This window comes from Bacillus gaemokensis (assembly GCF_001590835.1).
In the GTDB taxonomy this organism is placed as follows: Bacteria; Bacillota; Bacilli; order Bacillales; family Bacillaceae_G; genus Bacillus_A; species Bacillus_A gaemokensis.
The window spans coordinates 57,672-115,342 of sequence record NZ_LTAQ01000006.1; the positions used below are offsets into that span (position 1 = coordinate 57,672).

General features: G+C 35.0%; 51 protein-coding genes (2 of these 51 cut by a window edge). 39 read left to right on the forward strand and 12 right to left on the reverse strand.

The window, feature by feature from the left end; translation table 11 throughout:
• The 17 genes from AZF08_RS08805 to AZF08_RS08885 all read left to right on the forward strand — a co-directional run.
• On the forward strand, positions 1-750 hold the 3' portion of the coding sequence (locus tag AZF08_RS08805; protein WP_033675721.1) for an ABC transporter permease. Its footprint begins 63 nt before the window's first position; 750 of the gene's 813 nt are visible here — the last part of the coding sequence; its start codon lies beyond the left edge, outside the window; the stop codon is at positions 748-750.
• The gene (locus tag AZF08_RS08810; RefSeq protein ID WP_033675719.1) at positions 747-1,445 is read left to right on the forward strand and encodes an ABC transporter ATP-binding protein; all 699 of its coding nucleotides are present in this window, start codon (positions 747-749) and stop codon (positions 1,443-1,445) included. Before AZF08_RS08805 ends, AZF08_RS08810 begins: the two co-directional genes overlap by 4 nt.
• Before the next feature lie 303 nt (positions 1,446-1,748).
• Positions 1,749-2,693, forward strand: coding sequence for an alpha/beta hydrolase family protein (locus AZF08_RS08815; protein WP_033675717.1), 945 nt, complete (start codon positions 1,749-1,751; stop codon positions 2,691-2,693).
• Entirely contained in the window at positions 2,666-3,496 is an 831-nt protein-coding gene (locus AZF08_RS08820) for an ankyrin repeat domain-containing protein (protein ID WP_082246118.1), read from the forward strand. Before AZF08_RS08815 ends, AZF08_RS08820 begins: the two co-directional genes overlap by 28 nt.
• A gap of 427 nt (positions 3,497-3,923) precedes the next feature.
• Complete coding sequence (locus AZF08_RS08825) at positions 3,924-4,493, forward strand: glycerol-3-phosphate responsive antiterminator (RefSeq protein WP_033675715.1); 570 nt, start codon at positions 3,924-3,926, stop codon at positions 4,491-4,493.
• Entirely contained in the window at positions 4,486-5,583 is a 1,098-nt protein-coding gene (locus AZF08_RS08830; RefSeq protein ID WP_033675713.1) for an ABC transporter ATP-binding protein, read from the forward strand. The genes AZF08_RS08825 and AZF08_RS08830 overlap by 8 nt, the downstream gene beginning before the upstream one ends.
• On the forward strand, positions 5,583-6,515 hold the full coding sequence (locus AZF08_RS08835) for a carbohydrate ABC transporter permease (protein ID WP_033675711.1): 933 nt from the start codon (positions 5,583-5,585) through the stop codon (positions 6,513-6,515). The genes AZF08_RS08830 and AZF08_RS08835 overlap by 1 nt, the downstream gene beginning before the upstream one ends.
• Positions 6,512-7,333, forward strand: coding sequence for a carbohydrate ABC transporter permease (locus AZF08_RS08840; protein WP_033675709.1), 822 nt, complete (start codon positions 6,512-6,514; stop codon positions 7,331-7,333). Before AZF08_RS08835 ends, AZF08_RS08840 begins: the two co-directional genes overlap by 4 nt.
• Positions 7,334-7,360: 27 nt before the next feature.
• Positions 7,361-8,737: an ABC transporter substrate-binding protein gene (locus tag AZF08_RS08845; protein WP_033675707.1), complete on the forward strand. Its 1,377-nt coding sequence runs from the start codon at positions 7,361-7,363 to the stop codon at positions 8,735-8,737.
• 535 nt (positions 8,738-9,272) lie between these two features.
• Positions 9,273-9,944, forward strand: coding sequence for a response regulator transcription factor (locus tag AZF08_RS08850; RefSeq protein ID WP_033675705.1), 672 nt, complete (start codon positions 9,273-9,275; stop codon positions 9,942-9,944).
• Positions 9,941-11,209 (forward strand): sensor histidine kinase, encoded by a 1,269-nt coding sequence (locus AZF08_RS08855; RefSeq protein ID WP_063177260.1) that lies wholly within the window; start codon positions 9,941-9,943, stop codon positions 11,207-11,209. The genes AZF08_RS08850 and AZF08_RS08855 overlap by 4 nt, the downstream gene beginning before the upstream one ends.
• 337 nt (positions 11,210-11,546) lie before the next feature.
• Positions 11,547-12,329: a hypothetical protein gene (locus AZF08_RS08860; protein WP_051725820.1), complete on the forward strand. Its 783-nt coding sequence runs from the start codon at positions 11,547-11,549 to the stop codon at positions 12,327-12,329.
• A gap of 108 nt (positions 12,330-12,437) precedes the next feature.
• Positions 12,438-13,175 carry a C39 family peptidase gene (locus tag AZF08_RS08865; protein WP_407639470.1) on the forward strand — a complete coding sequence of 246 codons (738 nt, stop codon included), beginning with the start codon at positions 12,438-12,440 and terminating at the stop codon, positions 13,173-13,175.
• Positions 13,176-13,788: 613 nt separating this feature from the next.
• A complete protein-coding gene (locus AZF08_RS08870; RefSeq protein ID WP_033675697.1) occupies positions 13,789-15,396 on the forward strand; it encodes a sensor histidine kinase in 1,608 nt (535 codons plus the stop codon).
• Entirely contained in the window at positions 15,393-16,100 is a 708-nt protein-coding gene (locus tag AZF08_RS08875; RefSeq protein ID WP_033675695.1) for a response regulator, read from the forward strand. The genes AZF08_RS08870 and AZF08_RS08875 overlap by 4 nt, the downstream gene beginning before the upstream one ends.
• 122 nt (positions 16,101-16,222) lie before the next feature.
• Positions 16,223-17,569 (forward strand): 2-hydroxycarboxylate transporter family protein, encoded by a 1,347-nt coding sequence (locus AZF08_RS08880; protein ID WP_033675693.1) that lies wholly within the window; start codon positions 16,223-16,225, stop codon positions 17,567-17,569.
• Between the two features lie 68 nt (positions 17,570-17,637).
• Positions 17,638-18,849: an NAD(P)-dependent malic enzyme gene (locus tag AZF08_RS08885; protein ID WP_033675691.1), complete on the forward strand. Its 1,212-nt coding sequence runs from the start codon at positions 17,638-17,640 to the stop codon at positions 18,847-18,849.
• Between the two features lie 319 nt (positions 18,850-19,168).
• Here AZF08_RS08885 and AZF08_RS08890 read toward each other — a convergent pair whose 3' ends face one another.
• A complete protein-coding gene (locus AZF08_RS08890) occupies positions 19,169-19,708 on the reverse strand; it encodes a DUF4871 domain-containing protein (protein WP_033675689.1) in 540 nt (179 codons plus the stop codon).
• Between the two features lie 114 nt (positions 19,709-19,822).
• Positions 19,823-20,749 (reverse strand): DMT family transporter, encoded by a 927-nt coding sequence (locus AZF08_RS08895; protein ID WP_033675687.1) that lies wholly within the window; start codon positions 20,747-20,749, stop codon positions 19,823-19,825.
• A 119-nt stretch (positions 20,750-20,868) separates the two neighbouring features.
• Here AZF08_RS08895 and pdxR point away from each other — a divergent pair, with 119 nt between their 5' ends.
• Both pdxR and AZF08_RS08905 read left to right on the forward strand, forming a co-directional pair.
• Entirely contained in the window at positions 20,869-22,263 is a 1,395-nt protein-coding gene (pdxR, locus tag AZF08_RS08900) for a MocR-like pyridoxine biosynthesis transcription factor PdxR (RefSeq protein WP_033675684.1), read from the forward strand.
• Positions 22,264-22,280: 17 nt separating this feature from the next.
• Positions 22,281-22,613 (forward strand): hypothetical protein, encoded by a 333-nt coding sequence (locus tag AZF08_RS08905; protein ID WP_033675682.1) that lies wholly within the window; start codon positions 22,281-22,283, stop codon positions 22,611-22,613.
• Positions 22,614-22,645: 32 nt separating this feature from the next.
• On the opposite strand, the gene AZF08_RS08910 is transcribed toward AZF08_RS08905, so the two are convergent.
• From AZF08_RS08910 to AZF08_RS08920, 3 genes are all read right to left on the reverse strand, one after another.
• Positions 22,646-23,158, reverse strand: coding sequence for a GNAT family N-acetyltransferase (locus AZF08_RS08910; protein ID WP_033675681.1), 513 nt, complete (start codon positions 23,156-23,158; stop codon positions 22,646-22,648).
• Between the two features lie 183 nt (positions 23,159-23,341).
• Positions 23,342-24,718 (reverse strand): HAMP domain-containing sensor histidine kinase, encoded by a 1,377-nt coding sequence (locus tag AZF08_RS08915; RefSeq protein WP_033675679.1) that lies wholly within the window; start codon positions 24,716-24,718, stop codon positions 23,342-23,344.
• Between the two features lie 66 nt (positions 24,719-24,784).
• Positions 24,785-25,456 (reverse strand): response regulator transcription factor, encoded by a 672-nt coding sequence (locus tag AZF08_RS08920; RefSeq protein ID WP_033675677.1) that lies wholly within the window; start codon positions 25,454-25,456, stop codon positions 24,785-24,787.
• 335 nt (positions 25,457-25,791) lie between these two features.
• Here AZF08_RS08920 and AZF08_RS31740 point away from each other — a divergent pair, with 335 nt between their 5' ends.
• Positions 25,792-25,914 (forward strand): hypothetical protein, encoded by a 123-nt coding sequence (locus tag AZF08_RS31740; RefSeq protein WP_063177261.1) that lies wholly within the window; start codon positions 25,792-25,794, stop codon positions 25,912-25,914.
• Positions 25,915-26,338: 424 nt separating this feature from the next.
• On the opposite strand, the gene AZF08_RS08930 is transcribed toward AZF08_RS31740, so the two are convergent.
• Both AZF08_RS08930 and fdhD read right to left on the reverse strand, forming a co-directional pair.
• Positions 26,339-26,845 (reverse strand): GNAT family N-acetyltransferase, encoded by a 507-nt coding sequence (locus tag AZF08_RS08930; RefSeq protein WP_033675676.1) that lies wholly within the window; start codon positions 26,843-26,845, stop codon positions 26,339-26,341.
• 414 nt (positions 26,846-27,259) lie between these two features.
• Positions 27,260-28,069: a formate dehydrogenase accessory sulfurtransferase FdhD gene (fdhD, locus tag AZF08_RS08935; protein ID WP_033675675.1), complete on the reverse strand. Its 810-nt coding sequence runs from the start codon at positions 28,067-28,069 to the stop codon at positions 27,260-27,262.
• 471 nt (positions 28,070-28,540) lie between these two features.
• Between fdhD and fdhF the strand changes: the two genes are divergently transcribed.
• The 8 genes from fdhF to AZF08_RS08975 all read left to right on the forward strand — a co-directional run bounded on the left by fdhF (position 28,541) and on the right by AZF08_RS08975 (position 40,906).
• Positions 28,541-31,483, forward strand: a complete 2,943-nt coding sequence (gene fdhF / locus AZF08_RS08940; RefSeq protein ID WP_033675674.1) for a formate dehydrogenase subunit alpha — start codon at positions 28,541-28,543, stop codon at positions 31,481-31,483.
• Positions 31,484-31,495: 12 nt separating this feature from the next.
• Positions 31,496-31,978 (forward strand): DUF1641 domain-containing protein, encoded by a 483-nt coding sequence (locus AZF08_RS08945; protein ID WP_033675673.1) that lies wholly within the window; start codon positions 31,496-31,498, stop codon positions 31,976-31,978.
• Between the two features lie 156 nt (positions 31,979-32,134).
• Positions 32,135-34,006 carry a glycerophosphoryl diester phosphodiesterase membrane domain-containing protein gene (locus AZF08_RS08950; protein ID WP_033675671.1) on the forward strand — a complete coding sequence of 624 codons (1,872 nt, stop codon included), beginning with the start codon at positions 32,135-32,137 and terminating at the stop codon, positions 34,004-34,006.
• A 562-nt stretch (positions 34,007-34,568) separates the two neighbouring features.
• Positions 34,569-35,702 (forward strand): alanine dehydrogenase, encoded by a 1,134-nt coding sequence (gene ald / locus AZF08_RS08955; protein ID WP_063177262.1) that lies wholly within the window; start codon positions 34,569-34,571, stop codon positions 35,700-35,702.
• 103 nt (positions 35,703-35,805) lie between these two features.
• Positions 35,806-37,221, forward strand: coding sequence for an amino acid permease (locus tag AZF08_RS08960; RefSeq protein WP_063177263.1), 1,416 nt, complete (start codon positions 35,806-35,808; stop codon positions 37,219-37,221).
• Between the two features lie 122 nt (positions 37,222-37,343).
• On the forward strand, positions 37,344-37,904 hold the full coding sequence (locus AZF08_RS08965; protein WP_063177264.1) for a class I SAM-dependent methyltransferase: 561 nt from the start codon (positions 37,344-37,346) through the stop codon (positions 37,902-37,904).
• Positions 37,905-38,134: 230 nt separating this feature from the next.
• Entirely contained in the window at positions 38,135-38,512 is a 378-nt protein-coding gene (locus tag AZF08_RS08970) for an ArsR/SmtB family transcription factor (RefSeq protein WP_033679044.1), read from the forward strand.
• Positions 38,513-38,539: 27 nt separating this feature from the next.
• Complete coding sequence (locus AZF08_RS08975; protein ID WP_033679043.1) at positions 38,540-40,906, forward strand: heavy metal translocating P-type ATPase; 2,367 nt, start codon at positions 38,540-38,542, stop codon at positions 40,904-40,906.
• 32 nt (positions 40,907-40,938) lie between these two features.
• Here AZF08_RS08975 and AZF08_RS08980 read toward each other — a convergent pair whose 3' ends face one another.
• Positions 40,939-42,402 (reverse strand): nicotinate phosphoribosyltransferase, encoded by a 1,464-nt coding sequence (locus tag AZF08_RS08980; RefSeq protein WP_033679041.1) that lies wholly within the window; start codon positions 42,400-42,402, stop codon positions 40,939-40,941.
• 316 nt (positions 42,403-42,718) lie between these two features.
• Here AZF08_RS08980 and AZF08_RS08985 point away from each other — a divergent pair, with 316 nt between their 5' ends.
• The 3 genes from AZF08_RS08985 to AZF08_RS08990 all read left to right on the forward strand — a co-directional run bounded on the left by AZF08_RS08985 (position 42,719) and on the right by AZF08_RS08990 (position 45,992).
• Positions 42,719-43,987, forward strand: coding sequence for a tetratricopeptide repeat protein (locus AZF08_RS08985; protein WP_033679039.1), 1,269 nt, complete (start codon positions 42,719-42,721; stop codon positions 43,985-43,987).
• Position 43,988: 1 nt separating this feature from the next.
• Positions 43,989-44,111 carry an NprX family peptide pheromone gene (locus AZF08_RS29765; protein WP_153019504.1) on the forward strand — a complete coding sequence of 41 codons (123 nt, stop codon included), beginning with the start codon at positions 43,989-43,991 and terminating at the stop codon, positions 44,109-44,111.
• A 180-nt stretch (positions 44,112-44,291) separates the two neighbouring features.
• On the forward strand, positions 44,292-45,992 hold the full coding sequence (locus AZF08_RS08990; RefSeq protein WP_033678884.1) for a M4 family metallopeptidase: 1,701 nt from the start codon (positions 44,292-44,294) through the stop codon (positions 45,990-45,992).
• Positions 45,993-46,042: 50 nt separating this feature from the next.
• Here AZF08_RS08990 and AZF08_RS08995 read toward each other — a convergent pair whose 3' ends face one another.
• Positions 46,043-46,591, reverse strand: coding sequence for a TVP38/TMEM64 family protein (locus tag AZF08_RS08995; protein ID WP_033678886.1), 549 nt, complete (start codon positions 46,589-46,591; stop codon positions 46,043-46,045).
• A gap of 144 nt (positions 46,592-46,735) precedes the next feature.
• Here AZF08_RS08995 and AZF08_RS09000 point away from each other — a divergent pair, with 144 nt between their 5' ends.
• The 5 genes from AZF08_RS09000 (at position 46,736) to AZF08_RS09020 (ending at position 50,693) form a co-directional block, all read left to right on the forward strand.
• Positions 46,736-47,038 (forward strand): metal-sensing transcriptional repressor, encoded by a 303-nt coding sequence (locus AZF08_RS09000; protein ID WP_033678883.1) that lies wholly within the window; start codon positions 46,736-46,738, stop codon positions 47,036-47,038.
• Between the two features lie 16 nt (positions 47,039-47,054).
• Entirely contained in the window at positions 47,055-49,445 is a 2,391-nt protein-coding gene (locus AZF08_RS09005) for a heavy metal translocating P-type ATPase (RefSeq protein ID WP_033678882.1), read from the forward strand.
• A gap of 94 nt (positions 49,446-49,539) precedes the next feature.
• Positions 49,540-49,743, forward strand: coding sequence for a copper chaperone CopZ (copZ, locus tag AZF08_RS09010; protein ID WP_033678881.1), 204 nt, complete (start codon positions 49,540-49,542; stop codon positions 49,741-49,743).
• Positions 49,744-49,886: 143 nt separating this feature from the next.
• A complete protein-coding gene (locus tag AZF08_RS09015) occupies positions 49,887-50,405 on the forward strand; it encodes an RNase A-like domain-containing lipoprotein (protein ID WP_033678880.1) in 519 nt (172 codons plus the stop codon).
• A 15-nt stretch (positions 50,406-50,420) separates the two neighbouring features.
• Positions 50,421-50,693 carry a hypothetical protein gene (locus tag AZF08_RS09020; protein ID WP_033678879.1) on the forward strand — a complete coding sequence of 91 codons (273 nt, stop codon included), beginning with the start codon at positions 50,421-50,423 and terminating at the stop codon, positions 50,691-50,693.
• A gap of 4 nt (positions 50,694-50,697) precedes the next feature.
• On the opposite strand, the gene AZF08_RS09025 is transcribed toward AZF08_RS09020, so the two are convergent.
• The 3 genes from AZF08_RS09025 to AZF08_RS09035 all read right to left on the reverse strand — a co-directional run bounded on the left by AZF08_RS09025 (position 50,698) and on the right by AZF08_RS09035 (position 54,568).
• Complete coding sequence (locus AZF08_RS09025) at positions 50,698-51,951, reverse strand: VanW family protein (RefSeq protein ID WP_033678878.1); 1,254 nt, start codon at positions 51,949-51,951, stop codon at positions 50,698-50,700.
• Between the two features lie 227 nt (positions 51,952-52,178).
• The gene (locus AZF08_RS09030; protein WP_407639471.1) at positions 52,179-53,195 is read right to left on the reverse strand and encodes an LCP family glycopolymer transferase; all 1,017 of its coding nucleotides are present in this window, start codon (positions 53,193-53,195) and stop codon (positions 52,179-52,181) included.
• A 194-nt stretch (positions 53,196-53,389) separates the two neighbouring features.
• A complete protein-coding gene (locus AZF08_RS09035; RefSeq protein ID WP_033678876.1) occupies positions 53,390-54,568 on the reverse strand; it encodes a NupC/NupG family nucleoside CNT transporter in 1,179 nt (392 codons plus the stop codon).
• Positions 54,569-54,660: 92 nt separating this feature from the next.
• Here AZF08_RS09035 and gloA2 point away from each other — a divergent pair, with 92 nt between their 5' ends.
• From gloA2 to aspA, 3 genes are all read left to right on the forward strand, one after another.
• Entirely contained in the window at positions 54,661-55,047 is a 387-nt protein-coding gene (gloA2, locus tag AZF08_RS09040; protein ID WP_033678885.1) for an SMU1112c/YaeR family gloxylase I-like metalloprotein, read from the forward strand.
• A gap of 115 nt (positions 55,048-55,162) precedes the next feature.
• The gene (locus AZF08_RS09045) at positions 55,163-56,473 is read left to right on the forward strand and encodes a hemolysin family protein (protein ID WP_033678875.1); all 1,311 of its coding nucleotides are present in this window, start codon (positions 55,163-55,165) and stop codon (positions 56,471-56,473) included.
• 214 nt (positions 56,474-56,687) lie between these two features.
• Positions 56,688-57,671: the 5' portion of an aspartate ammonia-lyase gene (gene aspA, locus AZF08_RS09050; RefSeq protein WP_033678874.1), read on the forward strand. The gene runs 450 nt beyond the window's last position; only the first 984 of its 1,434 coding nucleotides appear in the window; it begins with the start codon at positions 56,688-56,690; its stop codon lies off the right edge, out of view.

The window sequence follows — 57,671 nt, forward strand, 5'->3', positions numbered from 1 at the left end:
TTATTACTCTGGATTGTGATACTCTCTTTATTATTTTTGATGGAACGGAATATACCATCCTTAGCAGGATATACAAATACAACGGGAACAATGTTAAACCTGATTTTATATATTATACCTTTATTTATGCTAATTGCAGGCTCATTTTCAATTGCAAATGAGCTTGAAAATGGAAAATGGCGCCTTCTATGTACGTATCCTTTAGCAACATCTTCATATGTAATAGGAAAGATCACCGGTCAATTTATGGGACAAATTATTATTTTTACACTTAGCTTTGGAAGTAGTGTAATGATTGGATTGTTAAGTGGAAGTATGCTTGAAAGTGGCTGGATACTAGCGATTTATTTATTTTCTGCTATTCTTATATTCTTTTTTTTAGTTTTAGGCATAGCAATTGGTGCATTTTCTTCGACAAGATGGCAAGGGTTAGCAATTTCAATTGCAATCTGGTTTTTACTTATTATGATGTGGCCTACAGCAATAATTAGTATTCTTAATCTTGTTCCATATACGATGATAGCACCACTTATAAAAGTATTCATGTTTTGTAATCCTGCTGAATTGCTAAGAATTATATTTGTTATTCAATTAGGAGGAGGAGCGGTATTTGGTCAACCCTATGATCAGCTTTTGATGTTTTTTCAGAGCGGGGAAGCTTTAGTGGTTTTTTTCGTATATGGTGCAGTCTACACAGTAATCTTCTTGTTAATAGCTGTCTGGCGATTAGAAAGGAGAAGAAACGAATGACGATATTGCAAATCGATAGAATTTGTAAGCAGTATAAAAAGAAAACAGCATTATTTCCTACTTCGCTAAAAGGTAGAGCTGGAGAGTGTATTGTATTATGTGGTGGGAACGGTGCTGGGAAAAGCACGTTTCTTGATATACTAGCTGGAATTTCTTCACCTACATCAGGAATAGTAAAGTTACAAGGGATAGAATTGCATAAAGACAGGAAGCAATATGTAACCGAAATTGGCTATATGCCAGATGATTTTCATGCACAACAAACTATGACTGTACAAGAGTTTCTATCATTCTATGGAGCTTTTCGAAAGGTAGGAAAAGAGAGGATACAAGAGGTAATTACATTAATTGGATTAGAAGGAAAGCAAAGCGAATCCTTACACAGGTTATCAAAAGGAATGAGACAAAGGCTTTTATTTGGACAAGCGTGGCTCGCCAATCCTAAATTGCTCTTATTAGATGAACCAACAAATGGTTTAGATCCGTATTGGGTAAATGAATTTGTTACATTATTAAAAGATATAAAGAGAAGTGGTACAATCATTGTCTTTTCTACACATATGATGGATGTAGCTGCAGAGGTTGGAGATGTGGTGCTCTTTATGAATGAAGGTAAGGTTACAAAAGAGATAAGAAATGATGGGAATACGGAAAAATTGATCTTACAATTATTGAAGCTTCACCGGAAGAAATAGTCCTTCATAATATAATCCAAACAGCTGTTGAATTTTTTTCAACAGCTGTTTGGATTATATACTTGTTCTCGCTTTTGATCATATAGACATAGTATATATTAGGAAGCAAGGAATATGTATGAAGAAAAATACTGCTGTTCAAAGTTTTACTTTATGATGTTTATTACAGGTCTTACACGGCTTTATATATGAGCGATGAAGAATTTCGGATTCCCTAAAAAATTATAGGAAGTTTTTAAATGTACGTAAGAAGAACGATTTTAACTATGATTATTCCTGAAAAATAGTGAGGGGAGAACAAATATGGGGAAAGAATTGTTTGTGACGATTGAAAGTACGTTTACACTTCAAGGAACATTAACAATTCCTACATATTATTCAGAAATATATCCAGCAATTTTAGTAATTGGTGGCACTGGAAAAGGAAATCGTGATGGAAATACAGGTCGCTTACAGTTAAACTTATATAAAGATTTAGCTAATTATTTTACCTCTTTAGGTTTTGCGGTACTTCGTTATGATAAGCGTGGTACTCATAAAAGTAAGGGAGATTATTATGAAGCAGGGGTAACAGATTTTATTGATGATGCTACGTTATGGATCAGATTTTTAAAGGAACATCCTTTAATAGATCCAAAATGTGTTATTATTGTTGGACATAGTGAGGGAGCTTTACTTGCACCAGCTGTCTCTGTAAGGGAATCCGTTGCTGGATTAGTGTTACTTGCTGGTGCAGCGGAGCCATCAAAAGATTTACTTCCAAGACAATTAGATAAAGCGACAATAGAGCTAGAAACAGCACCTGGATTCATTGGCTGGTTATCTAAAGTATTGAAGATTCCAGAGCGTATAAGAACGAAAAATGAAGAGCTTATGAATAGAGTGGAAAATTCAACAGAATCTGTTATGCGTATCAAATGTGCAAAAGTAAATGCAAAATGGCTAAGAGAACAGTTACAATATAATGTAGTTACATATTTAGAGCAAGTATCATGTCCTGTATTAGCAATTACAGGAGACAAGGATATACAAGTACCACCTGAACATGCTAAACTAATTGCTTCATATGTTAATGGTGAAGCAGAGTGGCATATCATTCCGAACATGAACCATATTTTAAGAAATTATGAACATAAGCATACAATGATTCGATTAAGGAAGGAATATAAGGAGCTTATGGATAAATGTATTGAAGAAGAGTTATTACATGTAATGAAGGAATGGTTAAAAAAACATTATCTTTCATAGGAGCTGTAGTTGTGAGGAAACAAAAATTTTTATTATTTATGTTATTAGGACTTTTAATGATGATAGTAGCTTGTGATAAGCAAGAAGAAGCTGAAACGAAACCAGTTCACGTGAAAAATGAAAAAAAACACGAGAAGAAGCAGAAGGAAAAAGAAGAAAAAGAAGAAGAGAAGAGTATGAACTTAATGGATAAGCAATTATTGCTTTCCGCAACGCTTGGTGATACAGAAACGGCTATGAAGTTGATAAAAGATGGAGCAAATATAAATGTAACAGGTGATCAAGGAGAAACACCAATCATGGCAGCGACGTATCACAATCATGTCGAGACAGTAAAAGCATTGATTGAAGCAGGAGCTGATATTGAATTACAAGATAAAAAACAAGATAATCCGTTTCTTTATGCGAGTACAGAAGGATACGTTGATATTGTGAGGTTAACGATTGATGCAGGAACGAATACAAGGGAAATCAATCGTTCTGGTGGGACAGCACTTATTCCAGCAGCAGAGAGAGGACAAATAGAAGTTGTAAAAGAGCTATTAAATCGTACAGATATTGATGTGAATTATAAGAATGATCTTGGCTGGACAGCATTGTTAGAAGCAATTGTGCTTGGCAATGGTAGTGAAAATCATAAACAAATTGTTCAGCTACTGATTGGTCATGGAGCAGATGTGAACATGGCTGATCGTGAAGGGGTTACGCCTCTGCAGCATGCAGAAAAACGAGGATTTAAAGAAATTATTAATATGCTAAAGGTAGCAGGCGCAAATGAAATAATAAAACAACCGACAGAATAATATAGATTATAAAGAAGAAAGACAAGGGCTCAAAAGTAATGAGCACTTGTCTTTTTTTTGCAGATGACTCTAATCATCCATTAACAGTTTAAGAGTATACTGTTATATTGCTTCCGAAGTAATCCATTTTCTATGTCCATATTTTGTTTAATTGTAAAAAAAATACAAAGAATATTAACGTGTGATTAACACCTTGTTAACAAATCATCAAAACTAACTTAATAAATGAGTAATATAGTAAAGGTAACAAAATAACTAGGGTAGAGAACATTTGAGAACACCCACTTACATAAAACAATCGGTCTATCTTTCTTAAATGGGCTCTAGTTTATAGAGTTTGTTTAAGAAGGAGGTTGTTCTATGTAAGTTGGTGTTTTTGATTTGATTATATGTGTATTGATGATATGTAAAAAGTTGGAGGGGCGAAATGTTTAAAGAACCTTACATCGCAATGATAAAAGATTGGAAAAAATATAAGACATTTAAAAGTTTACCTAAGACTGTTTTTCTTATGACGGGTTCAATGCTTGAATTACCAGAGCATGTTTATGAATTACAGAAAAATGGACATGATGTATTTTTACATTGTGATTTTATACAGGGGCTAAATACAAACACGGAAGAAGCGCTATTATATATTCACGAAGTAATTGGCGCTCAAGGTATTATTTCAACGAAAGGTTCTACCATTCGAAATGCTAATAAGATTGGATTAAAGACCATTCAACGCATTTTCGTTGTAGATACATTATCTCTCACAAAATCAATCGAGAATTGTAAATTGACAAGGCCAAGTGCGGTGGAAATCATGCCTGGTATTATGCCTTCCATTATTAAGAAACTAGCAGAGAAATTAGAGTTTCCTATTATTGCAGGTGGATTAATTCAAACGAAAGAAGACGCGGAGATTGCGATTCATGCAGGAGCAAGTGCGATTTCAACAAGCCATTGTGAAGTATGGTTACAAGAGCAAAAGGGGGTGCAAACTGATGATTGAATTAAGAAATGTGTCAAAAGTTTATAAAAATGCAAAGGAAATAGCAGTTGAAGATGTGTCGGTGCAGATTCGAAAAGGAGAGTTTTTTGTTCTAGTCGGCCCTTCTGGTTGTGGGAAAAGTACGTTATTGCGGATGATTGCAGGTCTAGAAGATATTACTTCTGGGGAGTTGCTTATTAATGAAACTGTTGCGAATAATTTAGATCCTAAAAATCGAAATCTATCAATGGTATTTCAAAATTACGCTTTATATCCACATTTGTCTGTAGAAGAAAATATTCTATTTGGCTTAAAGATACGGAAGGTTCCAAAAGCAGAACGACAAAAGCGGTTAATAGAAGCGGTGGAGATGGTAGGTCTTAAAGAATACGTGAAAATGAAACCAGGTCAATTATCTGGTGGCCAAAGACAACGTGTTGCACTGGCGAGAGCGATTGTTAGCCAAGCGCCAATCTGTTTAATGGACGAACCCCTTTCTAATTTGGATGCAAAATTGCGTGCTCAAATGCGCATTGAAATTAGAGAAATTCAACAACGATTAGGTATTACGATGGTTTACGTCACCCATGATCAAATTGAGGCAATGACTATGGGAGATCGCATCATGGTTTTAAATAAAGGTAGTATACAACAAGTAGGAACGCCCCTTGATATATATAATCATCCTGCAAATGAGTTTGTTGCAAGTTTTATAGGTTCTCCTTCTATGAATATCAATGATGGAGAAGTTGCTAAAGAAATGGGTACATTACGCGTTGGTGAATTGCAAATTCCACTATCTGTAAGACAATTAAAACTGTTACCAAAAGGGAATCTGCGTCTAGGAATTCGTCCTGAACACATCGTATTAGCCGAGGATGGACAAGAAGTTACATTGCAATCTGTTGAAGTATTAGGAAATGAATCAATTTTAAATTTTATAGTAAATAAGAAAATATGGAGTGCAAAAGTAATTGGACAGCTACTTTTGAAAAAAGGTGACAAAGTAAAATTACTATTTCCTAAAGAGAAATTATGCTTCTTTCGTAATGATACAAATGAAAGAATTCAATTAGTAACGGAAGAAGAGTTGAAGGTGGTGGCAAAATAATGATTGGGATAGGGAAGATACCAGTTCAAACTAGCATTTCGAGAAAGAAAGCACTATGGAGTAGAACGAGGGATTTACGAACAGGCTTATTATTTTTAGCACCATCTATTTTATTGTTTGCAGTCTTTCTTTTTTATCCATTATTTCGGACGATGTACTATAGTTTCTATTTAACAGATGTTCATGGAGAGGCTAATTTATTTGTCGGACTTGAAAATTATCAATATTTATTTTCGGATTCAAGTTTCTATCAAAGTGTAAAGTCAACTGTATTATTTGTTTTATACACAGTTCCAACTAGTATTCTATTTGCTTTATTTCTGGCATTAATTGCAAATGAAAAAATAAAAGGGATTGGATTGTTTCGCGTTTTGTTTTCTTCAACAATGGGGATTTCAGTAGCGGCTAGTGCAGTTATTTGGTTGTTTTTATTTCATCCTAGTGTAGGTTTATTCAATAACATACTAGGTGCTATGAATCTGCCAGCAATTGCATGGTTAACAAGTCCTGACTGGGCTTTATTTTCGGTATCTGTTACAACAGTCTGGGTAAATACAGGGTTTGCGTTTTTAGTTATATTAGGTGGTTTACAAAATATTGATCCAGCTTTATATGAGAGTGCATCTATTGATGGTGCTAGCTATTTACATAAACTTCGCCGCGTTACATTACCGATGTTATCACCAACTTTATTTTTTATTATAACAGTAACTTTAATTAGCGCATTTCAAAGCTTTGGACAAATCGATATTTTAACACATGGTGGACCAAATGATGCAACGAATCTAATCGTATATTCCATCTATAAAGAAGCCTTTGCAAATCATCAATTTGGTACAGCGAGTGCACAGGCGATGGTATTGTTTATTTTTATTTTCGTTGCTACATTACTCCAATTTAAGTTTACAGAGAGAAAGGTGCATTATAAATGATCGTTAAAAGATGGAAACAACATGTCCTTTTATATACACTGCTCATTATTAGTGCAGCTATGGTCTTTTTCCCAGTTCTATATGCATTTTTGTTAGGTTTTATGACACCTGAAGATATTCAAATGAGAAGAGTGTTTCCAACACAATTTACATTCGATAATTTCGTACATATCTTTCAGAAAGTACCGCTGTTCTCTTATTTATACAATAGTTTTATTGTGTCTACAGTAGTAATGATGGGACAACTTGTTGTGTCAAGCTTAGCAGCCTATGCATTTGTATTTCTTCATTTTAAAGGAAGAAATTTCATTTTCTTTTTATTTATTTCAACGATGCTTATTCCGTGGGAAGCAACCATGGTACCAAATTTTTTAACAGTACAACAGTTCGGATGGATTAACACATTTACTGGAATGACAGTACCATTTTTCGCAACTGCTTTTGGTATTTTCTTATTACGCCAACATTTTATGACACTTCCAAATGAGTTGAAGGAAGCAGCTTTTATTGAGGGAATCGGGCATGTGAAATTTTTATTTCGCATTGTCATTCCATATTGTAAAACGAGTTTTATTACGCTTGGTGTATACAGCTTTTTAACAACGTGGAATATGTATTTATGGCCACTTCTTGTCACAAATGATGAAAGAGTGAGAACTGTACAAATTGGTGTGAAGCAACTTCAATCTCAGGAAGTTGCGACAGATTGGGGCAGTGTGATGGCTGGTGTTACTGTTATTGTTATTCCAACTTTAATTTTACTATTTTTAGGACAGAAACAACTGCAACAAGGATTAACAAAAGGTGCAATTAAATAAGCATACATATGAAAAGGTGGGATTGAGATGAGATGTTGGAAAAAGGGTGCTGCTATTATGATGGCAGCGACGATGGCTTTATCAGCCGCCGCTTGTTCAAGTAGTAAAACAGAGGGGAAATCTGAAGCAAAAGAAAAAGTAGCCCCCGTAGAAAAGAATGGAGATAAAACAGTTATTCGCTTTTGGCATGCGATGGGTGGCAAAACGCAAGGTGTGTTAGACGGAATTGTTGCAGATTACAATAAATCACAAAATAAATATGAGATAAAAGCCGAATTTCAAGGTTCCTATGAAGAATCGTTAACGAAGTTTAAAAATATTACTGCATCTAAAGAATCACCAGCTCTCGTTCAGTCTAGCGAAATTACAACAAAATATATGATTGATAGTAAAAAAATTACACCAATTGATAGCTGGATCAAAAAAGATAAATATGATACATCGAAATTAGAAAAGGCAATTACAAATTATTACTCCATTGATGGAAAAATGTATTCCATGCCATTTAATTCATCTACACCAGTGTTAATTTATAATAAAGACGCCTTTACAAAAGCTGGACTAGATCCAGAAAAAGCACCAAAAACATATGCTGAATTAAAAGAAGTAGCAAAAAAATTAACAGTTAAAGAAGGCGAAAATGTAAAACAATATGGATTTTCAATGTTAAATTACGGATGGTTCTTTGAAGAACTGTTGGCGACACAAGGTGGTTTATATGTAGACAAAGAAAACGGACGTAAAGATGCCGCAACGAAAGCTGTATTCAATGGAAAAGAAGGACAAAAAGTATTTGGTTTATTAGATGAAATGAATAAAGCAGGCACACTAGGAAAGTATGGAGCAAGTTGGGATGATGTTCGTGCTGCTTTCCAATCTGGACAAGTCGCAATGTACTTAGATTCTTCAGCCGGTGTGAGAGATGTAATTGATTCCTCTAAATTTAATGTGGGTGTAGCATATATTCCATATCCAGAAGATGTGAAGCAAAACGGGGTTGTTATTGGCGGAGCATCATTATGGATGACCAATATGGTAGCTGAGGAAACACAACAAGGTGCTTGGGACTTTATGAAATATTTAACAAAATCAGATGTCCAAGCGAAATGGCATACAGCAACAGGGTACTTTTCTATTAACCCGGATGCATACAATGAACCTTTAGTAAAACAACAATATGAAAAATATCCACAGTTAAAAGTAACAGTAGAACAATTGCAAGCAACAAAACCATCTGTTGCAACACAAGGTGCGCTTATTAGTGTATTTCCGGAATCCCGTGATGCGGTTGTAAAAGCGTTAGAAGCGATGTATGACGGAAAAGGTAGTAAAGAAGCATTAGATGAAGCAGCAAAAACAACGGATCGGGCGATTAGTATTTCGAATCGGACAAGTCAAAAATAATAAGAATGGCGTATCTATAAAAAGATACGCCATTCTTATTATTTGTTATCTCATTTCTTACTTTAAGTATAATTGGTGGTAAGCCTCGCAACTATCGAATGAGGTGACGTGAGGATTACAGTGTTGTAATGTATAGAATTTCTATTTGAAAAGTTTTTTTGTTAAGGGAAAGTTAAGAAACTGATTTCATAATAGGGCTCATATATAGAACATCGGTAGAGAAGAAGGGAGGAACAATTGCGGAAAATAGATTAGTATGACAATTCTGTATTCCCTTCCCGTTACATTACTAGTATTTTTATTCTTCTTATTAATAGGAGTTGGTTTTGGAGTATTTCCAGCAAATAAAGCCTCGAAATTGCATCCGATTTAAGCGCTTAGATATGAATGAAATATGATAATAAGAAGCGATCGCATATTGCGGCCGCTTTCTTTTGCTATTATAAGAAGTAGTATAATGGATAGAAAAAGAAGTTAATAATTCCTTCACGGATTAAAGTTTCACTTTATGTTAAATGAAAGGTGAGAAAAGTAGATGCGCTTATTAGTAGTGGAAGATCACGCTCCTTTGTTGGAGTCAATTGTACAGATTTTATGCGATGAATTTGAAGTGGATACAGCGATAAATGGAGAAGATGGGTTATTTTTGGCATTGCAAAATATTTACGATGCAATTCTTCTTGATGTCATGATGCCAGGGATAGATGGTTTTGAAGTCATTCAAAGAATACGTGACGAAAAGATTGAAACTCCTGTCTTGTTTTTAACGGCTAAAGATTCTTTAGAGGATCGAGTAAAAGGATTAGATTTTGGAGGTGATGATTATCTAGTCAAGCCATTTCAAGCTCCGGAACTGAAAGCGAGAATTCGCGCTCTATTACGCAGAAGTGGTAGTTTAACAACAAAGCAGACAATCAGGTACCGAGGGATTGAGTTGTTTGGAAAAGACAAAGATATTCAAGTGGATGGTGAAACAATCAAATTAACGTTAAAGCAATATGAGCTTTTAGAATATCTGATTCAAAATAGCGGGAAAATTTTAACGCGTGAACAAATTTTTGATCGTGTTTGGGGATTTGATTCGGACACGACTGTAGCGATTGTTGAAGTATATGTGCATCATTTGAGGAAAAAATTAGAGCCATTTGGTTATCAGAAAGATATTCAAACCGTTCGCGGGATTGGATATATATTAAAAGAACAATGAAGAGAGGAAGTATGTTTCAAAAAACACGTATTCGTCTTACGATTTTAAATTCATTGGTGTTTATTATATTGATTGGAGTATTAGGGAGTATTATCTATGTCTATACGTATAATCGTATTTACAATGGTGTAGATACTTCTATAGAAATGTCCAAAGCAAAAGCGTTGAAAGACCCTAGAATGATTTCAAAAGAGTTTGCTTTCAATAAAGATATACGTATTGGAGATTCACGTATAACAGTGTTGATATGGAAAGGGAAAAAGGAATTCATAGGGATGAAGCCTAGGTTTCCAGAACCAAACTTTTATGAAGAAAACAAGTCTGAGTTATTTCCGAAAAAATTTGGGGATTTTGAAGATATTGAGATAAAAGGGAGAAGTTTTAGAACATTGGCATTTCAGGGCGATACTGAATTTGGAAAAGTGACGGTTCAATTTGTACGTGATACAACTGCTGAAAGAGATATGTTGCATACGTTATGGTTGATTCTTATAGTAGGTTGTAGCATAGGAAGCTTATGTGCAATTGGAATCGGATTTTTCTTAGCCGGAAAGGCCCTTGTACCCATTCGAAATTCTTGGGAGAAACAGCAACAGTTTGTTTCTGATGCATCACATGAATTACGAACACCACTAGCTGTTATCCAATCGAAAACAGATGTATTGTTTCAGTCACCTTCCGCGACAATAGAAGAAAAAGCAATTGATATATCTACAATTGCTAAAGAATGTAGAAGGTTGTCGAAGCTCGTTGCCAATCTATTATTATTAGCGCGTTCAGATTCGAACCAAATTGAAATGGATAAAAAGGAGTTTGAATTAGACGAGTTATTGAAGGAAGTAGTAGATCCATATAAGGAAATTGCTGCATACCAAGAAAAAGAGATGACAGTGAAAGTGGATTCTAAAATATCATTTATGGGGGATAGAGAAAGAATCCATCAAATGATTGTGATTTTATTAGATAATGCAATGAAATATACGAATGAGGGTGGAACGATCCAAATCAGCTGCACCCAAACAGGTACATCAACTATCATACAAGTAAAAGATGATGGAATAGGGATTAAGGAAGAAGATATTCCAAAACTCTTTGACCGTTTTTATCAAGGGGATAAAGCAAGAACGAAATCAGAAGGAGCGGGATTAGGGCTTTCAATTGCTAGTTGGATTGTAGAAAAACATTATGGGAAAATAAAAGTAGAGAGTAAGTTTGGAAAAGGTACTTGTTTTGAAGTGATTTTTCCAAAAAATCAAAGAGTATAAAGAAATTTAAGACGACCTTGTTTTTACAAGGTCGTCTTTTTTAAGGGAAAGTTAAGAAATATTTTTCATAATAGGATTTACACGGAATGAGAAGGGAAAAAGGAAGATAGAGTAATCCATTGATATTCTTCTTAAGAACAGCTTAATTGTTATATTTCTAGTTGGTTAGCCTATTGAAATATATCTTTGATTAGGAATCGAATGGAGCATATCTTTTACGATAATGTGGGAAAAATGGAAGAGCAAGTGTATGAGGAGAATTATAGTATGCGAAACATAAAGGAGGAGAGGGAATTTGGAAAAGAAAAAGGTAGTGTCATTATTTGTTATTGGAGTCATGAGTTTAAGTGTAATGGGAGGGGCGTCTGCTTCTACAACACCAAAAGGTAAAACGAACTTTGCTCAGCGCAGTAAAGAACAACTAAATAATGGAAAGATACATACTACACAGACAGAGGAAAAAGCACAAAAACTAGGAATTGAAACAGATGGAAAAGAGCAAATTACTTTAGAAAAGGAAATACATGAAACAGAAGTTGATCAGGAAGCAAAGCAGCTAGGAATTCCTACTGAGGGCAAAGGTGTGGGAGTTCTTTCAGAAGAAATTTATGAAGCAAAAGTAAAACGAGAGGCAGCAAATTTAGGAATAGTGATAGATAATTCATCCATTGTTGATTTAATCAATCAAATTAATGCAATCAAAATAAATAATGAAGCAGATAAACTTGAGGTTTCAACAGAAGGAAAAGAGATAGAAGAAATTGCCGAGGAGATTTATGGGACGAAGGTAAAGGAAGAAGCAGCAAATCTAGAGATTTCTCAAAAAGGGAAAGAGATAGAAGATTTGGCGCAAGAAGTATATGAGAAGAAAGTTCAGGAAGAGGCGAAAAGGTTTCATATTGATTTATATGGTAAAGATATTTACCAGGTGCTAAGAGAAATAAATGAGCAAAAAGTGATACAAACGGCAGACGAGCTTGGAATAGATAGAACAAATACAAATATCGAGCAATTAGCAGAAAAGATAAAAAAGGAGCGGCCTGAAAAAGGAAAAGAGCTTGTCTTTTTACCTATGGTTCAAACGGAAGCGGATGCATTTTATTCTTATTTAACGAATTAAAAAGGGCGTGAAGATAGAAGAATGATACGGAATAGGAATATATATATATGTATAGCTATATTGGGAATGCTTATTTGTTTGAGTATATATATGAAAAGTAGAGACGTCATTCCTATTACTAAACATGTAGAAAAAGTAAAGAGTATCGTCTCCGATCAACTTGTTCAACAGAAAAGTGATAAAGAGCAACTTGCCATTCCGGTAGCACAAGGTCAAAAGCAAGGGGGGCCTATGAATATGGATAAGGAAAAAGTATTACTTCAAAATGTACCTTTTATCCAGCAGCGACCTGAGTTAGATAGGGGGTGTGAAGTAACTAGTCTAGCTATGATGTTACAGTACGCAGGTGCTTCCGTAGATAAGATGAAATTAGCTGATGAAATACCGAAAGTCGCCTTCTCAAATGATGGTGTACGTGGTAATCCAAACGAAGGATTTGTAGGGAATATTTATACTTTCTCTGAATCAGGATACGGTGTGTATCACGAGCCACTTTTTCAGTTAGCGAATAAATATTTACTGAATCGAGCTGTTGACTTAACAGATGAAAATATAAATGAAATTTATAAAACGGTAAGAGAGGGCAAGCCGGTTGTGATGATTACAAATGCCACATATGCCCCATTAGATGAAGATGAATTTAGTACATGGGAAACAGACACAGGCGATGTTTCTATTACGTACAATGAACATTGTGTTCTTCTTATTGGCTATGATAAGGACTCAGTTTATATCCATGATCCGCTTAGTGATACACCAGGTGTAAGTGTTCCGCGCGAAAACTTTGAACGGGCATGGGTGCAAATGGGGAGTCAAGCTATTAGTTATGTAAGAGATCCTAAATAAAATAGAAAGGAAATGGAATAGACGAGAGAGAAGTTCTATTACTTTAAACTATTTTAAAGGGGAAGAGATATGGAACTAGGTTTAAAAAGAGAAAGTGATGATATAGTACATTCACTTTTTCAGGAAAAAATAAGAGGAACTCAGCATATTTATTATACTGAATTCCTCTTATTTTTGTTGAGTATACGAGAGAGATAAGGGATCAAAATAATGATGAAATCTTATCTCCTCTTATTGTCTTGTACGATTCGTAATGAATATCCCTCGCTTCATTATTTGTTCAACTCCATTGCAACTTGTTTTCCGTTTACGAAAACTTTTACCACAGCTACTACAACTTCCATCACTTTTTTCATTTCTCATCTCTCCTTGTTTTTTGTTTCATTTCTTACCTTTAGTATAAGGGAGAGCATATAGAGTAACTATCGAATTGGGTGACAGGTAGATTACAGTCTTGTAAGAATAAACTATGCGTAGAGAATTTTTTTAAAAAATGACATAAGATAAGTAAGGGTGACAATCGTATTTATTCAAAAATATTGTATTAGTACAAAAGAATAAGTAAGATAGATGTCGCATGTAATATAGAAGAAATAAGGGAGAAAATAAAGGGATGAGGAAAAGAAAAAAGTTGTTAAGTTTATGGAAAACGATTACATTGCTAGTGTGTACTGTTGTCGCGTTTTCTTTACTTGTAACAGATATTTTAATCAGTCATAATGTCGAGCGTACGACAGAAGAAGGCCAAGCAGAAAAAGCAAAAACGATTGCACATATTGTGGCAAGTTCACCACTTGTAATAGATGCTTTAACAGGAAGAAAAGATGCATATGAAATTCAAACATATGCAAATCGAGTATTAAAAAATACAGATGTTCAATTTATCGTGGTCATGGATATGAATGGTATTCGAAAATCTCACCCAAATCCTCAGAAAATTGGTCATCATTTTGTAGGGGGAGATGAAGGGATAGCCTTGAAGGGAAAAGAACATGTATCAATGGCTGAAGGAACTTTAGGGATCTCTATGCGAGTGTTTGTACCTATCTTTTCTGAAGACAGAGAACAGATAGGGGTTGTTGCTGTTGGCATTTCAGCTGATAATGTGCATGAGAAGATAAAAGAGAGCAGACACATTATTTATATCGGCGTTGGTGTAGGGATCTTAGTTGGGATTATAGGTGCTATTTTATTAGCTAGACATATTAAGAAAATCTTATTTGGTCTCGAACCTAGTGAAATCGCAAAGATTTTAGAAGAACGGAATACGATGCTACAATCTGTCAAAGAGGGAGTTATTGCTGTTGATAAAGAGGCGAGGGTTACTTTAATCAATAACGAAGCAAAACGGCTATTTAAGAAAAGTGGAATTGAGGAAAATTTTATTGGTAAAGATGTTGAGAAATATATGCCTAACTCATGTATAAAAGAAGTGTTACAAACCGGGGAAGCGCAATTACATGAAGAACAGAATCTTTACGGAGTTACAATTGTTACGAATCGAGTTCCTTTATATGTTAAAGGAGAAATCGTTGGCGTAATTGCGACGTTTCGTGATAAAACAGAAATTAGGAAATTAGCAGAGCAGTTAACGGGTATTCGACTTTATGCAGAAGCGCTCAGGGCACAATCTCACGAATTTATGAATAAAATGCATGTTGTATTAGGTTTGACACATATGAAACAATATGAAGAATTAGAGAAATATGTTAGTAGTATGGTGTCAGAGCATCAATATGAAATTGGTGGGGTAATGCGGAAAATCAAAAATCCTGTGTTTGCAGGATTTTTGCTGGGCAAACTTAGTTATGCAAGGGAAAAGAATATACAGCTTATCGTCAGTGAAGATTCTTATTTGCCAGAGTCGTATGATGAAAGTATTATTCATGAACTTATTACAATTGTCGGTAATTTAATCAATAATGCATTAGATGCAGTGATGAATTGTGAATATAAGCGAGTACATGTTTCTATTCAATATCAGGATAAATTGATTATCATAGTTAAAGATACAGGATATGGAATCCAGAAAGAAGAAATGGACAAAGTATTTGTTAAAGGGTATTCCACAAAAGGAGAAAATCGAGGGTATGGCTTATATCTTATAAATGATAGTCTAAAGCGAATAAATGGAAACATCCATGTCGATTCACTATTAGGAAAGGGAACAACGATAACAATTGAAATACCATACAAAAGTAGGGATGAGATAGGAACATGATCAAAGTTTTGATTGTAGAAGATGATCCGATGGTAGCAATGTTAAATAAGCATTATTTAGAGCAAGTAGGAGGATTTGAACTTGTTCATACAGCTAATTCCGTGAAAGAAGCAGTAGAGATACTAAAGAAATCGTCTATAGATTTCATATTGCTTGATATTTTTATGCCTGGTGATACAGGATTTGAATTGTTACTGCATATTCGAAATCAAGAAAAAGAAATTGATGTTATGATGATTTCAGCTGTGCATGATATGGGGAGTATAAAAAAAGCGTTACAATATGGAGTTGTTGATTATTTAATTAAACCATTTACATTTGAAAGGTTTAAAGAGGCACTAACTGCGTATCGAGAAAAGTTTATATTTATGAAAGAACAGCAAAAAATTAGCCAATCTGAATTAGATACGTTAATTTTACAAAAAGAAAAAGTGGAAATTTATGTGGATAAAGAACTTCCAAAAGGATTAACAAAGCAAACATTACAGTTGATTTGGAAGCAAATAGAATCACTTCATGGACAAGCATTTACAACGGATGAAATGGCGCAATTAGTTGGAATATCAAGGGTTTCTATTCGAAAGTACGTAATGTTTTTAACTGAAATTGGGGTTTTAGAAGATGAAATGGTTTATCAACATGTCGGAAGACCGGTAAGTAAACTACGATGCATTGACTATAATAAAATAAATCTGTACGTATAAGCGGCTTATATAAGTCGCTTATACTTTTTTTAGTTACAAAATCAGTTACAAAACTTACAAAAACTATTTTTACTATTGAAAGCGTTTTAATATTATAAACAAGAATATAAGGGGGTGCCTATATGGGGATTCAAAAAAATGTGGAAGCGGTATCATCCGTGGGGACAGCAAGGATGGAACAAGAATCTTTTGTTTCGAAAATCATGAATATTAAAATTGGTGTTATACCTTTACCATTATATATCGTATTAGCAGCTATTATTTATGGAGCATCTGTATATAATAAATTGCCTGCTGATATGATTGGTGGATTTGCAGTCATTATGATTATGGGGATTTTCTTAGGTGACATTGGAATGAGAATTCCGATTTTAAAAAATATTGGTGGACCAGCAATTCTCTCATTATTTATTCCATCATTACTTGTATTTTTTAATTGGATGAACCCAGCTTCAATGGAAGCTGCTACTATGTTAATGAAAAAGTCGAACTTTTTATATTTATATATTTCTTGTTTAGTAGTAGGAAGTATTTTAGGAATGAATCGTAAAGTGTTAGTACAAGGATTTGTTCGAATGTTTATTCCTTTAGTTGTAGGGACACTTGCTTCAGTGGCCGTTGGATTGTTAGTCGGATCATTATTTGGATTTGAAATGAAACAGACATTTTTCTTTATTATTGTGCCGATCGTGAGTGGGGGTATAGGTGAAGGGATTTTACCACTTTCCTTAGCTTACAGCGATATTTTGAATGAATCTTCTGCAACATTTGTATCACAGCTTATTCCTGCAGCTATTATCGGAAATATGTTTGCGATTGTAAGTGCAGGATATATGAAACGTCTAGGTGAAAAAAGACCAGAGCTTAGCGGTAATGGCGTACTAGTAAAAACAGATAATCAAGCAGAGTTATTAAAAGAACAAAATACAGAAAAACCAATTGATTTCTCATTAATGGGAGCAGGTTTATTAATTGCATGTACATTCTTTATCTTTGGAGGATTTGCTTCTAAGTTTATTGGTATTCCAGGAGCAATCATTATGATCTTTTCTGCAGCAATTGTGAAATACTTTAAATTAATGCCAGCAAAAATGGAGCAAGGGGCATTTCATTTATACAAATTTATTTCGAAAAACTTAACGTGGCCATTAATGGTTGGTTTGGGATTGTTATACATTCCGTTAAAAGACGTAGCAGCTGTTCTTTCAGTTGGATATGTTGTTGTGTGCGCATCAGTGGTAATTACAATGATTGTATCTGGTTTCCTTATTGGAAAAGTAATGAAAATGTACCCAGTTGAGTCTGCAATTGTGACAGGATGCCATAGCGGATTAGGTGGAACTGGAGATGTTGCAATTTTATCAGCTTCAAATCGTATGGAATTAATGCCATTCGCACAAATTTCCACGCGTTTGGGCGGCGCTGCAATGGTCGTAACAGCGACAATTTTATTGAAAATGTTTTCGTAATTTATCATCATACAAGCTAGCTATGTAAAGACGTAGCTAGCTTGTCAAATTAGGAGGAGTTTATTTATATGTTAGAAAGTCAAATTAAGGAGCGTTCATTACTGCTCCATAAAGAACTGGTTGGGAAAATTGAAATTACTAGTAAGGTAGAAGTGAATTCAGCAGATGATTTAAGTTTGACATATACACCGGGAGTAGCTGAGTCTTGTAAAGCGATTGCAGCAGATGAAGAAACAGCTTACGACTATACAGCACGCGGTAATCTGGTTGCAGTTGTTTCAGATGGAACAGCAGTACTTGGATTAGGTGATATTGGACCGAAAGCGGCTATGCCTGTTATGGAAGGGAAATCTATTTTATTTAAAAAGTTTGCGAATGTGGATGCGTTTCCATTGTGCCTAGGAACGAAAGATGTAGATGAAATCGTTACCCTTGTGAAAAATTTAGAGCCTACATTTGCCGGAATTAATTTAGAAGATATTGCGGCACCACGTTGTTTTGAAATCGAAAAGCGATTAAAGGAAGAAACGAATATTCCGGTGTTTCATGATGACCAACATGGAACAGCAATCGTTGTTTTAGCTGCGGTTATTAATGCTTTAAAAGTTGTAAATAAACAGATGAATAAAGTGAAAATTGTCATTAATGGTGCTGGATCTGCGGGGATAGCGATTGGGAAATTATTATTAAAAGCAGGGGCACAGCATATTACATTAGTAAGTTTAGAAGGAATTGTTTGTGAGGGCGAACCATGGATGAATTCGGCACAATTAGAGATTTCAAAAGAAACAAATCGTGAACATATACGTGGAACATTACAAGAAGCAATTCGTGAATCAGATATCTTTATTGGTGTATCTGCCCCTAATGTATTAACAAAAGAGCTTGTGCAGACAATGAATAAAAAACCAATTGTGTTTGCAATGGCGAATCCAATTCCAGAAATATTCCCAGAAGATGCACTGCAGGCTGGGGCAGCGGTTGTTGGAACAGGACGTTCTGATTTTCCAAACCAGGTAAATAATGTATTAGCATTCCCTGGGATATTCCGTGGTGCATTAGATGTACGTGCAACAGATGTTACAGAAGAAATGAAATTAGCTGCCGCATACGGAATCGCGAACATCATTACGGATGAAGAAAGAAATGAAAATTATGTAATTCCAAATCCGTTGGACAAAAGAGTTGTCCCAAGTGTGGCAGCTGCAGTAGCAAAAGCAGCTATTGAATCAGGTGTGGCACAAATACAAAAGATGCCAAGCTATTCTATAGAGCAATAAAAAAACAGTGTCACCTTTTGTAAGACACTGCTTTTAAAAAGGGAGATAAGGCATCAAAATAATGATGAAACCTTATCTCTTTTTATGTGATGATACAATTCATAATGAATTTTCCTCGTTTCATTATTTATTCAACTCCATCGCAACTTGCTTTCCGTTTACGAAAACCTCTACCACTGCAACTACAACTTCCATCACTTTTTTCATATCTCATCTCTCCTTGTTTGTTGTTTCATTTCTTACTTTTAGTATAAGGGAGAGATAGGGATACAACTATCGAAGCACGTGACATAGAAATTACATTGTCGTAAGGAATGAATTAAGTTTTGTCATCTTGTTCTACGTTGATAACAATTTGCTCATAATATTTCTCATCAATATATACATTTAATACCCAGAGTCCAGAGGAGGGAAGTGACATAAGTAAAGGCATTTCTTTTATACTAGAATTGATTGAATTAGATGAATTCCAAATTTGCTTAGAATTTTCATTTTGAAAGAGTACGGGAGTTGGAACTGTAGATCCTTGTTTTAAAGCGATAATGGAGAATTTTCCAGCTGGCATTTTGGGATCGAGGAAGAACCACATGTGCTCAGTTGTTTCATTAGAAATAAATGAACTGTCTGCAATAGCAATTTTCCCTTCAATTCCTTTCATTGGCGTTTTTCCTTCTACAAATGAAGGACTTTCTTCCCAGTTCACATCCTTTAAGACGCTAAGGTGAAAAAACGAGGGTACATTTGTTTGAGGATTCGAAGCTTCAATTATTTCTTTTCTTGGTGCTTGGGAATCTTGTTGTATTGCAGCACATCCAGTGATGAGACAGGAGAACAGTAGCACAGTTCCAATATTTTTCATTTTGCCACACTCCTATTTTTCGTTGTTAGTGTAAGTGTATTTGCTAGAAGACGGGACAATTCCTTTTAAATGATAAAAAGAGGTCGTAAGTTTAGTACGACCTCTTTTGACATTTCATATTTGTTCAGTGGTAAATGTAGGCTTTGTTTCTTTTTCAGGCATTGTTAAGAAAATAACAGCAAGAATGATACATACCCCGCCTAATAGTTGATAGGCGCCAAAAGATTCATTTAACCAAGTGATGGAAACGACTGCTGCTACAAGTGGTTCAATGCTAGATAAAATACTTGTTTCTGTTGCTGATAAATATTTTAGGCTCCCGATATAAAGAAGGAAAGAGAGCGTCCCACTTATAATAATAAGAATGAGCATAGAGAATGTTTGGAATGTAAAAGTTTGCGAAAGATGATTCCACTGGAAAGAGCGATTGCAAATAAGAAGTGCAATGCCTCCAATTAACATCCCCCAGCCGATAATGAGAGTCGTCCCCCATTTTTTTATAAGGGAAGCAGGATGAAGCGTATAAAAGGCAAAGCCAATTGCGGTTAGCAATCCAAATATAATCGCTTCTTTAGATAAGACGATATTTTCAATTGAACCATTCGTAATGATGAAGTATGTTCCTGTTAGTGCAGCTGTAATTGCTAATATTTGCATGGCAGCAGGGAACTTTTTATGTTCAAATGCAACGTAAATAGTAATCAGGACAGGGCCGAGAAATTGAAAGAGTGTTGCGGTAACCGCGTTACTAATATGAACGGTTTCAATAAAAGCGTATTGTGCGCCAAGCATGCCAAGAATCGAGAAAATTATAAGTTGTACAAAATGAAGCGGATGTTTCCAAATCCGGAAGATGTTTTGTTTTTTTACGAGTAAGAAACATAAAATAAAGATCCCAGCAAGCAATAGGCGAATCGTTAAAAAGTCGATAGATGATACCACAGTATTTTGAAAAAGCCACTGAATCATAGGTCCTGATAATCCCCATAAAGTAGCACCTGTAATAATCATTATAAGTCCAAGGCGTCTGTTATTTTGCATACTCATGATGCTCCTTTCATGGATTGATTTTTTTAGATTTACATGATAAAAGGAATTATATATAACTTCTGGTACTGTAAAAAGTATCAAGTATATCTTTTTTAAGGGGGTCAGATTCTGTGTTAGAATTAACACCAAGTTTGAATCCAAAGAAAAAAAAGCCATTGTATGTACAGCTATATGAGTATATAAAAACGGAAATAAAAATGGGGAAAATCGTTCCTTTGACAAAGCTCCCTGCAAAAAGAAAGTTAGCGATGTATTTGCAAGTAAGTAAAAATACAGTAGAAGCAGCATATGAACAACTTCTTGCCGAAGGGTATATTGAATCAGTTTCGCGTAAGGGCTATTTTGTATGTGAAATGGAACAAATGATACATGCAAAAGACAAAGAAGAATTTGTAAAAGAAGTAGCGTTTAGGGAACGGAAATATAAATATGATTTTACGCAAACTGGTGTGGATGCTGATTCTTTTCCATTCACTGTATATAGAAAAATTACAAATGAGGTATGGCAACTAGAAAATAAAGAATTACTTTTTCTGGGACATCCTCAAGGTGAATTGAATTTGCGTGAAGAAATAGCCAAATATTTATATGAATCTAGAGGGGTACGTTGTTCTGCTAGTCAGATTATACTAGGAGCGGGAACACAATTTTTAATAAGGATATTGTTTCAGTTATTAAAAGGAAGTCATTATGCAGTAGAAAATCCAGGGTATCACCGAAAATTAGTTACGTTTGAGCAAGGTGAGCAGAATGTTCAGATGTTGTCACTGGATGACGAGGGAATTTGTATTTCAGATTTAGAAAATAGTAATGCAAATGTTGTATTTGTTACACCATCCCATCAATTTCCATGCGGAATGATTATGCCAATCACAAGGCGGATGCAACTCTTGCAGTGGGCAGAGCAAGAGCAAGGAAGATATATTATTGAGGATGACTACGATAGTGAATTTCGTTATTCAGGAAAGCCGATACCAGCATTACAAGGGCTTGATTCAAAGGGGAAAGTCATTTATATGGGTACATTTTCAAAGGCATTACTGCCATCATTACGAATGAGCTATATGGTTTTGCCAAAAACGTTAATCGAATTGTATCAAACACAATATTTGTTCTATACACAAAGTGTTTCAAGAATGGATCAAGAAATCATTAGAAGGTTTTTAAACGAAGGACACTGGGAAAGACATATTCATAAAATGCGGGTTGTGTATCGGAAGAAGAGAGATATTCTTGTTTCGGCAATTGAAAAATATTTTTCTAATAGGGTGGACGTGATAGGAGAAGATTCTGGTTTACATATTTTATTAAAGGTCGATAACGGAATGGTAGAAGAGGAATTAATTGAAAGAGCGGCTGAAAGTAGTATAAAAATATATCCAGTTTCAATGTATTACAAAGAGGGAAGCATTCCAAAAAATACGATTTTACTTGGATTTGCTATTTTATTAGAGGAAGAGATTGAAGATGCGATTCGATTATTATATAAGGCATGGTTTTTGTAAAAGTAGGAGGGAATTAGGTGCAACAAGTTATTGAAAGAGTACGTGGGAATAAAAGAATACAGAATATCATTATTATTGCTGGATTCATGAGCATATTGCTAGGACCGGAGGAGTTAAATATATATACAGGTGTTTTGTACAGTATCATATTGGGGGTTATTGTGTATATTTCAAGTTATTTATACCTAGCCCGATCATGGAAAGGTATTGTCTATTCAGCAGGTGCAGTATTCATTATCGCTGCTCTTTACGGAATTTTTATAATGTTTTTCCCGGAAGTGCATTATATAGGAGTCATAATTATTGTTGGAGTAGTGGGCTTTATATTTACATATTTTGTTGGAAAATGAAAAACATCCTCATGTATGTGAGGATGTTTTTATTACTTTTCTTCATCTAAGAATAAAACCATATGCTCTTCGTCCCAATATTGACCGTTATATTTTAATGAACGCTCTTGAACACCGAATGTTTTAAATCCTAATGATTCATAAAGTTTCTTTGCACCGTCGTTTCCGACAACAACATCAAGCATAACTTGTTCTACTTCTAACTTTTTTGCAAGTTCAATACATGCCTTGATAAGGGATTTTCCTGCTCCAAGTCCACGGGCTTTTGGAGATACATATACTGAACCAATCTTTGCTTTATGTCCTTGTTTTACGTATGGTTTCGTTTCCAGTGTTGCGACCCCAATAAGCTTCTCATCTTTAAACGCACCAAGTGTGTAGTTTTCGTCTTGTGCCAATTTTTGTGCCTTATATTCGATTGGACACTCTTTATTAATAATATCTTCATAAGAAGAACTAAAAGCTTCAGGATTTTGTTTTAATCCTTCTACGCGAAGTTCTAAATAAATTTCTGCTTCTTGCTTTGTTAATACATGGATTTCCAAGTATATCACCCTCCAAATCGTTGCCAGTTGTAATTACATTTTATATTGAAATAAGAATAATTTCAAAAGGTCAGCTTGTATTTAGTAGATTTTATTAGTTTTTACGTTCTTTTTGCATCGATATTCGTTATTTAAATAATAGCACCAGCAGTTTTTGGAACCACTGGTGATGTAAGCTCTATATTATTTGATTGGTAATTCAATCATAAATTCTGTTCCAATCCCTAATGCACTTTGTACCCGAATGGAGCCACTATGTAGCTCCACAATCTCTTTTGCAACAGCGAGTCCAATTCCTTTGCCACCTGTGGCTCTAGTCCGTGATTTATCGACTCGATAAAAGCGATCGAAAATATGGGGAATATCTTCTTTAGGAATACCTTCTCCTTCATCTTGCACACATATAGTAAAAGTATTCTCATTTGTAAGTACATACATTGTAATAATGGAATGCTCACGAGAATGTTGATAGGCGTTGTGTAGTATATTTAACATTACTTGTTCCATACGGCGTTCATCCATACAAACCTCTAGATCCTCTGCATATGGGAACTCAATTTTCATTTGTTTTTTAGCAAGTGTTGTTTTTGTTTTTTCAATCATTCGTTCTAGAAACGGATGAAGTAGCATTTTCTGCTTTTTAATAATAAATTGATGTTGTTCTAACTGAGCAAGATCAAATAAATCTTGCACGAGCTCTGTTATACTATCAGTTTCATCTTCGATAATTTGTAAATATTCTTCGCGCTCTTCTTTTGATAAAGAATCTCTTTTTGCAACTTTCGCGTAGCCCTTCATATAAGTAAGGGGGGTGAGAAGTTCATGAGCAACACTAGCTAGAAATTCATTTCGTTCTTTTTTCATATAGGTTAATTCACTTGATAATTCCTCAATGGTTGTCGCTAAACTACCAAGCTCATCATTACGTTTAATACCTAATTTAATCGGTTTATTTAGCTTTAACATTTTTTCTGTTGCTCGTTTCATTTTAATGAGTGGATCGGTAATGACACGAGAAAAGATGAAGACAGAAATAGTAGTTAAAAGAAGGGTTAATATACCGATAATAATGAATTGATGTGTTAAACGAAGAATCATTTTTTCTAAGAAGGCGGTATCTAAAAACATATGGACATATCCAGTGACCTGCGCATTAATTATGATTGGACTTGCTGTTGAGATGAATTTCGATGTCTTCCAATTTTTTTCAATCATCGTTCCATTTCTTGAAATGGATTGTATTTTGTAAGCAAGTTGTTTTTTCATATCTTTTGTTACAGTATCTGAAGCAGCTAAAATTTGTCCATTGGTGTCTGTTATGACTAATGTTGTATCTGAAGTGGAGTGAGATTCCGCTGTAATAGCGCGTTCAAAGGCGCGTGGACCATAGCGATTTTCAATACGGTCACGATATCGATTTCCTTTCTCTAAAAGGGCGTTTGTTTCTTCATCGATACGCATTTTAGCAAGACTTGTATGAAAAGATACAAAGGCTATTGTTTCAATACATAAAGCTAATATTAAAAAGTATGTACCGATTTTGAGGGAAAGTTTGTTCATTTTTTCACCATACCTTTATTTCATATAAATGGTCAGTGGTATGAATTTCCCCACTGACCAAAATTATCATTCACTTTTCCATTTATAACCTACTTTGTAGATGGTTTCTAAGTATTGTTCGATAGGAAAGTCTTGCTTTCGTAGTTTATCTCGAATATTACGGATATGTGAATCAACAGTACGATATTCGATATCGGTTTGATATCCCCATATTTTTTCAATTAAGTCATCACGACTATAAGCGCGGTTCGTATTTTGTAAAAACAGTCCTAGTAATGAAAACTCGATAGGTGTAAGAGGAATTTTTTCATTGTAAACAGTAACAGTATGTTTTGTCTTATCCCATTCAATACCATTGAAGCTTACAAATCCATCCTTTTTCGTTCGGCGCAATACAGCTTCAATTCGTGCAACGAGTACTTGTTCATCAAAAGGTTTTGTAATATAGTCATCAGCACCTATAGTAAGCCCCTTTACCATATCGTAGTTTTGATTACGAGCTGTTAACATAATGATTGGGACATTACATATTTGACGTATTTGATAACACGTATCCCATCCATCCATGTTTGGCATCATGACATCTAACAAAATGATATCAAAGTCTTTTTGCTGAATTAGTTCAAGAGCTTCGATGCCAGAAGTGGCTTTCATACAAAAATAGCCACGTGGGCTTAAAAATAAATCTAATAATCGCAACATACGTTCTTCATCATCTACTAATAAAATTTTTATCATATTTTTGTGCACCTCAAAACATTCATTCTACTTTGTATAGTGTACATGAAAATGATAAAAAACTCTGTTTATGTGATTGAATTGCAGAGGATTTTTTCTACCAAAGCAATTGACATAAAAAATGCACTACTTTTGCACAACTCTCTTTTATAATAGAGAACGTAGCGACACAAAATACCCTATGTTGCGACATAACGTCATGTCATTTTATTATAAAATGACAATTCCATTCTATTGTGTATGTGAGATAGTGAGGATTTTCGTATTCACCTCGCATCGGATAAGGAAAAATTCCTATCTCACACTTTTTTTATTTCTATAAAGGGGACATACACGTGAGTAAAAAAGAAGAGTATTCACAAAAAGAAAAGCAAGAGCGTAATGCTGTTGTGATGTGCATTGCAGTATCTATGCTAATTATTGTAGCGTGTACAAATAAAATTTTCGGGATTCTATAATAGATAATAAAAACTCGTTGTTTCCTTTTGAGAAACAACGAGTTTTTTTGTTAGATAAGGGATCAAAAAATGATAGAAGCGTTTATACAATAAACCAAGGGAGAACAGCTAAGCCGGATGTTACAATTACTGTACCGCAAATTAAAAAGATAAGATGTTTGTTCTGTTTCATGTTACAGTCTCCTTCAACTATTGATTTAATTTCATTGCTACTGATTTTCCATTTATTATTACTTCTACGATTGCTCCCATTATTTCTATCATTTTTTCATCACTTATCTCTCCTTGTTGTCATTTCGTATTTTCAGTATAGCGAAGAAGCAGGAATAGAACGATCGATAAAGGTGACATGAATATTACATTGTTGTAAGAAAAAAGCACCTTCATTATGAAAGGGTGCTTTAAAAAAATCGATGCTGAATTATTAGTCATTCAAAAATAAAACCATATGTTCTTCATCCCAATATTGTCCGTTGTGTTTTAAAGAACGTTCTTGAACGCCATATGTTTGAAAACCAAGCGATTTGTATAGTTTTTTTGCAGCTTCATTTCCGGCCACAACATCAAGCAGGAGTTGTTCGACATGTAATTTATGAGCATTTTCAATAATAGCTTTAATTAAAGCTCGTCCAGCGCCAAGGCCGCGTACTTTAGGGGAGACATAAACAGAGCCGATTTTCGCTTTATGCTCTTGTTTAATAAATGGTTTTGTTTCTAAAGTAGCGATTCCAATTAAATCGTTATCTTTAAACACACCGATTGTATATTTATCTGGGTTAGCTAAACGTTTTGCCATTGCAGCAACAGGATCTTCATGTTTTAGTACGTCTTCATAAGAGGAGCTAAAAGCTTCAGGGTTCTTTGTTAAGCCTTCCATACAAACTTTCAAATAAATTTTTGCATCCTCTTGTGTTAATAAACGAATTTCCATATCGGTAACCTCCTCAGTTTATCCTGCTCTATAGGAAAATAGGTACGCCCCTTTCCTATTTAAAGTAGGGGGTATAATCCGTAAGAGTCTGATGGTCATATTGATAGAATATCTACTGTGTATTTATAAACATATTCTGTGCTTATTCTTTCTTAATTTGTAAAAGAATAAAGAGATATATGCGGGGAAGACAGGTATCCTCATTTATCCCGCTATTTGCGGGCTGTAATACTCCTACCTCAAAATTCAGCGAAAGCAAAGACGTTAGGTGGGAGATAAACTGCCCGTAAAAGCCTTCACTTTATTTTTTAGTGATTCACCTTATGTAATGAAATTATATATTAACTTTATTAACTATTCAACGATTAAATATATTACATTTTTATAACTAAAAACGACTCCCATGTAAAGGAGTCATTTGTTTTCCTCTTTATATCCTTCAATCCGTTCTGGATGAGTATAAATGTTACAAGAGTCATTCCGAATAAATCCAACAACTGTAATACCTAAATCATGAGCAAGTTGTAATGCTAATTTTGTTGGAGCTGATTTGGAAAGAATAATTTCACAACCTATTTTGGAAACTTTCAGCAAAATTTCAGATGAAATTCGGCCGCTAAATGCAATGATTTTCCCTTGGATAGATATATTGTTACGTAAGCAATGACCATATATTTTGTCTAATGCATTATGTCTTCCAATATCCATTCTTGATAGGAGGATGGTATTTTGATTACAAAGAGCGGTATTATGAACGCCACCTGTTTGCCGAAATGTAGTAGAAGATTGTTGTAAAGTATTCATTAAATAAAAGCATTCTTCTGGAGTTAATGTTACATGTATATCACTGAATTTTTTTGCTTTTGCTGCATCGTTTACAAAAACAAATCCTTGTCTACTTTTTCCACAACAAGAAGTAACATATCGTTTATTATATAGAGTTTGATAAAGTGGATTGACTTGCGACGCTTTCACATGAACGACCCCTGTTTCTTGCTGTATCCATAATTCATCAATATGTTTATAGGAAGCGATAATCCCTTCAGAAATTAAAAATCCTATTACCATATCTTCAATATAATTTGGAGTACATACAACTGTTACATACTCTTCACCGTTTAATTTAATCGTTACAGGAGATTCTGTAACAATTTCATCTTCTTGTTTGAAGAATACTCCGGCCTTATAACGTACCATTTTATATGTTTCTTGGACAGGATCCATATTATTTTCCCCTTTATATGTATTTTTCTTCCTATTCATCATAAAACATTGAAAAAATAAAAGCATCTGTTATCTATATAAATCCATTTTGATTTTTCAATATATAAGTCACTGCTATGAAGACAAAAGATGATCGCTACTAGTTCTCTCTTTTTGTTTTAACTTGGCATGGGACTAAAAAAGGAACTGACCGCTTCTATGCATGGCTGGATGCTCTCTCCCACCTAAAAAGAAAGGTTTATGTTTGTTTTTCAGTTTCTCTATATTATTTGGTTATTATTGTATATTTAAGATATAATAGGGTAGTAGAATAGTGTCATTTTAAGGATTTCGTAGTATACCTTATAGCATCAAGAATCGGCTTCTAAGATAGGATTTCAACAGAGCGTTTCAAAAAAATGTACAGCAATATAGTTTTGAAAACGGATTCAAAAATGTATTGTACAGTTAGGTGTAAGGAGAGGGGAAACTATGACAGAACAAACAGTTCGTGTAACCATAGATGGAAAAGAATTTCTTTCATCTGGTGAAAAAACGATACTGCAATTATTTAATGAGAGTAAACTAGAGCATCCACAAATTTGCCATGTACCAGAGGTAGATCCCATTCAAACTTGTGATACATGTATTGTGGAAGTGGACGGCAAGCTAATGCGTGCTTGTTCAACAAAATTAGCAGATGGTATGCATATTGAAAGAAAATCAGCACGTGCCCATGAAGCTCAAACAGAGGCAATGGATCGTTTATTAGAGAATCATTTATTGTATTGTACAGTGTGTGATAACAATAATGGTAACTGTAAAGTTCATAATACGGTGCACATGATGGGGATTGAAGAGCAGAAATATCCATATGAACCGAAAGTTAGTGCTAGTGAAGTGGATATGTCTCATCCGTTTTACCGTTATGATCCAAACCAATGTATAGCTTGTGGTCAATGTGTAGAAGTGTGTCAAAACCTACAAGTGAATGAAACATTATCAATTGATTGGAGTTTAGATCGTCCTCGTGTTATTTGGGATAGTGGTGTGAGTATTAATGATTCATCTTGTGTGAGTTGTGGTCAATGTGTAACAGTATGTCCATGTAATGCATTAATGGAAAAAACAATGCTAGGGGAAGCTGGTTTTATGACTGGTTTGAAACCAGCTGTACTAGACCCAATGATTGATTTTGTAAAGGACGTAGAGCCTGGATATAGTAGTATTTTAGCGGTTTCAGAAGTGGAATCTGCAATGCGTGAAACGAAGATTAATAAGACGAAAACAGTGTGTACATTTTGCGGTGTTGGTTGTTCGTTCGAAGTATGGACGAAAGATCGTCAAATTTTAAAAGTGCAACCTGTATCGGACGCACCAGTAAATGGGATTTCGACATGTGTAAAAGGGAAATTCGGCTGGGATTTTGTAAACAGTGAAGACCGCATTACGAAACCGCTGATTCGTCAAGGAGATATGTTCGTTGAAGCATCATGGGAAGAAGCTTTAGAGGTCGTTGCATCTAATATGCAACATATTAAATCAGAATATGGTAGTGATGCATTTGGCTTCATTTCTTCTTCAAAAGTAACAAATGAAGAAAATTACCTCATGCAAAAACTAGCTCGTCAAATATATGGAACAAATAATGTAGATAACTGTTCTCGTTATTGTCAATCTCCAGCAACAGATGGGTTATTTAAAACTGTTGGTATGGGTGGTGACGCTGGGACAGTGAAAGATATTGCTGAAGCAGGACTTGTCATTATTGTTGGTGCAAATCCAACAGAAGGACACCCAGTACTAGCGACTCGTGTAAAACGTGCTCATAAATTACATGAGCAAAAATTAATTGTAGCAGATCTTCGTAAACATGAGATGGCCGAACGTGCTGACATGTTCGTTCACCCGCGCCAAGGAACTGATTATGTTTGGCTTGCTGGTATAACAAAATATATTATTGATCAAGGTTGGCATGATAAAACATTCTTAGATGAAAATGTGAAGAACTTTGATGAATATAACAAAATGTTAGAGAAATATACACTTGGTTATACAGAAAATATTACGGGGATTTCTAAAGATACGTTAAAAGAAATGGCTCGTATGGTATACGAAGCAGATGGTACTTGTGTACTTTGGGGTATGGGAGTTACGCAAAATACGGGCGGAAGTACAACATCAGCAGCAATTTCAAACCTACTTCTCGTAACAGGTAACTATCGTCGCCCTGGTGCAGGTGCATATCCACTCCGCGGACATAATAATGTACAAGGTGCTTGTGATATGGCAACATTACCAAACTGGCTTCCTGGTTACCAAGCGGTATCTGATGATACATCACGTGCGAAATTTGAAAAAGCATACGGTACTACAATTCCGAAAGAGCCCGGCTTAAATAATATTGCGATGCTAATTGCAGCGGAAGAAGGAAAGCTGCGTGGTATGTATGTCATGGGAGAAGAAATGGCTTTAGTGGATTCCAATGCGAATCATGTACAGCATATTTTAGCGAATCTAGATTTCCTTGTCGTTCAGGACATGTTCTTATCTAAAACAGCCCGCTTTGCTGATGTTATTTTACCAGCGGCACCAAGTTTAGAAAAAGAGGGGACATTTACAAATACAGAACGTCGTATTCAAAGGTTATATGAAGTAATGCCGCCGCTAGCTGATTCTAAACCTGACTGGTGGATCCTGCAAAAAGTGGCTCGTGCGCTTGGCGGAGATTGGAACTATGAGAACCCAAGTGAAATTATGGATGAAATCGCCTCATTGACACCACTTTACTCACAAGCAACGTATGATCGTTTAGAGGGATGGAACAGTTTATGTTGGGGTAGCCATGACGGTAGCGATACACCATTATTATATGTGGATGGTTTCAACTTCCCGGATAAAAAAGCACGCTTATCATTAGATGAATGGATACCACCAGTGGTAGCTCCAGAAGACTATGATTTACTTTTAAATAACGGTCGTATGCTAGAACATTTCCATGAAGGAAATATGACAAATAAATCAGTAGGAATCTTATCTAAAATTTCTGAGGTATTTGTTGAAATCTCGCCAGAACTTGCGACAGAGCGAAATGTAAAAGATGGTGGTCTTGTAGAGCTCACATCACCGTTTGGAAAAATAAAAGTGCAGGCGCTTATCACAGACCGTGTGACTGGTAATGAACTATATTTACCGATGCACGCAACAGTGAATGAAGAAGCAATTAATATTTTAACAGGAACAGCGACAGATCTTTATACGTGTACGCCAGCTTATAAACAAACGATGGTGAAAATGCGGGTACTACGTGAAAAAGGAAATCGCCCGTTACCAGCTTCAAACCCAAGAGATAAAAAACGTCATCCACAAAATGGTGTTGAGATTCAGCAGAAATGGCAGCGAAAACAATACGTATCACTTGTGGATCAGAACTAGGGGGCGAAGAAAGTGGCAAAAGAAATTACATTGATTCAAAAAAAAGTTATAACAGAAGAAGAAAAGAGACAACAGTTATCAGATGAGCTGTTAACACAATTAGCTGAAAACCGTGAAGCAGTTGAGGAAACGATGCAGTTATTAGCACAGTTACAGCAAGCGGGTATATTAGACGCGGCAATCAGTTTGCTTGCTGCGAAAGAAGATGTTTCTAAAATTGCTGTGGAGCAATTGAATCGTGACCCAGTAAAGAATGCATTAAATAATATGCTGGGAGCAGGAGAAGCATTATCTTCTGTTGATCCAGAAGTAACAAAACAAGTAACGTCGAGTTTAGTTACGGGATTACAATTTGCAACAGACGAATTAAAAAAAGGAAAAAAGACAAAAGTTATGGATTTCTTTAAAGTATTAAAAGATCCTGATATTAATAGGGCCATTACATTTGGTTTTAGCTTTTTAAAAGCATTTGGACAAGGGTTAGAGAAAAAATAAAAGGAAAAAGAGTGATGGAGGAGTAGACATCACTCTTTTTTTTGTGAATGTATAAGAGTATTCATGTTAAGCGGAATATATTATGATAAAAAAGATGGATTTAGAATGGAAATATGGAATCCATCTCAAATATAGTTTTAGAATTTGGAGGAATATATGCTACACCGTAAAAGATTATCTATACCAGGAGTCATGAAACATTCCTTTCAAACAGTGCAATTTGCTTTTTGGAATGTGCTGGCATTTCAACTGGTTTATAAATTATTAGCCGCGATTGTGTTTATACCATTATTTGGTATTATTTTTAATAAGTTATTATACTGGGGTGGCTATGCAAATGCGACAAATGATGAATTGCTAGCTTTTTTGCAAACCCCGTATGGAATCACAGCCATTGTAATTTTATCCATATTGGCACTGTTTCTCATTTTTACAGAATTTGCGGTGCTCATTATTATTTCGTATTTTGCACATAAAAGGCAAAAGGTGAGATTGCGTCCAATTTTGTATAAAACGGTAACATATTTACCTTCTCTTTTCACATATTGCTTGCCGGGATTTATTTTGTATGCTGTTGTTTTGTTACCTCTTTTAAGTATGGGGTATAAATCTGCACTAATCCCTGAAATCCAAATTCCAAATTTCATTACAGGTGAATTGCTAAAAACGACAATGGGGCAAGTAGGTTATTACACTTTCTTTGGTGTAGTCGCGTATTTGAATCTTCGTTGGATCTTTGTTTTACCTATTATAGTGTTAGAAGAAAAACCATTTCGCATAGCTGCACGTAAAAGTGCAAGCTTAGTAAAAGAGAGCTTTTTTAAAATTTTGTTCTTTTTAGTTGGCTGTTTTATCTCGATAGGGATTGTGTTTGTTTTATTTATGGCGATGTACTTATTGTTCTTATGGGGCGTTTATGAATTTACAAATCCGAAAGGAACATTCGCCGTATTAGCTGAATCTACTCTATCTGTATTTTTAACGAGTACATTGTATTTGTTTAGCTTTATTGTAACGCCTTTTTATATTATGGCATTGACAAGACTTTATTTACAAAAAGTCCCGGTGGAAGATGTTTTGTTAGAAGAAGGCTTAGATTATTCAAAAACAAAAGCGGATAAATGTTTCTTTAAAAAGCACCGGTTCAAATTTATAGGTGTTTATATTGTTGGTGTGTTCACAGTAGGTATGGTAGTTGCGTTCATTGTAACGTTTATTACGAATTCATATAAAGAACCAGTGATTATGGCGCATCGTGGATATATTTCCAAAGGAGTCGAAAATACGAAAGAGGCAGTACAGGGTGCGATTGATGCAAAAGCAGACTATGCTGAAATTGATGTATTGCAAACAAAAGATGGTGAATTGGCAGTGATACATGATTTGAAATTAAAGCGTCTTGCCAATGCTAATGTACATGTATCAGATTTAACCATGGATGAGCTTCGAAAGTTAACACTTAGTCAAGATGGACTTTCAGGGAAAATTAGTACGCTGGATGAGATTATTAAGCTTGCAAATGGCAAAATCAAGCTCAATATAGAAGTAAAACTACATGGAAATGAAAAAGATTTTGTAAAAAAAGTATTAAAAACAATCAAGGACAATGACTTTGAAAAACAATGTGTAATTCAAACATTACATTATCCGCTCATTAAAGAATTTAAGCGTGCAAATCCTGATATAAAAGTAGGATATATTTTATATGCAAGTAGAGCAAATTTAAAATTTGTTCAAGCAGATTTCTATGTGGCAGAAGAATATATGTTAAATAAACGTTTAGTAAAATCAGCACGAAAATTAAATAAACCAATTTATGTATGGACTGTAAATGATATGGAGAATTTAAAGAAATATTATAAGCTCAATATAGATGGGATTATTACGGATTATCCTGAGGATGCACAAGAAACGATTAAGATGATGAAAGAACAAGAAGAAAATGAAACGGATATGTTTGAGAAGATTACAGAAACAACGGAAGATTTATTTTCAAAGTTATTTATGAGTTACCCAGCTGCCGGTTAAATACTGGTAGCTTTTTTTACTATATAAGTACAAATTGAAAAACTGATATAAAACCTTTCTTTTTAGGTGGGAGAGTGCATCCAGCCATGCATAGAAGCGGTCAGATCCTTTTTCTGCCCCATGCCAAGTTAAAACAAAGAGAGAAAACGAGTGCAGGTCCCCTTTTGTTCTTTATAGCAGCGACTTATATGCCTGCAAATCAAAATGGATTTATATAAAAAGAATATAGTTCTAAAATATTACAGGGAATAGGAAGTGTATATGTATGCGATTTGTATTGATTTTTCACATTGTTATATTATTGTCAAATAATAAGTGATTAGCATGCGATTTCTAAACTTATAATAAAAATAGAATGATTGGTAATTAGAATATAAGAATACCCCTTATGAAATAAAGTTTGTTATATTTACACTATTCCAAATATATAAACTTTATTATTTTAGTATGTTAGCGTTTTCATAATTTTTAAGTTATGCTAGAATAAGGACATAAGTTATTAATTATTATAAAAAGAAAAAAGAATTTCTTTTTTCTGTTAATTATAAGGGGGCATTTCATTATGCGTATTGGGGTACCAACAGAAATTAAAAATAACGAAAACCGTGTGGCAATGACACCAGCTGGTGTTGTGCATTTAGTTCGCAATAATCACGAAGTATTCATTCAAAAGGGTGCAGGTTTAGGATCTGGTTTTACAGATGCGGAGTATGTTGAAGCAGGAGCTAAAATTGTTGATACAGCTGAAGAAGCTTGGAACATGGATATGGTTATGAAAGTTAAGGAACCAATTGAAAGCGAATACAAACACTTTAGCGAAGGTTTAATCTTATTCACATATTTACACTTAGCTCCAGAACCAGAATTGACAAAAGCACTAATTGAAAAGAAAGTTGTTTCTATTGCTTATGAAACAGTACAATTAGAAAACCGTTCTTTACCATTACTTGCACCTATGAGTGAAGTAGCTGGTCGTATGTCTGCACAAATTGGTGCACAATTCCTTGAGAAAAACAAAGGCGGCAAAGGTATCCTACTTGCAGGTGTTCCAGGGGTAAAACGTGGTAAAGTAACAATTATCGGTGGTGGACAAGCTGGTACAAATGCTGCTAAAATTGCAGTTGGACTAGGTGCGGATGTAACAATCATCGACTTAAGTGCAGAACGTCTTCGTCAGTTAGATGACATTTTCGGTAACCAAGTAAAAACTTTAATGTCTAATCCATACAATATTGCAGAAGCTGTAAAAGAATCTGATCTTGTAATCGGTGCGGTATTAATTCCAGGTGCAAAAGCGCCAAAACTTGTAACAGAAGAAATGATTAAATCAATGGAACCAGGTTCTGTTGTAGTAGATATCGCAATTGACCAAGGTGGTATTTTCGAAACAACTGATCGTATTACAACTCATGATAACCCAACTTATGAAAAACACGGCGTTGTTCATTATGCAGTTGCAAACATGCCTGGTGCAGTTCCACGTACATCAACTCTTGCATTAACAAACGTAACAGTGCCATATGCAGTGCAAATTGCAAACAAAGGCTACAAAGAAGCTTGCCTAGGCAACTCTGCATTATTAAAAGGTATTAATACACTAGATGGTTATGTAACATTTGAAGCAGTTGCAGAAGCTCATGGTGTAGAATACAAAGGTGCAAAAGAATTATTAGAAGCAGAAACGGTATCTTGCTAATTGAAGCATAATACAAAAAACAATCGAACAATATTTTATACAACACGATAAGAGCTAAGAGAGAAGACCTCTTAGCTCTTCTTAGTAAAAGGGGGCATACATCGTGGCCAACCTATTTAAAAAGAAATCCGTTACGCAGCTGTTAGGGGAAAGTAAAAGTAAGACTTTATCCAAAACTTTAGGGGCATTCGACCTAACAATGCTAGGGATTGGTGCGATAATTGGTACAGGAGTTCTTGTATTAACTGGATTAGTAGCAGCAAGAGATGCTGGTCCAGCAGTTATTTTTTCATTTATGATTGCAGCAATTGTTTGTGGTTTTGCAGCATTATGTTATGCAGAAGTTGCGTCTACACTTCCGGTATCAGGTAGTGTGTACACATATTCATACGCAACAATCGGTGAGTTTGTAGCCCATTTAATGGGATGGACGTTACTATCGGTATACGTTGTAACAACAGCAGCAGTAGCTGGTGGATGGACAGGTTACTTCCATAACTTAGTGAGTGGATTTGGTTTAGAAATCCCGAAAGCACTGTTAACGATTCCATCACAAGGTGGTATTGTGAACTTGCCAGCAGTGATTATTACACTAGTGTTAACATTGCTATTATCACGTGGTACGAAAGAGAGTAAACGCGTGAATAACGCAATGGTATTAATCAAAATTGGTATTGTTGTCCTATTTCTTGCTGTTGGTGTATTCTATGTGAAACCAGAAAACTGGGTTCCATTTGCACCATACGGATTAAGTGGGATTTTTGCTGGAGGAGCAGCTGTATTTTTTGCCTTCTTAGGTTTTGATGCACTAGCAACTTCAGCTGAAGAAGTGAAAAATCCACAGCGTGATTTACCAATTGGTATTATTGCTTCATTAATCATTTGTACAATCATTTATATTGCAGTTTGTCTTGTAATGACTGGTATGGTTTCTTATAAGGAATTAGATGTACCAGAAGCTATGGCTTATGTATTAGAAGTTGTCGGACAAGATAAAGTAGCAGGTATCATTGCAATTGGAGCTGTAATTGGTATTATGGCTGTCATTTTCGCATACATCTATGCAACAACACGTGTATTCTTTGCAATGAGTCGTGATGGTTTGTTGCCAAAATCTTTTGCGAAAATCAACGAAAAAACAGAGGCACCAACGTTTTCAACTTGGTTAACGGGAATCGGTAGTGCTTTAATTGCTGGATTTATCGATTTAAAAGAATTGTCAAACTTAGCGAATATTGGAGCACTATTAACATTTGCGATGGTTGGTGTATCAGTTATCATTCTTCGTAAAACACACCCGAAGTTACAGCGTGGATTTATGGTTCCACTTGTACCGACTTTGCCGATTATTTCAATTGTATGCTGCTTATTCTTAATGGTAAACTTACCGTTAACAACATGGATATACTTCGGTATTTGGTTAGCAATTGGAGTAGTTGTATACTTTGTTTATTCGAAAAAACACAGTCATCTAAAAGAAGATGGAAGTTCGCAAGATAGCTTGGAAGAAGCTAATTAAGGGGATATAATGTTGGCCTTGTGCGTTTAGGGAGCGCGCAAGGCTTTTTGTTTTGAGAAAAGAAGGAGAAAGGTAGAATTCTGTAAAAATTTGTATGTTGGAATATGCAAAGGGGTGAAAGAATGGCTGTAAAAGATGAACTGAAAATTGTTGTTGGTGCAGGAGAATTTAATAATAATCCAGGATGGTTACATACGAGCGAGGAAGAATTAAATTTATTGAAACGGAAAGATTGGATGCAGAGATTTGCTCCTAACTCTTTAGCGGTAATTTTAGCAGAACATGTGTGGGAACATCTATCGTATGAAGAGGGAGTAGAGGCAGCGAAAGTTTGTCATGAGTTTTTAATGCCAGGTGGTTATATACGGTGTGCTGTTCCGGATAGCTTTTTCCCAGATGAAGAATACCAAGAGGGAGTAAAAGTGGGAGGACCAGGACCGTTGGATCATCCAGCAGCAAGCCATAAAATTGTCCATAATTATAAAACGATGATATCCATGTTTGAGATTGCAGGATTTCAAGTGAGACTTTTAGAATATTGTGACGAAAATGGTGTATTTCATTATAACGATTGGGATGAAAAAGAAGGGTTCATTTATCGTTCAAAACGATTTGATCATAGAAATCAGGATGGAAAGTTAGGATTTGCTTCGTTAATTGTTGATGCAGTGAAAGCTGAATAAATCAGGAACAAGAGGATGTACGAGAGGATGAAGACTTTCGTACATCCTTTTTGCATGAAGAGTATAATGGATGCGGAGAATACGTTATATACGTTTCATTTTAAATGTGAACAAAATGTTCGAAAAATTTAGCGTGTATTTTATTGACACATATGAATAGACGCTCATATAATAAAAGTATAAGATATATGAACAATTGTTCATATGTTCAAATAAAGAGGTGAGCTATAATGGCTGGAAATAAATTAGAAACAAATCAAGAAACATGTTTGCAAACAATAATTCATGAGGAAGTCGTTGATCAAGTAAAGCAAACAATCCCAAATGATGAGAGTTTAAGTAAAGTAGCAGAGTTATTCAAAGTATTAGGTGACCGCACACGTACGAGAATTTTACACGCGTTATTTGAAGCGGAAATGTGTGTATGTGACTTAGCTTATTTACTCGGAATGACACAATCATCTATTTCCCATCAACTACGTGTATTGAAGCAAGCAAAACTTGTAAAAAACCGTAAAGAAGGAAAAGTTGTTTATTATTCATTAGCTGATCATCATGTAATCCATATCTTTGAGCAAGCATTTGAGCACGTAAACGAGGAAGAATAAAAAAGAGAAGCACAAGGAGGGAGAAAGATGGCGGAAGCACTAGTGAAACGAAAACTTGTGTTAGATGGATTAGATTGTGCGAACTGTGCGATGAAAATTGAAAAAGGAGTTGGAGGATTAGAGGGTGTCTCCTCTTGTTCTGTGAACTTCGCAACAAAGACAATGATTTTAGAAACAGAGCAAAATAAAGAAAATAACGTTGTTGCTAACGCGAAACAACTTGTCACGAAATTAGAACCACACATTAAGGTGCAGGAAGAACAAAAAACAAAAGCCGCAAAAGAAGTATTTGTGTTAGATGGATTAGATTGCGCAAATTGTGCAATGAAGATTGAAACAAAGGTAAAGGAAATGCCCACGGTTTCAGCGGCGACTGTTGATTTTGTATCGAAGAAATTAAAAATAGAAGTTGCAAATAAAAAAGAACTTGAAACGACAGTACAAGATATAAAAAATATTGTGCATAAGTTAGAGCCAGATGTAAAAGTTGTCAGAGAAGAAGGAACAGGTCATGATCATGGACATAGTCACGATCATGGTGAAGGAAATGTGAAGAAAATGCTATGGCGCTTAGCGATCGGTGGTATTTTAACTGGAATCGCTGCACTAGCAGGATTACCACAAATGATGACAATTTCACTTTTTGTTGTTGCGTATTTACTGATTGGTGGAGATATCGTTTGGCGCGCTATAAGAAATATAACACGCGGTCAAGTATTTGATGAAAACTTCTTAATGGCAGTTGCAACACTAGGGGCATTTGCAATTAAACAATATCCAGAAGCAGTTGCTGTTATGCTATTTTATCAAGTAGGTGAGTTATTCCAAAGTATTGCGGTGAATCGTTCTCGAAAATCAATCACTTCCTTGATGGATATTCGTCCCGATTATGCGAACGTTAAGATGGGAAACGAAACAAAACAAGTCTCTCCAGAAGATGTACAAATTGGAGATTATATTATTGTTAAGCCTGGCGAAAAAGTACCATTAGATGGGAAAGTAGTTGAAGGAGCGTCGATGGTTGATACTTCAGCATTAACAGGTGAATCTGTACCGCGTGAAGTGGAAGTTGGTAATGATGTATTAAGTGGTTTTGTAAATCAAAATGGTGTATTAACGATTGAAGTAACAAAAGAATTTGGTGAGTCAACTGTATCGAAAATTTTAGATTTAGTACAAAATGCGAGTAGTAAAAAGGCGCCGACAGAAAACTTTATTACGAAATTTGCACGTTACTACACTCCGATTGTAGTTATTACAGCAGCGGCATTAGCGTTTATCCCACCTCTTATTTTAGAAGGAGCGACATTCTCAGATTGGGTTTATCGTGCATTAGTATTCCTTGTTATTTCTTGTCCATGTGCATTAGTTGTATCCATTCCCCTTGGATTCTTTGGTGGTATTGGTGGGGCATCTAAAAGTGGTATTTTAGTCAAAGGAAGTAACTATTTAGAAGCGTTAAATGATGTGAAATATATTGTATTTGATAAAACAGGAACATTAACAAAAGGTGTCTTTAAAGTAACAAAGATGAAACCAAATGGAACAACTACGAACGAAGAGCTTCTTGAATATGCAGCATTTGCAGAAGTGTATTCAAACCATCCAATTGCACAATCCATTCGAAGTGCATATGGAAATTCAATTGATGAAAATATCATTGAAGATTATAGTGAAATTTCTGGTCATGGTACAGTTGTAAAAGTACAAGGGAAAGAAATCTTTGCGGGTAATGCAAAATTAATGAAAAAAGAAAATATTACATTCGAGCAACCTCAAACAGTAGGGACACTTGTTCATATTGCTGTAGATGGTGCATACGCTGGTTATATTGTGATATCGGATGAAGTGAAAGAGGATTCAAAACAAGCGATCCGAAAGTTAAAAGAGCTTGGTATTAAGAAAACAGTTATGTTAACAGGTGATGCGAAGTTAGTTGGCGAAGCGGTTGGTAAGGAGCTTGGGTTAGATGAAGTTCATGCTGAATTATTGCCACAGCAAAAAGTAGAAGAAATTGAAAAAATTGATGCAGCAAAACAAGCAAAAGAGAAAATTGCTTTCGTTGGTGACGGTATTAATGATACACCAGTATTAGCAAGAGCTGATGTTGGGATTGCGATGGGTGGCTTAGGGTCTGATGCAGCTATTGAAGCGGCAGATATTGTAATCATGACAGATGAGCCTTCAAAAATTGCAACGGCTGTTAAAATAGCTAAACGTACACGTAACATTGTGTGGCAAAATATTATCTTTGCACTTGGTGTAAAAGGTCTTGTTTTATTACTTGGTGCATTTGGGATTGCAACAATGTGGGAAGCTGTTTTTTCAGATGTTGGTGTTACATTAATCGCAGTATTAAATGCGATGCGTGTACTGAGAGTGAAAAACTTATAAAAAATAAAAAGAGAGGCGTAATGCTTCTCTTTTTATTTTTGTATATTTTTTGCAACTTGATTTCGCACAGTTTGAATGTAATTCATTTTATGATCCCAGCATTCTTGACTTAAATCTACAGGGTATTCTTCCGGATTTAAAGTTCTCATATACTCTTCCCAAAACAGTGATAAGCTGCTTTCTGTGTATGCTTGAATGTCTAATATGTCAGGGAGTTGATATGTCCTTTTACCATTTATAAAAATATCATGGTGTAGCTCTCGTGCTTCAAAATTTGTTACAAATTTACTAATATACGTATGAACAGGATGGAACATTTTTAAACGTTCTTCCTTCTGTGGCTCTTCTGATTCTAAAGCGATATAATCACCTTCTGCATGACTGTTAACGCGATTAATGATTCGATAAATGCGCTTTAGTCCTGGTGTTGTAATTTTTTCGGGATTAGAAGAGATTTTAATCGTATCATTTAATGTACCATTTGCATCTTCAATGGCAACTAATTTATACACAGCACCTAATGCAGGTTGTTCAAAAGAGGTGATAAGTTTTGTTCCAACGCCCCACACATCAATTTTTGCCCCTTGAGATTTTAAGTGCATAATTGTATATTCATCTAAATCGCTAGAAGCGATGATTTTTGTGTTTGTAAATCCAGCTTCATCAAGTAGCTTTCTTGCCTCCTTTGATAAATAAGCCATATCACCACTATCAAGACGGATACCATAAAAATCAATGCGTTCTCCAAATTCTTTTGCGACGCGAATGGCATTTGGTACACCGGATTTTAATGTGTCATATGTATCGACAAGAAAAACACATTTTTTATGTGTTTCAGCGTATTTTTTAAATGCAACATATTCATCACGATACGCTTGAACAAAGGAATGTGCATGTGTACCAGCTACGGGAATGCCAAAGCGTTTTCCGGCGCGGACGTTACTTGTAGAAGAAAATCCACCGATAAAGGCTGCGCGTGTCCCCCAAAGAGCGGCATCGAATTCATGGGCACGGCGTGTGCCGAATTCTAACAGTTCATCGTTGTTGGCTGCATGTTTCATCCGTGCGGCTTTTGTAGCAATTAATGTTTGGTAATTCACAATATTTAATAGGGCTGTTTCAATAATTTGTGCTTCGCCAAGTGGTGCATCAACACGCAATAATGGTTCGTTATTAAAAACAACTTCCCCTTCTTGCATACCGCGAATGGTTCCTGTGAATTTCATATTTTGTAAATAGTGAAGGAATGCTTCTTCAAATTGTAGTTCTTTCAAATAGGAAATATCACTTTTGGTAAAACGAAAATTTTCTATGTACTCTATAATTTTTTCAAGACCAGCAAAAATGGCATAGCCATTTTCAAATGGAAGCTTCCGAAAATATAAATCAAAAACAGAACGGCGATCATGAATGCCGTCTTTCCAATATGTATAAGCCATGTTGATTTGGTATAAATCTGTATGTAAGGCGTAACTATCGTCTTTATAATGATTCATTGCGAAAACACCTCCGTAATTTGGTTATAGTATACCAATTTTTGGTCCTTTATGCCAAAGAGGATCTTTTTACTAAGAAATATTGGGGATTATTATGGTAAAGAGATAAATGAAAGTGGCTAGATAGTGATTAAGCAAGTAGTAAGCAAAATTAAGCTTGCTCAGAATCCTTTTCTAGCATAAATATTGGTGGTTAAAGTTGGAATGAAATGAATTTAATAAAAAATATTTAGAAAGTTTACATTTATCAATTTATATTTTTGGCATTTTTATGTATTATTAAAGTAGTGAGGGTAAATGAGAATGGAGGAGGGCAATGCAACAAACATTAGAAAAAATCGGCAAACAAGTTTTTTATAAACGACTGCAGCAAAAAATGACACAGGAAGAATTATGTCAGGGCATTTGTTCCGTCTCATATTTAAGTAAGATTGAAAATGGAAAGATAGAAGCATCGGAGGAAATTCTACAGTTGCTCTGTACGAGGTTAGAGATTGCTGTGACGGATTTGAGAGATGTGGAAGAAGAAGTGAAAGAAAAGCTGGATGAATGGTTAAATGCATTGGTTCATTTAGACAAGCAGCAGGTTGAACGTATATATAATGAGTTGCAAGCTGAAATGCAGCATGTTTTAGATTTTGAAATCATAAATTATTATAATCTGTTGTATACACGATATTTAATTATGAAACGGGATCTTCCAGCGCTTGAAGAGGAACTAGAGAAATTAAAGAAGATGTATAAGAAGTATTCGCCGTTTCAGAAGCTGTTGTATACGTATAGTAGAGCATTAATGTATTTCATGAAGCATAGATACAAAGCCTCACTTGAATGCTTGATCCAAGCAGAGTTAATGGCGAAAGAGCAAGGTTATTATGAGACGGGAATTTATTATAATTTAGCGCTTGTTTATAGCTATTTAGAGATTGATCATATGGCATTATACTTTGCTAATATTGCATTAGAAGGCTTTCGGAGTGAATATAGGTTTCGGAATGTAATTAATTGTCAATTGGTTATTGCTTTTAGTTATATTCGGAAAAAGCAATATAGTGAAGCGTTAGAAATGTATAATAATATTTTAAGAGAAGCAATTTCTTTTGCTGATAAAGACATTATTACATCAATTGCATTAAATAATATGGGGTATTTACATTATCATAAAAAAGATTATAAAAAAGCAAAAGAATATTATCTGCAGTGTTTACAGTACAAAAAAGAAGAAGATTTTAATTATATTGATGCTGTATATGAAATTTCTTTGCAGTGTGTTCAATTGCAAGAGTTTGAAGAGGCAAGAGAGTGGATTGAAAGAGGGATAACTGCTGCGAAAAAAGATGAAAGATATAAAAGCATGTTGTATTTATTATTAATACTTCAATATAAATACTTTGAGAAAAAAGAAGTATATAAAAGATTTTTAGAAGTAGAAGCTGTTCCTTTTTTTAAAACGGAGGAAAATACAAAAGATTTGAAGAAAGTCTATTTAGAATTAGCAGAATGCTTTGAAGAATTATTAGAATTCAAAGAAAGTAGTCGCTATTATAAAATGGCTGTAAATTTATTAGAAGAAGGAGGAAGTTAATATGAAAAAAGTAATTATTAGTGGATTTGTATTGATGGCGCTTTTGGTTGCTGTACTAGAACCGCAATATGGTTGGAGACCAGATATGTCTGCTGAAAAAATAAATACGGTAGTAAACATATAGCAAATATTGAGAAAGGCCCTTTCCAAATCGGAAAGGGCCTTTCTCAATATTTGTTCCCCAAAATTCTACAAAACTTGAGAAAAAATATATTTGAATTTTTAGTATATTAATAATGAAAACTTAGTGCTAATATAAAACTACTCTTTTTCAAAAAAAATTTTTATTAGGGGGAAGGTTATTATGAAAAAGAAGAGTTTAGCATTAGTGTTAGCGACAGGAATGGCAGTTACAACGTTTGGAGGGACAAGCTCTGCATTTGCAGATTCAAAGAATGTGCTCTCTACGAAAAAGTACAATGAGGCAGTACAGTCACCAGAGTTTATTTCAGGTGATCTAACTGGAGCAACTGGAAAGAAAGCAGAATCTGTTGTGTTTGATTATTTAAATGCAGCAAAAGGCGAGTATAAGTTAGGAGAAAAGAGTGCAGAGGATTCATTCAAAGTGAAACAAGTGAAAAAAGATGCTGTAACAGATTCGACAGTGGTACGTATGCAACAAGTATACGAAGGAACACCTGTATGGGGGTCTACTCAACTAGCTCATGTTAGTAAAGATGGATCATTAAAAGTACTATCTGGAACAGTAGTACCTGATTTAGACAAAAAGGAAAAATTAAAAAACAAGAATAAGATTGAAGGAAAAAAAGCAATTGAAATTGCGCAGCAAGATTTAGGATTAACACCAAAGTATGAGGTAGAGCCAACAGCGGACTTATATGTATATCAAAATGGTGAGGACACAACTTATGCATATGTTGTGAAATTAAACTTCTTAGAGCCAAAACCAGGAAACTATTATTATTTCATTGAGGCAGATAGTGGTAAAGTGTTAAACAAATACAACACAATTGATCATGTAACAGGTGAAGATAAGACACCGCTTAATCAAGAGGCTGTAAAACAAGAGGGGAAAGCGGTTATTAAACCTGTAACAGGAACAAATAAAGTAGGAACAGGTAAAGGGGTATTAGGAGATACAAAATCCCTTAATACAACATTATCTGGATCTTCTTATTACCTACAAGATAATACTCGTGGGGCAACAATTTTCACATATGATGCGCAAAATCGTTCTACGTTACCTGGAACGTTATGGGCTGATGCAGATAATATTTTCAATGCAAGTCGTGATGCGGCAGCTGTAGATGCTCATTATTATGCAGGGAAAACATACGATTATTATAAAAATACGTTTAACCGAAACTCTATTAATGATGCGGGAGCACCATTAAAATCAACAGTTCACTACGGAAGTAATTATAACAATGCTTTCTGGAACGGTTCTCAAATGGTATATGGAGATGGAGATGGGTATACGTTTACTTCATTATCTGGTGGAATCGATGTAATTGGGCATGAATTAACACATGCTGTTACAGAATATAGTTCGAATCTTATTTATCAAAATGAGTCAGGTGCGTTAAATGAAGCGATTTCTGATGTTTTTGGTACATTAGTAGAATACTATGATAATCGTAATCCGGATTGGGAGATAGGTGAAGATATTTATACACCTGGTCAAGCAGGGGATGCCCTTCGCTCTATGAGTGATCCAACGAAATATGGCGATCCAGATCATTATTCTAAGCGTTATACTGGATCAGATGATAACGGTGGTGTGCATACGAACAGCGGTATTATTAACAAAGCGGCTTACTTACTAGCGAATGGTGGCACACATTACGGTGTAACAGTGAATGGTATTGGTAAAGATAAAGTAGGGGCAATTTATTATCGTGCAAATACACAATACTTCACTGAATCTACTACATTTAGTCAAGCACGTGCAGGATTAGTGCAAGCGGCAGCTGATTTATATGGTGCAAACTCTGCGGAAGTTACAGCGGTGAAGCAATCGTATGATGCTGTTGGTGTAAAGTAGTTTTCACTCCCCTTTATATAGAATAAAAAAGGAGCATAATAGCTCCTTTTTTATTTTTTCTTCCACTTTTTCCATATATACAATACCCCAATGCAACCAGCAATCGTTATAATCCATTTTGCTTCACTTGTCCCATTCATAACATGGTATGCAGAATACACTTCAATAAGCAATGCAGGTATTTTTCCTATTGTACTTGCAATACTGAAAGAGAATAATGACATTTTTCCTAAAGCTGCGAATAAAGTGATGATGCTCGATGGAATAAATGGAACAAGGCGAAAAGATAGAACGAGTAAAAATGCCTCTTTACCTTGTACATAAAGAAGACGCTCTACTTTTGGATGGTTATTGACTTTGTTATGTGCAAATTTTTGCAAACCTAGTCGATAGAAATAAAAGGAAACAATTGCTCCTAATGCTTCACCAGTAATTGATATGATCGTTCCGTCTGTTAAACCAAAAAGCTGTATATTGATTGCAGTTAAAAATATGCTTGGAATAAAACCAGCTAAGCTAATGATGATATTGAATAAAATGCTAAGTGGGATTGCAATTGTGTAATGCTCTGTAAGTAAATCACGAATCATTTCTTGCATATAGTTATATCCTTTTGCTTTTTTTAGCATTACACCATATTTAGGGCATATAGGCAAGTGTGGATTTTTTAAATTTTTATAAGTAAACACTTGAAAATTCATACCCCTTACGGGTATAATGTATGCATAGGAGGGGGTATATTGATGGATCATTGCTCAAATCAAGAAAAGATGGTTCCACGAACGGATGAAGAAATTGAGAAAGTTGTAAAACGGTTGAAAAGAATTGAAGGTCAGGTTCGCGGTATACAAAAGATGGTTGAAGACAATCGCTATTGTGTAGATGTGCTTATCCAAGTTTCTGCAGTGCAAGCAGCGTTAAATAAAGTAGGTTTCTCATTGTTAGAGCGTCATACAAATCATTGTGTTGCCAAAGCTATTCAAGAAGGTAATGGAGATGCATCTATTCAAGAGTTGATGAAAGTCATCAAACAGTTCTCAAAATAGAAGGGAGACGAACTGTATGAGTAAAACAAAACAAATAACGGTTGGTATTGATGGAATGACTTGTTCGGCTTGTTCCGCCAGAATTGAGAAGGTGTTAAATAAACTAGATGGTGTAGAAGCAAATGTGAATTTAGCGATGGAACAAGCGACAGTTCAATATGATGAAGATGAACAATCTTTAGAGGTAATTACAAATCGTATTGAAAAATTAGGATATGAAGTTCGAACAAAAAAAGTAAATCTAGATATTGAAGGGATGACATGTGCTGCATGTTCAAATCGGATTGAAAAAGTAATTGGTAAAATGGAAGGAATCGAAAGTATTACGGTTAATCTGGCGATGAACACTGTAACAGTCGTATATAAAGACGGTCTTATTACAATAGAAGATATTTTAGAAAAAATAACGAAAATAGGTTATAAAGGTAAGCTTCAAGATGAGTATGGACCTAATAAAAAAGAAGAGCAATTAAAAAGGAAACAAAAACAACTGTTTCTGTCTATTCTGTTATCATTACCGCTCCTTTATACAATGGTAGCACATATGCCTTTTGAAACGGGATTACCGATGCCGCATTTTTTAATGAATCCATGGGTGCAGCTACTATTTGCAACGCCAGTACAATTCTATATAGGTTCTCAATTTTATATCGGAGCATACCGTTCATTGAGAAATAAAAGTGCAAATATGGATGTCCTTGTCGTACTTGGTACATCAGCGGCATATTTTTATAGTCTTTATGAAGGATTGAAAACATTACAAAATCCGTCTTACTCACCACAGCTTTATTTTGAAACGAGCGCAGTGCTTATTACATTAATTCTTGTCGGAAAATATTTTGAAGCAGTTGCGAAGGGAAGAACGACAGAAGCCATTTCGAAATTATTAAGTTTACAAGCAAAAGAAGCCCTTGTCATCCGTGAAGGGAAGGAAATGCTGATTCCGATTGAAAGTGTTGTTATTGGAGACACGATTGTGGTAAAACCAGGTGGAAAAATACCTGTAGACGGTATAGTGTTATCAGGTATATCTGCAGTTGATGAAGCGATGATTACAGGTGAATCTATCCCTGTTGAAAAGCAATCTGGAGATGCTTTAATAGGAGCAACGATTAATAAAAATGGTACATTAACAATGCGTGCTGAAAAGGTCGGAAAAAATACAGCACTTGCGAGTATTATTAAAATTGTAGAAGAAGCGCAAGGATCAAAAGCGCCGATTCAGCGTATGGCAGATACAATTTCTGGTATATTCGTCCCGATTGTTGTAGCTGTTGCTGCAATTGCCTTTTTCGTTTGGTACTTTGCAATTACTCCGCAAAATTTACCGCAATCACTTGAAGTTGCTATAGCGGTATTGGTAATCGCTTGTCCTTGTGCGCTTGGTCTTGCAACGCCAACCTCTATCATGGTTGGAACTGGAAAAGGGGCTGAGAAAGGTATCCTCTTTAAAGGTGGAGAGTATTTAGAAGCAACACATAAAATTAATGCTGTTTTATTAGATAAAACAGGCACTGTTACAAAGGGAAAACCAGAAGTGACGGATGTAATGAGCTTGCAAGATGATATGTTTATACTTGCTGCTTCTGCTGAAAATGTTTCGGAACATCCATTAGCATCTGCAATTGTAGAATATGGAAAGCAAAAAGAAATCAATTTATTACCTGTAGAAGAATTTCGTGCAGTACCTGGACACGGGATTGAAGCCATTATAGAAGATAAATCAGTTATTATTGGAACTCGAAAATTAATGAGTGAACACGGTGTTAATATAGCAGAATATGAGGACGTAATGAGCAAGCATGAAGCGGACGGAAAAACGGTTATGCTTGTAGCGATTGCAGATCAATTTGCAGGAATGATTTCTGTTGCGGATACGATAAAAGAAAGTTCAAAAGAAGCGATTCATGCGATGAAATCTTCTGGGATTGCTGTTTACATGGTAACAGGTGATAATAGCCGAACTGCAGAAGCGATTGCGAAGCAGGTAGGTATTGAACATGTGTACGCGGAAGTATTACCAGAACAAAAAGCGAATATTGTGGAACAATTACAGCAGCAAGGTAAGAAAGTAGCAATGGTTGGCGATGGGATTAACGATGCGCCAGCATTAGCAAAAGCAGATATTGGAATGGCAATTGGAACAGGGGCAGATGTAGCGATTGAAGCTGCAGACGTTACACTAGTTGGAGGAGACTTAGGACATATTCCACAAGCGATTGATTTAAGTCAAAAAACGATGAAAAATATCCGTCAAAATTTATTTTGGGCTCTATTTTATAATGCGATTGGTATACCAATCGCGGCAAGTGGTCTATTAGAATCTTGGGTAGCGGGTGCAGCGATGGCATTTAGTTCTGTTTCGGTTGTAACGAATGCTCTTCGATTGAAGCGTGTTAAAATCTAAAGTGAAGATAATTTTTTAGGGTGGTGTAACTTACTATAGGTGGCACTATCCATAAATAATAAATAAAAGGATTATAATTGAGGAGGAATTAGAAATGAATGTAATATTAAATGTGCAAGGAATGACATGTAATCATTGTAAAATGGCTGTGACAGGTGCATTGCAAGAATTAGCAGGGGTAAATAGCGTTGAAGTTGCATTACAAGCAGGTACAGTAACTGTTGAATATGATGAAGAAAAAGTAAATCTAGAGCAGTTGAAAGATACGATTGAAGAGCAAGGATACGATATTGTATAAAGTTGGATTGCTGTTAATTAGGTAAATATTCATACAGGAACAATAAGAAAAAGCGTGTAGGATTTTATGATTCTACTCGCTTTTTTACATGTAAAATTGACTTTTTGTGAAGTTACGATAATAATCATGAAAGAGGTGATATGATGAAACGAATAGGTAGCATTTTCTTTAGTACATTGCTTGCAATGATTCTTATTTTAAGTGGTTGTGTAGGAAAAGAACAGAAAAACGCGAATTCGAAAGAAAATAGTTCAACATCAGTAGAGAAAATTAATAATAACATTTTAGATGAAATGGAAGGCCCACCGAAAAATGGTCATACAATAGAACGGCATGTTGGAAAAACAGAAGAGCAGTTAAAGGAACGGTTACGTACAGACAAAGTATCAGCTGCAAGTACATACTACGATAAAGAAACGGCAACAAAAGCGGTAAAAGATAGTTTAAAGCAACATGAGAAGGAAATTGAAAAGTGGTTACAGAATTCGAAAGAAAATCGTCTTGTATTAAATACGAAGCATTCATTTCCTGTTGGAAAAACAGTATTAAAGAAAAATATGAGTGTAAAAGACAAGCTTGTTAATACAGTTACTGTTTTAGCGAGAGATAAGTCAGGGGAATTAGGATTTAAGATCATTACTTCCTATCCATCGGATAAATAAGAAAGGGGGAGTAGTATGTATCCAACACTACAGTATTTTTTTAAAGCATATTGTACGTTAAGTGTGCATGAAGAGGAAATAATCAGTGTAATGACGGAGTTTTTGGAGCAAGAGGAACCAGAAACTGTTGCGAAATTGCAACAGGAGTTACTACATATCCAAAAGAAAGAAGCATGGGAAGACGGATGTGAATTAGCTGCTAAAAAAGGAAACCGTATATGGTCTTTAGAAGAAACAAAAAATCATATAGAGACATTTATACAGTTACTACAAAACAAAAAGGCGTGATGAATCACGCCTTTTTGTATACACTTTTTGAAATTTGTCCATTTGAGATGACTTGCCCATTTTGTGTTACTTTTTTATGTGTGACTGCGGTAATTTTATTTTCAGTCTCACCAATTACTTTTGATGAAATTTCTACATTCTTCCCAGTTGGTGTACCGAAAATACGTGTAGTTATACTACTACCAGTAGAGAATGCTTGAATATAAATATATTTGCCTGTATTATTTTTGAATTTTAAATCAGGACCATAATCTGCTACAGCAGCATCTTGCCCAAGTGGTAAATAATGAACAGGCATAGAGTGATTACTACGAGCAACAACTCCTAAATCAGCACGTAAAGCTGCGCTGTATAGAGTACTACTTACTTGGCAAACACCTCCACCAGCACTTTGGACAACTTTTCCTTGTAAGTATACAGCAGCCGATTTATAACCGTGTGCTGCATCTGTAATGCCAACACGCCCGTTGAAGCTAAATGTTTCATCAGGTGCCACGATTGCTCCACTTAAAGTATTAGCCGATTTATTTACATTAAATGATTGGTTTCCATTCCGACCGGCCATAGGAGTAGAATATTCAGCAATAACTTCTGTGATGCCCATATTTTGTATATCTTCTGTAGAGCGTTCTGGTTTTATGGAGGCAATCGGGAGTTTAATATCTTGTGTACCCGCAGCGATAGCTTTGGTAGTTAAGTCTTTTAATTGTTCTTTATCAATTTTTTCACCATTTTGACTTTGACTAATATTTATGGTTGTTCCTGAAATACTTAATTCTGCGTTTATAGGTTTTTTAAGGGCATCATTGTATTTTTCTTTCATAAAAGCATCGTAAGTAGCAGTATTTAACTGTGGTTTTAATGTATATTCGCGTGTTAATTCGCCACTTTCAGCTTGTTTTCGCATTTTATAGCGATTCATAATATTTCCATTTTGTTCTTTAAAAATATTTTTTACAATATCTTTTTCTTTATATTCTACACCTAGATCTTTCCACGTATAAGTTTGTGTGCTGTCTTGGAATGTATAGTTGAGAGATTTTTTGTTTAATTCATCTACTTTTTGTTGAATAACTTCTTGAACCTCTTCTTTGCTCTTACCATCAAGAGAAGTACCTTCAAATGTAGTATGTGGCAATACAGTTGTATCAAGTTGTTTGTTTAATTTAGATACGTATTGATAACCACCAATGCCACCTGCGCAAAGTAATATACCACCAACGACAGCGGAACCGATAAGTAAGTTACGTAACTTCATTTATTTCCCCCCCAAAAAAATGAATATATAAAGTTATATGTATTCTGTTTTTCACGTATGAATGATGAAAATAGTATTATGCATGTACTAGTATACTATTTTTTCAACTTCCGGTGTAATATTTTTATAAAAAATGTTACACTTCTGTAATATTTGTCTCTTTTTGTCATTATTTGCGAAAAAATTATAATAAAAAGGCTGCTGAAAAAATTCTAGCAGCCTTTTTATTATAATTTTTTATGCTCAGTTTTATTCGTAACACCAAGATGTTGCTTTAAAGTTGTAGATATATCATGGACGCTTTTTTCATCCGGAATGTAGTAATAGGTACCACCAATATATTTATCGTCACCTTTTACTTGAAGCTTATCCATTTTTAAGTTTGAGCCCATTGAACTTTTTGTAATTGTCATTATGTCGTCAAACGTCAAGTTTGTTTTTAAATCATGATTCACAGCATCTAATAAGCCACCAATTTTATTAAGAGAGTTTATTGATAATGCCTTTTGGGCAGTGGCTTCTAAAACAAGTTGTTGGCGTTGACCTCGCATATAATCGCTATCGATATGACGAGTTCTTGCTAAAGCAAGTGCTTCCTCACCATTTAAATGTTGAAGCCCTTTTTGTAGATGAATGGCATCTGGTTCATCTTTGCTGTTTTGCTCTGTGAATTCAACAGGGACGTTTACATCGATACCACCGAGAGAATCGACAATTTTCATAAATGATTTAAAGTTAAATTTAACATAGTAGTCAACAGGAACATTTAAAAGGTTCTCAACTGTATCAATTGTGCTATCCACACCACCGAATACGTGAGCATGAGTAATTTTATCTTGTTTATCACGTGATTTAATATATACGCGGGAGTCACGTGGTATACTAACAAGCTTTACAGATTTATCGCTTTTATTGATTGTGGCAAGTAATAGTGCATCTGTACGTATTGCTTTGCCATACTCTTTTTCGCGAATATCACTTTCGTCAACACCCATAATGAGGACGGATATATTATCTGTCATAGGTTTAACAGCTTTTTCACGTTTATTGGATTTATCGCCCCTGTCTAATTCAGAATATGCATTATTAACAATTGATTTCGCTTTACTATATATGTGGAAGAAATAGCTTCCGCCACCGATTGTTACAACGAGTAATGGGATCAGAATGAACCAAAGCAGGCGCCTTCTTTTTACGCGCTTCTTTGAGGTGTTGTTATTTTTTTCGACATCAGAATTCATTATTTGTTCTCCTTTGGATCTTTCAATTTGTATATTTTCTTATAGTGAATATATCAGATGCATTATAAGAAAATATTGTACGCTAAACATAAGTTGTTGTACATGTATAAAAAATAGATGTCCCGATTATTTATGAGACATCCATTCGTTATTATATAGAAAAAGCATGAATAAAAAAAGAATTAAATTTTACCTGCTTATAGCATAATACTTACGATAATTGCAGATAAGATGCTGACAAGTGTTGCACCGTACAATAATTTTAAACCGAAGCGAGCAACCACATTGCCCTGTTCTTCATTTAATCCTTTTACAGCACCTGAAATAATGCCAATAGAAGAGAAATTCGCAAAGGATACGAGAAAGACAGAGATAATACCTACTGTGCGTGGAGTGAGGATATTTGCGAGTTTGCTGAGTTCCATCATGGCTACAAACTCATTCGTTACAAGCTTTGTAGCCATGATACTTCCTGCTGCAACAATTTCTTTACTTGGCACACCAATAAGAAATGCAATGGGAGAGAAGATATATCCAAGTATCTGCTGAAATGTAATACCAAAGATAAGGTAGAATAAATCATTGATGCAGCTAATGAGAGCAACAAAGCCAATTAGCATAGCACCGACAACAATAGCGACGCGAAATCCATCGAGAATATATTCTCCTAGCATTTCAAAAAAGGTTTGCTTATCACCTTTAATCTCTAAAATATCCTCTTCTTCTTTCACATCGTAGGGATTGATAATGAGTACGATAATAAAGCCGCTAAATAAGTTTAAGACAAGTGCTGTTACGACATATTTTGGTTCAATCATCGTCATATAAGCACCAACGATTGACATGGATACGGTTGACATGGCAGAAGCACAAAGTGTATAAAGTCTATGCTTTGGTATCTTTGCAAGCTGTTTCTTTACAGTAATAAATACTTCTGATTGACCTACTATAGCTGAGGCAACAGCGTTATAGGATTCCAATTTACCAAGACCGTTTATTTTGCTGAGGAAAAAACCAATCCAGCGAATACAGAATGGAAGTATTTTGAAATGTTGTAAAATACCAATTAAGACGGAGATAAAGACAATTGGCAACAGTACATTGATGAAAAATGGCATTTCGCCTTTGTTCGTAATGCCACCAAATACGAAATTTACGCCAGATGCAGCATAGTCCAATAATTTCGTAAATAAATTAGAAACCGCTGTTACAAGCACAAGACCAATTTCCGTATTTAATAGTAAATAGGTTAAAATCAACTGTATAAAAAGCATAATGAAAATTGGTTTGAATTTAATATGCTTTTTATTATTGCTGGCAATATAGGCTAGAAAGAAAACAACAACAAGACCGAGAAAAAAAGTAACAAATCTCATAATTAGCCTCCTAAAAGAGATATTCTGTTACATAGGCTTTTCATTTTAAAGGAGAATATGCATGTTTGATAAAGAGAGGAATGAAGGAAAGAATGAATATATCTAGAGTACATCATATCGCAATTATTTGTTCTGATTATAGGTTATCTAAAAAATTTTATACAAGAATATTAGGGTTTAAAGTCCTAAATGAAGTGTACAGAAAAGAAAGGGATTCTTATAAGTTAGATTTATGTGTAGGAGAACAATATCAAATTGAATTATTTTCATTTCCAAATCCACCAAAACGTCCGAGCTTTCCTGAAGCAGCGGGTCTTAGACATTTGGCATTTGAGGTTAAGGATATACAGGAGGCGGTACAACATTTAAACCAATATGGGGTTGAGACTGAACCAATTCGCATTGATGAAATAACGGGAAAACGGTTTGTATTTTTTCAAGATCCGGATGGTTTACCGTTAGAGTTATATGAGCGTTAAAAATTGGGGAATTTTATATAGGTTTGCTTTTTGACAAATGAAGAAACTAAAAGCAAAGTGAAACTTCTTTTAAAAAGGAGGTGTAACTTTAGCTAAGAAAAGCTAAAGGTGTTCTTTGGAAATTACTAAATTAATGACGGTAGCTCTTCTTATTGCATTAACTGGTTTTTTTGTGGCAGTTGAATTTGCAATTATAAAGGTGCGTAGTAGTCGAATAGATCAGCTTGTAGGAGAAGGAAAACGTGGGGCATTGGCAGCGAAGAAAGTAATATCAAATTTAGATGGATATTTATCAGCATGTCAACTCGGGATTACCATTACAGCTCTAGGATTAGGCTGGTTAGGTGAGCCTACTATAAAACATATGCTAGAGCCTGTATTGATAAATAGTTTATTTTCACCGGCAGTTGCAAGTACGGTTTCATTTATTATTGCATTCGCAGTTATTACCTTTTTACATGTGGTAATCGGCGAGTTGGCCCCAAAAACATTTGCGATTCAAAAAGCAGAGCAAGTAAGTTTGTTATTATCTAAACCACTTATTTATTTTTACCGGGTTATGTATCCGTTTATTTGGGCTTTAAATGGATCAGCACGTCTTGTGACAAGTCTATTTGGACTACATCCTGCTTCTGAACATGAGATTGCACATTCGGAAGAAGAATTACGACTTATTTTATCTGAGAGTTATGAAAGTGGAGAGATTAATCAAGCTGAATTTAAATATGTAAATAATATTTTTGAATTTGATAATAGAGTGGCAAAAGAAATTATGGTTCCACGTATTGAAATTGTGGGTCTATATGAAGATGAACCATTTGAAACACATATTAAAATAATTGGGCAAGAAATGTATACGAGGTATCCTGTATTTGGTGAAGATAAAGATGAAATTATTGGGATGGTTAATGTAAAAGATTTATTTATTCGTTATATGGATGGCGACCGGAAGGAAGAATGCTCTATCATGCCGTATACAAGACCTGTTATTGAAGTGTTGGAAAATATTCCGATTCATGATTTGTTATTGCAGATGCAAAAAAGAAGAATTCCTCTTGCTGTTTTATACGACGAATATGGGGGAACAGCAGGTATTGTGACACTTGAAGATATTCTAGAAGAAATTGTTGGTGAAATTCGTGATGAATATGATGAGGATGAATATCCGCCTGTTGAGCATATAAGCGAAACGTGTAAAATTGTAGATGGAAAAGTACTTATTAGTGAAGTGAATGATTTATTTGGATTACATTTAGTCGCAAATGATGTAGATACGATTGGTGGTTGGATTATGGTGCAAAAACAGACAGTTACTGAGGGAGATGTCATGGAGACAAATGGATGGGTTTTCAAGATTATTGAAAAAGATATGCACCAAATTAAACGAGTAGAGATAAAGAAAATCGAGGGGGAAGTAGTTGTTTAATTAGAGGTGCACGGGGGGGGCCTTACTGTTAATGAGATGGAAGGATGGATTAGGGATCCACTTTTATAGAAAAGATATTATTGTTTGCGCTTTCAAGAGAGCTACTATATAGTGAAGGGGAAAATGGAAATATGTTTCGTGTCTTATCAAAATCATATTTTCATAGGAAAAATTTCAAGCCATTGAGCTAGAATGAAAAGTATAGGTGATGAAAATGATTGTAAAGAAAGACATACGTATTGAAAAAGATTTTTTAGGTGAAAAGGAATTACCAAACGCAGCATACTATGGTGTTCAAACATTGCGAGCTGTAGAAAATTTTCCAATAACAGGATATCATGTCCATACTTCACTCATTACTGCAATGGCAATTGTTAAGAAAGCGGCAGCACTTGCGAATATGGAGACTGGATATTTACAAAACAATATTGGAAAAGAAATTGCAGAAGCTGCTCAGGAAATTATAGATGGGAAATTCCATGATCAGTTTATTGTCGATCCAATTCAGGGCGGTGCAGGAACTTCAATTAACATGAATACAAACGAAGTAATTGCAAACCGGGCATTAGAACTGATGGGATTTGAAAAAGGAAATTATGCGATTATTAGTCCAAATACGCATGTAAACATGGCGCAATCAACAAATGATGCGTTTCCAACAGGAATTCATATTGCGACGCTTATGATGTTAGAGAAACTTCTTATTACTATGGAAGCACTTCATCTTGCGTTTACAGATAAAGCAACAGAATTTAATCATGTAATTAAAATGGGACGTACGCATTTGCAGGATGCAGTTCCAATTCGTCTTGGACAAGAATTTGAAGCATATAGCCGTGTACTAGAGCGTGATATAAAACGTATTAGACAGTCACGTCAACATTTATATGAAGTAAATATGGGAGCAACGGCTGTTGGAACAGGATTAAATGCGAATCCTACTTATATCGAGCAAGTTGTAAAACATTTACGAAATCTTAGTGGATTTCCACTTGTTGGTGCAGAGCATTTAGTTGATGCAACACAAAATACAGATGCATATACGGAAGTATCTGCATCGCTCAAAGTATGTATGATGAACATGTCTAAAATTGCAAATGATTTACGTATTATGGCATCTGGTCCGCGTGTTGGGTTAGCTGAAATTCAATTACCAGCTCGTCAACCTGGGTCGTCTATTATGCCAGGGAAAGTAAAT

What these genes read in the sequence shown, in the direction of transcription:
- AZF08_RS08810 (WP_033675719.1), top strand. Translation starts at nt 747, where the DNA reads ATGACGATATTGCAAATCGATAGAATTTGTAAGCAGTATAAAAAGAAA.
- AZF08_RS08815 (WP_033675717.1), top strand. Translation starts at nt 1,749, where the DNA reads ATGGGGAAAGAATTGTTTGTGACGATTGAAAGTACGTTTACACTTCAA.
- AZF08_RS08820 (WP_082246118.1), top strand. Translation starts at nt 2,666, where the DNA reads ATGGTTAAAAAAACATTATCTTTCATAGGAGCTGTAGTTGTGAGGAAA.
- AZF08_RS08825 (WP_033675715.1), top strand. Translation starts at nt 3,924, where the DNA reads ATGTTTAAAGAACCTTACATCGCAATGATAAAAGATTGGAAAAAATAT.
- AZF08_RS08830 (WP_033675713.1), top strand. Translation starts at nt 4,486, where the DNA reads ATGATTGAATTAAGAAATGTGTCAAAAGTTTATAAAAATGCAAAGGAA.
- AZF08_RS08835 (WP_033675711.1), top strand. Translation starts at nt 5,583, where the DNA reads ATGATTGGGATAGGGAAGATACCAGTTCAAACTAGCATTTCGAGAAAG.
- AZF08_RS08840 (WP_033675709.1), top strand. Translation starts at nt 6,512, where the DNA reads ATGATCGTTAAAAGATGGAAACAACATGTCCTTTTATATACACTGCTC.
- AZF08_RS08845 (WP_033675707.1), top strand. Translation starts at nt 7,361, where the DNA reads ATGAGATGTTGGAAAAAGGGTGCTGCTATTATGATGGCAGCGACGATG.
- AZF08_RS08850 (WP_033675705.1), top strand. Translation starts at nt 9,273, where the DNA reads ATGCGCTTATTAGTAGTGGAAGATCACGCTCCTTTGTTGGAGTCAATT.
- AZF08_RS08855 (WP_063177260.1), top strand. Translation starts at nt 9,941, where the DNA reads ATGAAGAGAGGAAGTATGTTTCAAAAAACACGTATTCGTCTTACGATT.
- AZF08_RS08860 (WP_051725820.1), top strand. Translation starts at nt 11,547, where the DNA reads ATGAGTTTAAGTGTAATGGGAGGGGCGTCTGCTTCTACAACACCAAAA.
- AZF08_RS08870 (WP_033675697.1), top strand. Translation starts at nt 13,789, where the DNA reads ATGAGGAAAAGAAAAAAGTTGTTAAGTTTATGGAAAACGATTACATTG.
- AZF08_RS08875 (WP_033675695.1), top strand. Translation starts at nt 15,393, where the DNA reads ATGATCAAAGTTTTGATTGTAGAAGATGATCCGATGGTAGCAATGTTA.
- AZF08_RS08880 (WP_033675693.1), top strand. Translation starts at nt 16,223, where the DNA reads ATGGGGATTCAAAAAAATGTGGAAGCGGTATCATCCGTGGGGACAGCA.
- AZF08_RS08885 (WP_033675691.1), top strand. Translation starts at nt 17,638, where the DNA reads ATGTTAGAAAGTCAAATTAAGGAGCGTTCATTACTGCTCCATAAAGAA.
- AZF08_RS08890 (WP_033675689.1), bottom strand. Translation starts at nt 19,708, where the DNA reads ATGAAAAATATTGGAACTGTGCTACTGTTCTCCTGTCTCATCACTGGA.
- AZF08_RS08895 (WP_033675687.1), bottom strand. Translation starts at nt 20,749, where the DNA reads ATGCAAAATAACAGACGCCTTGGACTTATAATGATTATTACAGGTGCT.
- AZF08_RS08915 (WP_033675679.1), bottom strand. Translation starts at nt 24,718, where the DNA reads ATGAACAAACTTTCCCTCAAAATCGGTACATACTTTTTAATATTAGCT.
- AZF08_RS08920 (WP_033675677.1), bottom strand. Translation starts at nt 25,456, where the DNA reads ATGATAAAAATTTTATTAGTAGATGATGAAGAACGTATGTTGCGATTA.
- AZF08_RS08930 (WP_033675676.1), bottom strand. Translation starts at nt 26,845, where the DNA reads ATGGAAATTCGTTTATTAACACAAGAGGATGCAAAAATTTATTTGAAA.
- fdhD (WP_033675675.1), bottom strand. Translation starts at nt 28,069, where the DNA reads ATGGATCCTGTCCAAGAAACATATAAAATGGTACGTTATAAGGCCGGA.
- fdhF (WP_033675674.1), top strand. Translation starts at nt 28,541, where the DNA reads ATGACAGAACAAACAGTTCGTGTAACCATAGATGGAAAAGAATTTCTT.
- AZF08_RS08950 (WP_033675671.1), top strand. Translation starts at nt 32,135, where the DNA reads ATGCTACACCGTAAAAGATTATCTATACCAGGAGTCATGAAACATTCC.
- ald (WP_063177262.1), top strand. Translation starts at nt 34,569, where the DNA reads ATGCGTATTGGGGTACCAACAGAAATTAAAAATAACGAAAACCGTGTG.
- AZF08_RS08965 (WP_063177264.1), top strand. Translation starts at nt 37,344, where the DNA reads ATGGCTGTAAAAGATGAACTGAAAATTGTTGTTGGTGCAGGAGAATTT.
- AZF08_RS08970 (WP_033679044.1), top strand. Translation starts at nt 38,135, where the DNA reads ATGGCTGGAAATAAATTAGAAACAAATCAAGAAACATGTTTGCAAACA.
- AZF08_RS08975 (WP_033679043.1), top strand. Translation starts at nt 38,540, where the DNA reads ATGGCGGAAGCACTAGTGAAACGAAAACTTGTGTTAGATGGATTAGAT.
- AZF08_RS08980 (WP_033679041.1), bottom strand. Translation starts at nt 42,402, where the DNA reads ATGAATCATTATAAAGACGATAGTTACGCCTTACATACAGATTTATAC.
- AZF08_RS08985 (WP_033679039.1), top strand. Translation starts at nt 42,719, where the DNA reads ATGCAACAAACATTAGAAAAAATCGGCAAACAAGTTTTTTATAAACGA.
- AZF08_RS29765 (WP_153019504.1), top strand. Translation starts at nt 43,989, where the DNA reads ATGAAAAAAGTAATTATTAGTGGATTTGTATTGATGGCGCTTTTGGTT.
- AZF08_RS08990 (WP_033678884.1), top strand. Translation starts at nt 44,292, where the DNA reads ATGAAAAAGAAGAGTTTAGCATTAGTGTTAGCGACAGGAATGGCAGTT.
- AZF08_RS08995 (WP_033678886.1), bottom strand. Translation starts at nt 46,591, where the DNA reads ATGCAAGAAATGATTCGTGATTTACTTACAGAGCATTACACAATTGCA.
- AZF08_RS09000 (WP_033678883.1), top strand. Translation starts at nt 46,736, where the DNA reads ATGGATCATTGCTCAAATCAAGAAAAGATGGTTCCACGAACGGATGAA.
- AZF08_RS09005 (WP_033678882.1), top strand. Translation starts at nt 47,055, where the DNA reads ATGAGTAAAACAAAACAAATAACGGTTGGTATTGATGGAATGACTTGT.
- copZ (WP_033678881.1), top strand. Translation starts at nt 49,540, where the DNA reads ATGAATGTAATATTAAATGTGCAAGGAATGACATGTAATCATTGTAAA.
- AZF08_RS09015 (WP_033678880.1), top strand. Translation starts at nt 49,887, where the DNA reads ATGAAACGAATAGGTAGCATTTTCTTTAGTACATTGCTTGCAATGATT.
- AZF08_RS09020 (WP_033678879.1), top strand. Translation starts at nt 50,421, where the DNA reads ATGTATCCAACACTACAGTATTTTTTTAAAGCATATTGTACGTTAAGT.
- AZF08_RS09025 (WP_033678878.1), bottom strand. Translation starts at nt 51,951, where the DNA reads ATGAAGTTACGTAACTTACTTATCGGTTCCGCTGTCGTTGGTGGTATA.
- AZF08_RS09035 (WP_033678876.1), bottom strand. Translation starts at nt 54,568, where the DNA reads ATGAGATTTGTTACTTTTTTTCTCGGTCTTGTTGTTGTTTTCTTTCTA.
- gloA2 (WP_033678885.1), top strand. Translation starts at nt 54,661, where the DNA reads ATGAATATATCTAGAGTACATCATATCGCAATTATTTGTTCTGATTAT.